Origin of the sequence: Ensifer sp. (assembly GCF_035999135.1) — a bacterium.
GTDB lineage: Bacteria > Pseudomonadota > Alphaproteobacteria > Rhizobiales > Rhizobiaceae > Ensifer.
Window position 1 is genome coordinate 1 of sequence record NZ_DASYGZ010000203.1, and the last position, 46,567, is coordinate 46,567.

Consider the following 46,567-nt stretch of genomic DNA (forward strand, 5'->3'; position numbering starts at 1 on the left):
CATGATGTCGGCTTCCTTCATGATGAGAAGGTCTTCGCCGTTGATCTTGACTTCGGTGCCCGACCACTTGCCGAACAGAACGCGGTCGCCAGCCTTGACGTCGAGAGCAACGACCTTGCCGCTTTCGTCACGGGCGCCCGAACCGACGGCGACGATTTCGCCTTCCTGCGGCTTTTCCTTGGCGGTGTCCGGAATGATGATCCCGCCCTTGGTCTTCTCTTCAGACTCGACGCGGCGAACGACGACGCGGTCGTGCAGCGGGCGGAAGTTGGTGCTTGCCATTAGTCTAATCCCTCGATCAAATGACACTACGGATCGCAGATCGACCCGATGGATGGGTGTTAGCACTCTCTTTTGTCGAGTGCTAGCGATGCCGAGATAAGCCTGGGTATGGAGTGAGTCAAGGATCGCGCCTAGATTTTTTAGCCGTGGGCCCTGGGTGCGTTCTGCCTGGACATCGGGAGCCTAGTGGCATTCTTGGCGAAATATGGGCGATCGTGCCTGCAAACGGCAGGGGCAGAAGATTTTTGGTTGATAACCGCCATCGGGACTGTCGACGACGGACAGCGCGAAGTCCGCATTCTCCGCTGGGCCCGCTCGACCACTGCATGTTTCCTTTATCGTAGCCGGGTAAAGGACAAAAACATGCAGCAATTCCAAGCTCTACAGCGACCTTTGCGCGTCTAATAAGACGCGCGGCGCTGTAGGTGAAGTCACCGGATTCCTTGGGAGGGCATGCCTTTTTCGGGCGGCGAGGCTTGTAATCTCCTGCCGTCCTTGCCATGCAAGCCGGAAACCGTGTTTGCAGGAAGCCAGGATGGCCGCAAGGATCAACAGTTTTCGGGAAATCGCCGCGCGCTACGATATCGTGCTGTGCGATGTCTGGGGCGTTCTTCACAACGGCGTGCAGGCCTTTGCCTCCGCCTGCGAGGCGTTGGCCGAGGCGCGTGCCGCGGGCCTGACCGTCGTGCTGATCACCAATTCGCCGCGGCCGAACCCCATGGTCAAGGTTCAGATCCGGGGACTGGGCGTTCCCGACGAAGCCTATGACCGGATCGTCACCTCGGGCGATGTCACCCGCGCCCTGATCGCAGCCGCCGACAAGAAGATCTATTTCATCGGCGCCGAGCGCGACCTGCCGCTTCTCGAAGGGCTCGGAACCCAGATCGTTTCGTCCGAGGACGCGCAGACGGTCGTCTGTGCCGGTTTCTACGACGACGAGACCGAAACGCCGGAACACTACCGGGCGACCCTGACCGGCCTTGCCAAGCGCAAGATCCCGTTCATCTGCGCCAATCCCGATCTGGTCGTCGAGCGTGGCCACCGGCTCATCCCCTGCGCCGGCGCCATCGCCAAGCTCTACGAGGAGCTGGGCGGCGAGGCGCGTATTGCCGGCAAGCCCTATATCGCCATCTATCGCGCAGCGCTCGGTGAGGCCAAGGCCGTACGCGGTGCCGTCGACCTTTCGCGTATCATCGCCGTCGGCGACGGCATGCCGACGGACGTGAAGGGCGCCCAGGACGCCGGCCTTGACCTGCTCTATATCAGCGCCGGCATCCATGCCCAGGAATACATGAACGAAAGCCGCACCGACGAGGCGAAGCTTGCTGCGTTCCTGAAGAAGGAGAGCGCCTCGCCGAAGTACTGGATGCCGCGGCTCGCCTGACGGGACAACGACGGACATGACGGTTTTTCATCGCAACGAGACCCGCGATCCGCTGCCGCAGCATTTGCGCGGCGGTGTCGTCGCCATCGGCAATTTCGATGGCGTGCATCGCGGTCACCAGTCGGTGCTGAACCGGGCGCTCGAAGAGGCGGGAGCCCGCGGCGTGCCCGCGCTTGTGCTCACCTTCGAACCGCATCCGCGAACGGTGTTTCGTCCGGACACGCCGGTCTTCCGCCTGACGCCGGCGCCGCTGAAGGCGCGGATCCTTGAAGGCATGGGCTTCGGCGCGGTCATCGAGTATCCGTTCGACCGTACCTTCTCGCAGCTTTCCGCGAGCGATTTCATCCACCGCATCCTGCTCGAATGGTTGCATGCCTCGCATGTGGTCACCGGTTTCGACTTTCATTTCGGCAAGGGCCGCGAGGGCGGTCCCGCCTTCCTGATGGCGGCTGGCGGCGACAACGGCTTCGGCGTGACGCTTGTCGATGCCTATCGCGACGAGAATGCGTCGGTGATTTCGTCAAGCTATGTTCGCGCGCTGCTCGGCGAGGGCGACGTCTCGCAGGCGGCCGGCATGCTTGGCTACCGCTATGTCGTCGAGGCCGAAGTCATCGGCGGCAAGAAGCTCGGGCGTGAACTCGGCTTTCCGACCGCCAACATGCGGCTTGCACCGGAGGTCGAGCTCAGGCCGGGCATTTATGCGGTCCGCTTCCGCCGCGCCGACGGCTCTCTTCATGACGGCGTTGCAAGCTTCGGGCGCCGGCCGACGGTCGACAGCGACGGCGAGCCGTTGCTTGAAACCTACGTTTTCGACTTTTCCGGTGACCTCTATGGCGAGGTCTGCGCGGTTTCCTTCTTCGGGCATCTGCGCGACGAGTTGAAATTCGACGGCCTCGATCCGCTGGTGGCGCAGATCCGGCAGGACGAAGCCGAGGCGAGGGCACTGCTCTCCGGCGTCACCCCGCTTGGCGACATCGACCGCAAACTCAACTTCGCCTGACAAAAGAATTCCGCCTTCGCCGAGCCGCGGACCTTTTCAAAAGGCCGAAAACGCCTTAAACAACCGGCCACCATGACCCGGCACCGTCGATTGATCATCGATCAGCGAATTATTGGCCCGGCCTTCCGCGCGCATTAGTCTGCCGGAAGGTCCGGGATTTCGGCGTTTCCGACGCCCCAGTCATCTCTCGATACCGAGCCTATCTCGTATGCGCGACCCTTCGCGCGAAGAAGCGATTGCAAAGACCATGACCGACACCGCTGAAAAGATCGACTATTCCTCCACCCTCTACCTGCCGCAGACGGAGTTCCCGATGCGCGCCGGCCTGCCGCAGAAGGAGCCGGAAACGGTGGCCCGCTGGCAGAAGATGGGTCTCTACAAGCAGCTGCGCGTGTCTGCCGCCGGCCGCGACAAGTTCGTGCTGCACGACGGCCCTCCCTATGCCAACGGCAACATCCACATCGGCCACGCGCTGAACAAGATCCTCAAGGACGTCATCAATCGTTCGTTCCAGATGCGCGGCTTCGACGCCAACTACGTTCCGGGCTGGGACTGCCACGGCCTGCCGATCGAATGGAAGATCGAGGAAAAATACCGCGAGAAGGGCCAGAACAAGGACGAGGTCCCGGTCAACGAATTCCGCAGGGAATGCCGTGACTTTGCCGCCGGCTGGATCCAGGTCCAGGCCGAGGAGTTCAAGCGCTTGGGCATCGAGGGCGACTTCGACAATCCCTACACGACGATGAACTTCCACGCCGAAGCTCGCATCGCCGGCGAATTGATGAAGATCGCCAAGCTCGGCCAGCTCTATCGCGGTTCGAAGCCGGTCATGTGGTCGGTCGTCGAGCGCACGGCGCTTGCCGAAGCCGAAGTCGAATATGCCGATATCGAAAGCGATATGATCTGGGTGAAGTTCCCGGTCGCCGAAGGTCCGGAAAACCTTGCCGGCGCATTCGTCGTGATCTGGACGACCACGCCCTGGACCATCCCGGGCAACCGCGCCATCGCTTTCTCCTCGCGCTACGCCTACGGGCTCTACGAAGTCGCGACCGCCGAAAACGACTTCGGTCCGCAGCCTGGCGAGAAGCTGATCTTCGCCAAGCGCCTGGCAGACGAGTCCGCCGCCAAGGCCAAGCTCACCTTCAATTTCGTTCGCGATCTCGAGGCCGATGAACTGTCGTCCGTCACCTGCGCCCATCCGCTGCATGGTCTCGGCGGCGGCTACGCCTTCAAGGTGCCGCTGCTCGACGGCGACCATGTGACCGACGATGCCGGCACCGGCTTCGTGCACACGGCGCCCAGCCACGGTCGCGAAGACTTTGACGCCTGGATGGACAATGCCCGCGCGCTCGAAGCCCGCGGCATCTCCTCTGCGATCCCGTTCACGGTCGACGACGCCGGCTACTTCACCGCCGATGCGCATGGCTTCGGCCCCGATGCCGAAGGTGGCGCCGGTCGCGTCATCGACGACAAGGGCAAGAAGGGCGACGCCAACGAGCGTGTCATCAAGGCGCTGATCGGCCGTCATGCGCTCTTTGCCCGTGGCCGCCTGAAGCACTCCTATCCGCATTCCTGGCGCTCGAAGAAGCCGGTGATCTTCCGCAACACGCCGCAATGGTTCGTCTACATGGACAAGGCCTTCGGCGACGGTACCACGCTGCGTTCGCGCGCGCTGTCTGCCATCGACGACACCCGCTTCGTGCCCGGTGCCGGCCAGAACCGCCTGCGCGCCATGATCGAGGGACGCCCGGACTGGGTTCTCTCGCGTCAGCGCGCCTGGGGTGTCCCGATCGCGATCTTTGCCGACGACCAGGGCGAGATCCTGATCGACGAGGCCGTCAATGCCCGCATCCTCGACGCATTCGAACTGGAAGGCGCCGATGCCTGGTTCGCCGAAGGCGCCAAGGACCGCTTCCTCGGCAACGACCACGACCATGCCAAGTGGCATCAGGTCATGGACATTCTCGACGTCTGGTTCGACTCGGGTTCGACCCACACCTTCACGCTCGAAGACCGCCCGGACCTGAAGTGGCCGGCCGACGTCTATCTCGAAGGTTCGGACCAGCATCGCGGCTGGTTCCATTCCTCGCTGCTCGAGGCTTGTGCCACGCGCGGCCGCGCGCCTTACAACGCCGTTGTCACCCATGGCTTCACCATGGATGAGAAGGGCGAGAAGATGTCGAAGTCGAAGGGCAACACCGTCACCCCGCAGGAGGTGATGAAGGACGCCGGCGCCGACATCCTGCGCCTCTGGGTGATGACGACCGACTACTGGGAAGACCAGCGCCTCGGCAAGACGATCATCCAGACCAACATCGACGCCTATCGCAAGCTGCGCAACACCATCCGCTGGATGCTCGGCACGCTCGCCCACGACAAGGGCGAGGAGATCGCCTATGCCGAGATGCCGGAACTCGAAAAGCTGATGCTGCATCGCCTGGCCGAACTCGACCAGGTCGTGCGCGAAGGCTACGATGCGTTCGACTTCAAGAAGATCGCCCGCGCGCTGATCGATTTTTCGAACGTCGAGCTGTCGGCATTCTACTTCGACATCCGCAAGGACGCGCTCTACTGCGACGCACCGTCGAGCCTGCGCCGCCGTTCGGCCCTTGCGGTCATCCGCAAGCTCTTCGACTGCCTCGTCCTGTGGCTGGCGCCGATGGTGCCCTTCACCACGGAAGAAGCCTGGCTGTCGCGCAAGCCCGACGCGGTTTCGGTGCATCTCGAACAGTTCCCGGCGATCCCGGCGGAGTGGAAGAACGATGCGCTCGAAGCCAAGTGGGACAAGATCCGAACCGTTCGCACCGTCGTTACCGGCGCGCTCGAGATCGAGCGCAAGGACAAGCGCATCGGTTCGTCGCTGGAAGCAGCACCGGTCGTCCATGTGGCCGATCCGGAGCTCCTGAAGGCGCTGGAAGGCCAGGATTTCGCCGAGATCTGCATCACGTCGGCCATCAAGGTCGAGGCGACCGAAGGCCCAGCGGATGCATTCCGCCTGGCCGAAGTCGCCAAGGTGAGCGTCGTGCCGCAGCTCGCCGAAGGCCAGAAGTGCGCGCGCTCCTGGCGGATCACGACCGATGTCGGTTCTGACGCGCTCTATCCCGAGGTGTCGGCGCGCGACGCGGCCGCGCTGCGCGAGCTTGGTTTCAAGGCTTAACGCATTGTTACCGGATGAATTGCACTCGTTGCGTTCATCCGGTAAAACCTGCCCGAAATTTGGCGGATTTCTCCGCCATGGGCGCTTGAGTGGCCGCGCTGACCGGTGGCCGGCTGGAAGGAATCTCATGGAAATGACGCGAGAGTTGCGAGTGTTTGCCAGCGTTGCCGCTATCTTGACGAGCGGACTGGTGCTGTCGGGCTGCATCGGTGGACCGACCTATGGCACGGACAAGACGGCCGGCGAGCAGCTCATGGACGACCTCGGCAGCGTCGCCAGCTTCGGTCCGCCGAAGCGGGATCCGGTCAAGTACCAGCCGCGTCCTGGTCTCGTGCTGCCGCCGTCCGCCCAGCAGGCGTCGCTCGTCGAGCCGCAGAAGTCGCTCGCCAGCCGCGAGGGCAACCCGGAATGGGTCGAGTCTCCGGAAGAGGTCCGCAACCGTCTGCGTGAAGAGGCCGACGCCAACAAGAACAATCCGAACTACGTCTCCCCCCTTGCCAAGGCCAGCGCCAACGGTCGCCGCCTTTCGGCAAAGGAGCAGCAGGAGGCTTACCGCGAGGCCCGCAAGGTCGAGCAGGGCGCCTATTCCGACAAGCGCCGCTTCCTCAGCGATCCGCCGCTCGACTACCGCCGCCTGCCCGAGGGCGCGGAGACCGAGCTCGGCGAGCCGGAGAAGGACAAGGAGCGCCGCCGCAAGAAGGAAGCGCAGATCAAGAACTCCGGCACCAAGTGGTACTGGCCCTTCTAGGATCGCTTCGCAGTTTCACTGAAACGAACGGATCCATTTCCTCTATCGCCGCAAATCCTGGCAGGAGCCCGATCTTCGCTTCTCCAGGATTTGCCTTAAGCAGCGCCTGAGCCATGACCATCAGCATCCGCGACGCCCGCCAGGAAGATGCAGAGACCATTCTGCGCTTCATCACCGAACTTGCAGTTTACGAAAAGGAGCCCGACGCCGTCGAGGCGACGGTCGAGATGCTCCAGGATTCGCTCTTCGGCCCGGGCGCCATTACCCGTGCGGTGATCTGCGAGAAGGATGGCAAGCCGGCGGGCTTTGCCATGTGGTTCTACAACTACTCGACCTGGCAGGCGCGCAAGGGGCTCTATCTCGAGGATCTTTACGTCACGCCGGATTGCCGGGGCTCGGGTGCCGGCAAGATGCTTCTGAAACACCTGGCACGGATTGCCGTCGAAGAAGGCTGCGGCCGCTTCGAGTGGAGCGTTCTCGACTGGAACGAGCCGGCGATCCGGGTCTATGAGGCGGTTGGTGCGGAACCGATGTCGGAATGGACCCGCTACCGTCTGTCGGGCGCCGCACTCGCAAACTTCGCGGCCGACTGAAGCGGCGGCCGGACGCAGGATCTGCCCTTTCAGCGCTTGCTGGCGAAGAAATCCCTCAGGATCTCGGCAGATTCCCGCTCCGCCAGACCGGAATAGACGTCGGGAGCGTGATGGCAGGTGGGCGAGCCGAAGAAGCGCACGCCGCTGTCGACCGCACCGCCTTTCGGATCATCCGCGCCGTAGTAAAGGCGGCGGATGCGCGCAAAGGAGATCGCCGCGGCGCACATCGTGCACGGCTCGAGCGTCACGTAGAGGTCGGCACCGGTCAACCGCTCGTCGTTGAGGGCTGCCGAGGCTTCACGGATCGCGACGATTTCGGCATGGGCCGTCACGTCGTTGAGCTCGCGGGTCCGATTGCCGGCGCTGGCGATGATCCGGCCGTCGAAGACCACAACGGCCCCAATCGGCACTTCGCCGCGCTCGGCCGCCTTTTTGGCCTCTTCAAGGGCCGCATCCATGAAGCGTGTCGTCTCAGCCATCGCTCAAACAATAATTTCTCTTAACCCACAGGCCGCGACCTGATAGGACAGCCGCAAAAGGCAGGCAACACAAATGACATCCAAAGACAAGCCCACGCGGCCTGGCGGCAAGTCCGCTGGCCGGGACAAGAAACCGCATTTCGCCGACAAGAAGGGTGCCGCGCCGAAAAAGGCTGCGGGAGCCAAGGCTTTTGGCCCGAAGGATTCGGGCGGCAAGAGCTTCGGCTCAAAGCCATCGGAGCCCAGGACCGGCGCGTCGCGCCCGGCCCGGGAGCGCCCGGTCGCGGCCGCGGCCGCGGCTGACGAGCCACAGCGCATTTCCAAGATCCTGGCGCGCGCCGGCGTCGCATCGCGCCGCGATGTCGAGCGGATGATCATGGAAGGACGCATCAAGCTCAACGGCGTGATCCTCGATACGCCCGTCGTCAACGCCACGCTTGCCGATGCGATCGAGGTGGACGGCCAGCCGATCCGCGGCATCGAGCGCACGCGCCTCTGGCTCTACCACAAGCCGGCCGGCCTGGTGACCACCAATGCCGATCCCGAGGGACGGCCGACGGTGTTCGAGAACCTGCCGGACGAACTGCCGCGCGTTCTGTCGATCGGTCGCCTCGACATCAACACCGAGGGCCTGCTGCTTCTGACCAATGACGGCGGCCTTGCCCGCGTGCTGGAACTGCCGTCGACCGGCTGGCTGCGCCGCTACCGCGTGCGCGCCCACGGCGACATCGACCAGGCAGCGCTCGACAGGCTGAAGGACGGCATCGCCGTCGACGGCGTGCTCTACGGCGCGATCGAAGCAACGCTCGACCGGGTCCAGGGGTCCAACGTCTGGATCACCATGGGGCTTCGCGAAGGCAAGAACCGCGAAATCAAGAACGTGCTCGGCGCGCTCGGCCTCGACGTCAACCGTCTCATTCGCATTTCCTACGGCCCGTTCCAGCTCGGCGAGCTGCCGGAAGGCCATGTCCAGGAAATTCGCGGACGCACGCTGCGTGACCAGTTGGGCCCGCGCCTGATCGAGGACGCCAAGGCGAATTTCGACGCGCCGCTTTACAACGACCAGGCGGCCACGACCTCCCGGGATGTTCCCGAGGACGACGAACCCGAGCAGCGCAGGAACACCCGCTGGGAAAAGCCGGAGGACAAGCGCGAGCGTGCCCTTTCTCGTCTCGACACCCGTCGTGACGATCGCCGCGACGGTGGTGGCCGTGGCAAGGACGGCGCCCGCGGCAAGGGCGGTCCGCGCGACGACCGCGATGGTAGCTTCGAGGACCGGCCGAAGCGTGCGCCGGCGCAGCGCGCCCGCACCGCCAACGTCTGGATGGCGCCGGGCGCCCGCCCGCTCGCCGAAAAGAAGCCCAAATCCGCCGACGGTGACACCGCAGAGAAGCCCGCCCGTCGCGAGCGCCCGGATGGCGCGCCGAAGTCCAAGCGCTACGGCCGCACCAAGGACGGTTTTGCGACGAAGACTTCCGGCAAGTTCGATCCCGACCGCAAGGGCGGCTCGAACAGAGACTTCGATCGTCCGGCGTCATCCGCGCCGGTCAAGCGTCGCGACGAAGAGGGCGAATGGATCAGCGCCAGCGAACCTGCACGTCGCGGCAAGGACGAAGGCCGCGATGGCGGTTTCGGCCGGCGCAAGTCGGGCGACGCGGGTGACCGCAGGTCGCGCGACCATGGTGACCGTCCGGCGCGCCGTGATGGCGGCGATCGTCCGGCCCGGTCCGAAGGCGGACCACGCGCCTATTCCGACAAGCCGCGCTATCCGCGCGCCGACGGAGATCGTCCTCAGCGCCGCGAGGATGGCGACCGCCCACGCGGCGATCGGCCAGCCCGTTCCGAAGGCGGCGACCGCCGGTTCGACAAGCCGCGCACTCCGCGCGCCGACGGTGATCGTCCGCCGCGCCGCGAGGGCGGTGAGCGTTCGTTCGGCGACCGTCCGGCCCGCAGCGACGGTGGGGATCGCCGGTTCGACAAGCCGCGGGCTCCGCGCGCCGACGGTGACCGTCCGCCGCGTCGCGAAGGCGGCGACCGTCCATTTGGCGACAAGCCTCGCGGAAAGTCGTTCGGTGGCAAGCCCTCGGGTGGAAAATCCTTCGGCGAGCGCTCAGGCGGCCCCCGTGGCGGCAAGCCTGGCGGCGGCAAGCCCGGTGGTGGACGTCCCGGCGGCGCTGGTCGCCCCAGTGGTGGCGGCCGTCCGGCTGGCGGCGGCAAGCCGCGCGGCAGAGGAAACTAACGGGCCGTGCGGATCGTCGGTGGAGAGTTTCGGGGTCGCAGCCTGGCGACCCCCAAGTCCAACGATATCCGGCCGACCACGGACCGGACGCGCGAAAGCCTGTTCAACATTCTGAGCCACTCCTATCCGGACGCGCTCGACGGTACCCGGGTGCTCGACCTTTTCGCGGGCACCGGCGCCGTCGGCTTCGAGGCGCTGTCGCGCGGATGCCGGCAGGCGCTGTTTGTCGAGCAGGGCGTCGAAGGCAGGGGGCTGATCCAGACCAACATCGAGACGCTCGGCCTGCAGGGCCGGGCCAAGGTCTTCCGGCGCGACGCCACCAGTCTTGGCGGCGTCGGCACGATGGAGCCGTTTCATCTTGTCTTCGCCGACCCGCCCTATGCCAAGGGGCTGGGCGAGAAGGCGCTGGATTCGGCGGCCATCGGCAACTGGCTCGTGTCGGACGCCCTGGTGGTCCTCGAGGAGCGCGCGGACGTCCAGCCGGCACCGACGGCGGTGTTTGAGCGCCTCGACGTCAGGGTCTTCGGCGACACCCGCATGCATTTCTATCGCTTCCGCGGCGCCTGACGCCATATTTCTGGTGTGCTTGCGCGGGTAGGCTGCGTGAGGATCGTCGTTTTCCGTAACCGCCGCGCGGAGGCATGCCGATGAAGCAGGATCTTTCGATGACGGATCGACCGGAGGGGGCGTCGAGCCAGCCGACCGTCGCCTTGGCACTCGGTGGCGGCGGCGCGCGAGGGCTCGCCCATATTCACGTGATCGAGACGTTGGACGAACTCGGCATTCGCCCGGTGGTGATTGCCGGCTCCTCGATCGGCGCGATCATGGGCGCCGGCATGGCGGCAGGCCTCACGGGCCAGGAGATCCGCGAGCACACCCTTTCGACCGTCGGCCATCGACGTCAGGTTCTGAACCGCCTGTGGCAACTGCGGCCGGCGAGCCTCTCCGAAGCGATGGCAAGCGGGTTTCGCTTCGGGCAATTCAATGTCGAGCGCGTGCTCAAGGCCTTCCTGCCGGCGGCCATCCCGCCGAAATTCTCAGATCTCGACATCCCGTTGAAGGTGATCGCCACCGACTACTACGCCCAGACCGAGCATGTCTGCGAAAAAGGCGACCTGTGGAAGGCGCTGGCCGCGTCCGCAGCGCTGCCGGCGATCTTCACGCCGGTCCGGATCGACGGCCGGGTGATGATCGACGGCGGTCTCTACAATCCCATTCCTTTCGACCATCTGCGCGGTCTCGCCGATATCGTCATCGGTGTCGATGTTGTTGGCGGCCCGGACGGCGACGGCAAAACGATCCCGAGCCGCATCGACGCCCTGTTTGGCGCAAGCCAGTTGATGATGCAGTCGATCATAGCGATGAAGCTCAAGGAGGGGGCTCCAGACATCCTGCTGCGCCCGGATGTCGGGCGTTATCGGGTGATGGATTTCCTGCGTGCCCAGGAGGTGCTGAAAGGTACCGCCGCCATCAAGGACGAATTGAAGCGCGCGCTTGTCGAGCGTATGACGGCGCTGCAGCGCACCAACTGACCGCTCGCGGTAATCCGGCCGGGGAGGGCGCCATAAGGCCGAGGGGCCTCAGGCGCTTTCCCTTTCTTCGGCGGGCAGGCCCGGCAGGATCTTCTCGCCGGTTTCGGCGGAGTGATCGACCTCGCGCTTGGGCTTGACCAGCGGCTCGGGTCTGACCGGCCGCGAATGCAGCATGTCGCGGCCGGCGGTGATGCCTTCGGCCTCCTGCAGCACCAGCCGCGCCTCGTCGCGCTTGCGGATATCGTCCATGATTGCGATCGCCTCGTCGTCGCCGACGCCGAGCGCTTCGAGCGTCTTGCGGCCGAAGAGCAGGCCCGACTCGAAGGTCTCGCGCAGTTCGTAGTCCACGCCCTTGGCGCGCAGCTCCAGCGTATGCAGCCGGTCGTAGGAGCGGGCGTAGATGCGCGCGTTCGGATACTCGGACTGCACGAGATCGATGATGTGGTCGGTCGTTTCCTTCTTCTGGGTGCAGACGGCGACGATCTTCGCCCGTTCGATGCCGGCGGCGCGCAACACGTCGAGCCGGTTGCCGTCACCGAAATAGATGCGGAAGCCGAAGGTCGCGGCCTGGCGCACGCGGGCGGCCGAATGGTCGATGATCGTCACGTCACGGCCGCCGGCGAGCAGGATCTGCGCGGCGATCTGGCCGAAGCGGGAAAAGCCGATCATCAGCACGTCGGCGTTGGCGCCTTCGAAGTCTTCCTCGATCTCCTCGTCCATCTCGTCCTGTTCGTGCATCAGTTTCGGCGCGAGCATGGAGGCGAGCGGCGTCAAGGCCATCGACAGCGTGACGACGGCGACCAGCAGCGAGGCGTCGCCGTCCGAAAAGACGCCGGCGGTTGCCGCAGCCGTGAACAGCACGAAGCCGAACTCGCCGCCCTGCGGCAGGAGCAGGCTGATGCGCACGGCGTCGTTGTGGTGCGATCCGGTCAGCCGGCATAGCCAGTAGAGCACAAGGCTCTTCAGGGCCATCAGGAGCGGAACGGCGATGATGATCAGCTGGTAGCGCTCGACGATGACATCGAGCTCCAGCGACAGGCCGACCGCCATGAAAAACAGCGCCTGCAGGATGCCTCGGAATGGCTCGATATCCGCCTCCAGCTCGTGGCGGTAGGAAGATTCCGCCAGCAGCACGCCGGCGAGGAATGCACCCATGGCCATCGAGAGGCCGGCGAGTTGCATCATGGTCGCCGCCCCCATGACGATGAGCAGTGCCGCCGCGATCATGACGTCCCGCGCGCCGGTGCGGGCAATCACCTGGAACAGCGGATTGACGAGGTAGCGGCCGGCGGCAAAGAGCACGACGATCGCGGTGGTGGCGATCGCGAAGTCTTCGAGCGGCGGGGTCGTGTCCTCGGGCGCCTGCAACGCCATCAGCGGGATCAGCGCCAGCAGCGGCACGATGGCGAGATCCTGAAGCAGCAGGATCGAAAAGGCCCTCTGCCCGTAGCGCGTGTTGCGATCGTTGTTCTCGTCGAGGATCTGCATGGCAAAGGCTGTCGACGACAGCGACAGGCCGAAGCCTGCGATGATGCTGCCGCCATGCCCGAGCAGCCCCAGCGCATAGATGGCGTAGGAAAGCAGGATGCCTGAGATCAGCACCTGCGCCGTGCCGAGGCCAAAGATGTCGCGGCGCATCTGCCACAGGCGCGACGGCTTGAGTTCGAGCCCGATGATGAACAGCAGGAACACGACGCCGAGCTCCGAGACGTGCAGGATCTGCTCGCCCTCGGTGATGCTTTGCGCGACCGGGCCGATCAATATGCCGGCAGAGAGGTAGCCGAGGATCGTCCCGAGGCCGAGCCGCTTGAAGATCGGGGCGGCAATGACAGCACCGCCGAGCAGCATCAGGGCCTGGGAATAGATGATCGGTGTCGTTGCCATGCCTTAAGGCTTTCACTATCGCGGACCCGGCCCCCTGCAAGGGCTTTCAAGAGCGCTTCATTTGCGGTGTTTGAGCGGGAATCGGACCGACGCCCTTGATGCCTGCTTCGCCGCACAATAAATGGGGCAGGAACGAAAGGCCACACCATGTCAGACACGATCGATTCTGCCGCCCTCGAAAAACGCGCCTCCGAACTCGTGGATCTCGCCCGCAAGGCCGGCGCCGATGCGGCCGATGCCGTGGTGGTGCGCGGGCGTTCGCGCTCCGTCTCCGTCCGCCTCGGCAAGGTGGAAGCGACGGAAGCCTCCGAGAGCGACGATTTCTCACTCCGGGTCTTCGTCGGCCGGCGCGTCGCCAGCGTCTCCGCCAATCCGGGTTTTGACCTGAAGCTGCTGGCCGAGCGTGCGGTGGCCATGGCGAAGGCGTCGCCGGAGGATCCATTTGCCTCGCTTGCGGATGCCGGCCAGTTGGCGAAATCTTATCCGGATCTCGACCTCTTCGATCCGACCGAAGTGTCGACCGAGGCACTGACCAAGGCAGCGCTTGCAGCGGAAGAGGCGGCCCTTGCCGTCTCCGGCGTCACCAATTCCAGCGGAGGCGGCGCCTCGGCCGGCATGGGCGGCCTGGTGCTCGTCACCTCGCACGGCTTCTACGGCGCTTACATGGCCACGCGCTTCGGGCGCTCGGTCAGCGCCATCGCTGGCGAAGGCACGAAGATGGAGCGCGACTACGATTACGACAGCCGCCTCTACGCCGCCGACCTGCGTTCCGCCGACGAGATCGGCCGCCTTGCCGGCGAACGGGCCGTGGCGCGCCTCAACCCGCGCCAGGTGCCGACCGCCAGGAACGTCACCGTCGTCTTCGATCCGCGCATGGCGCGCGGCTTCGTCGGGCATCTGGCGGGCGCCATCAATGGCGCCTCGGTTGCCCGCAAAACCAGCTTCCTTCGCGACATGATGGGCAAGCAGATCCTGAAGTCGGGCCTTTCGGTGACGGACGATCCGCTGATCGTGCGCGGCTCGTCCTCGCGTCCCTTCGACGGTGAAGGTGTCAGCGGCGAAAAGCTCGTCATGGTCGAGGACGGCGTGCTCAAGCATTGGTTCCTGTCGACGTCTGCCGCGGCCGAGCTCGGGCTCCAGACCAACGGCCGCGGCGTGCGCGGCGGTCCGACGGTCAATCCGGCCTCGACCAATCTGGCGCTGGAACCCGGCACGATCTCGCGCGAAGATCTGATCCGCAGCGTCGGCACCGGTTTCTACGTGACCGAACTGATCGGCCAGGGCGTCAACATGGTGACCGGTGAATATAGCCGCGGCGCCTCCGGTTTCTGGATCGAGAACGGCGAGATGACCTTCGCCGTGTCCGAGGTGACGATTGCGTCCAATCTCAAGGACATGTTCATGGCACTGACGCCGGCCGACGACATCGACCGCAAGTTCGGCGTCGCCGCGCCGACCCTTGCCATCGAAGGCATGACGCTGGCTGGCATCTAAGCAACGAAACGAAGCGTGCGGTTTTGCGCAGGCGCCTGCTCCCGTTATCTGTACCGGGAGCGGGCTGACGAGGTTTTCAATGTCTGACGAAGCACGATTGGCCGCGGATTGGCAGGCAGATCTTCAACTGATCCGCACCGCCGCGGTCGCGGCCGGGCAAACGGCGCTCGGCTACTTTCGCAAGAGCCCGGATGTGCGTTGGAAGAACGAGGGCCGATCGCCGGTAAGCGAGGCGGATCTCGCGGCCAACGATGTGCTGAAAACGCGGCTGCTTTCAGCCAGACCGGACTACGGCTGGCTGTCGGAGGAGACCGACGACGACCTCAGCCGTCTGTCGCGCGAGACGGCCTTCGTGATCGATCCGATCGATGGCACCCGCGCCTTCATCGGCGGCAAGGAGCTCTGGTGCGTCAGCGTCGCCGTCGTTCATCGTGGAGAACCCGTTGCCGGCGTGCTCTATGCGCCGGCGCTCGACGAACTCTTCGAGGCTGTGGCTGGCGGCCCGGCGCTGAAGAACGGTGCGCCGATATCTGTGCGGGAGGCAAAGGCCGGCGATACGCTGCATCTTGCCGCTGCCGAGGACACGATCGCCAAATTCGCGTCTGTCTATGCCACGCCTGTCGTGCGTGTGCCGCACGTGCCGTCGCTGGCCTATCGCCTGGCGATGGTGGCCGACGCGCGGATCGACGGCACGCTGGTCAAAAGGAATGCCCATGACTGGGATCTGGCCGCGGCCGATCTCATTCTGGCGCAGGCTGGCGGCAGGCTCGCGGACCTCTCGGGAGCCCCCCTGTCCTACAATCGCCCCGAAGTTGTGCATGGGGTTCTGTGCGCTGCTGCAAGGCCCGTATTGCCGGGGTTGATTGCCGCTTCGCGGACCTTGGAGCCCCATTGACCTTTGGGGCCGAATGCCTCAAACCAACGCCCATACCCAAAAAGAAAAAATGGAATTCCGATGGCTCACGACACCGAGAAAAAACAACGTCTGCATCTCGTCTTCGGCGGCGAACTCACCACGCTGACGGATGTTCACTTCCGCGACCTGGACAAGCTCGATATCGTTGGCATTTACCCGGACTACGACAGCGCGCTCACCGCCTGGAAATCCAAGGCGCAGATGACCGTCGACAACGCGCACATGCGTTATTTCATCGTCCACATGCATCGTCTGCTTGACCCGGAAAACGGCTGATGCCGATGCGGTCGGGATGCGCGGGGCATAGCCGCGCGCCGGTTCCGAGTGAATTTCCGCTGACCCAGGTCGTAGGGGACGGTGCCTCGTCATGAGCAGCTTTCGCGCCCGCCTTGCGCTTTCCAGCTATCGCTGGATCGGCTCGGCAATCTACCCATTGGTCTGGTCCTACCTTGCCATTCGCGCCGCGAAGGGCAAGGAGGATCCCGCCCGCCGGCGCGAGCGCTATGGCCATGCCAGCGCACCGCGACCCCAGGGACCGCTCGTCTGGTTCCACGCCGCAAGCGTCGGCGAGACCAATGCGGTCATCCCGCTGATCAAGGAAATCCGCCGCCGTGGCATCCACGTGGTCCTGACCACGGGCACGATGACATCGGCGCGGGTGGTCGGCGAGCGTCTCGGCACGTCGGTGATCCATCAGTATGTCCCGCTTGACTTCAAGCCGGCCGTCAGCCGGTTCTTAAGCTATTGGGAGCCAGATCTCGCGATCATCGCCGAGTCCGAAATCTGGCCGATGACCATTCTCGAACTCGGCCGCCGCCACATTCCGCAGGTTCTCGTCAACGGCCGGCTGTCCGACAGGACCTTCGCCCGCTGGAAGCGCCGGCCTGCGCTTGCCGATGCGCTGTTTGAAAACCTGGCACTGGTGATTGCCCAGTCGGATGTCGATGCGGAGCGCTTCCGCACGCTCGGTGCATTGCCGGTGATGGTCTCGGGCAACCTCAAGGTTGATACCGACGCTCCGCCCTACGATCCGCAGGTGCTCAAGGAGTACCGGCAGCAGATCGGCGCGCGCAAGACCTGGGCCGCGATCTCGACCTTCGACGGCGAGGAGAATGCGGCCGGCGTCGTGCATCGGGCGCTGAAGGAGCGGACGGGTCTTCTGACGATCATCGTGCCGCGCCATCCGGATCGCAGCGACGCGATCGAAGCGGCGCTGACTGCCAAGGGGCTGAAGGTCGCACGCCGCACGCGGCGCGACCCGCTGACGCCCGACGTCGATATCTTCCTCGGCGATACGATCGGCGAGATGGGGCTGTATCTCCGGCTGACCGAAGTCGCCTTTGTCGGCCGCTCGCTGTTTGCCGAAGGCGGCCAGAACCCGCTCGAGCCGGCCATGCTCGGCTGCGCGGTGCTGTCGGGCGGCAATGTCCAGAATTTCCGCGAGACCTACCAGACGCTCGCCAAGAACGGCAGCGCCAAAATCGTGCGCGATGTCGAGATGCTGGCCAAGGGCGTCAATTATCTGCTCGCCAACGACGACATGCGTCGCTCGATGATCGATGCCGGCCTTGAAACCGTGCAAGAGATGCGCGGCGCCCTCTCGGCGACGATGAAGGGGCTTGAGCCCTACATCAATCCGCTGATTGTCAAGGCGCGCCTCAACCCGCCTTCCGAAAACTGACTTCGACGAGACGAGCCCTGCCATGACCGCATCGAACGCCATTGCCGGTATCCTTTTCGACAAGGACGGAACCTTGCTCGATTACGCCAAGAGCTGGGTGCCGGTGAACTACGAGCTGGCGCGGATCGCGGCCAAGGGCGACGAGGCCTTGGCGCGCACGCTGCTGAAGGCTGGTGGCATGGATGCCGACACCGGTCACGTGCTGCCCGACAGCCTGCTTGCCGCCGGCAATACCGTCGAGATCGCAACCGGTTTCGTCGCCGCCGGCGCACCGTTCACCGTCGCAGAGCTGACGACGCTGCTTGATGGGCTGTTTGCGCGCTCGGCCGAATATGCGGTGCCGGTCACCGATCTCGGCGCTTTCTTCGCCGGCCTGCACGCCAAGGGCTATCGCCTCGGCGTTGCCTCCAGCGACAATGAAAGATCGATCCGCGAGACGGCCAGGCGTTTCGGCTTCGACGGCTACCTGCACTACGTTGCGGGCTATGACAGCGGCTACGGCGTCAAGCCGGAGCCGGGCATGGTGCTCGGGTTCTGTGCCGCGACCGGCCTTGATCCGCGCCAGGTCGTCGTCGTCGGCGACAACAATCACGACATGCACATGGGCCGCAGCGCCGGCGTCGGCATGACGGTCGCTGTGCTGACGGGAACCGGTTCGCGCCAGTCGCTGGCCGCCGCCTCCGACCATTGCCTCGCCGACATCACCGAGCTTGAGGCCGTCCTTTAGGGCACAACCGGGCAGGAATGGGCGCGCTGCGCACCACCGCCTTCCGTCTCGTGTCGGCATTTGTCGGGTTCTGTGCTCACAGCGCAGCCTATCGGCTTCGATAGCTTGCGTTTTTTCGTGTTCTGCCGTTTTTTGTGGCAGCTGCCGGATCCGGTCCGGCGGCCCTCAGCAACCGTCCGTCCCTTGAGGAAGGACATCAGCGGCCGGGAGGCCAGGGAACGAAGATGGTTTCGGAAGCGCCGCCATTCTGGTGGACCAAGGCGGATTGGCGCGCCCGCGCCCTGTGGCCGTTTTCATTGCTTTATGGACGTATCGCCGGCATGCGCATGGACCGCAGCCGGCGCGCATCGGTTCCCGTTCCGGTCATCTGCATCGGCAATTTCACGGTCGGCGGCGCCGGCAAGACGCCGACGGCCATCGCCCTTGCCCGCGCCATCACCAAGAAGGGGCTGAAACCCGGCTTCCTCAGCCGCGGATATGGCGGTTCGCTCGACGTGACGACGGTCGTGGACATCGAGCACCATCGCGCCCGCGATGTCGGTGACGAGCCGCTGCTTCTTGCGCGCGAGGCGCTGACCGTGGTGTGCCGCCGCCGCGTCGACGGCGCCCGCCGCCTGGTCAAGGAAGGCGTCGACATCATCATCATGGACGACGGTTTCCAGAGCGCGCGGCTCGCCTTCGATTTCGCTCTTCTGGTGATCGATTCCCGCCGTGGCATCGGCAACGGATATCTGGTGCCGGCAGGCCCGGTGCGCGCGCCGCTTCAAACCCAGCTCCGCCATGCAACAGCCCTGTTGAAAATCGGCGGCGGTACCGAGGCCGACCCGCTGATCCGCCGGGCGGCGCGCGCCGGCAAGCAGATCTACGAGGCGGATGTCGTAAAGCTCGACGACGGATCGCTCGCTGGCGTCAAGGTGCTCGCCTGGGCCGGCATCGCCGACCCGGAAAAGTTCTATCGCACCGTGCGCGAGACCGGCGCTGAGATCGCGGAAACCCGCAGCTTTGCCGATCACCACCATTTTTCCGACGACGAGATCGGTGATCTGCTCGACAGCGCGAAAGCCCTCGGCGCGACACTTGTCACCACCGCCAAGGACATGGTGCGGCTGGAACCGGGTCACGGGCGGTCAGCCGAGCTCGCATCGGCGAGCAAGGTCATCGAGATCGACGTGCGCTTCGATGACCCCTCGGCACCCCTGAAGATCATCGAGACGGCACTGGCGGCTGCACGCGTGCGGAAGCTGCGCGAAGGCGCAGACACTAGGGCGCGTATCGGCCGTGAAGAAAAGAAGCCGGGCTGAGCGCCTATTGCGCAATCCCGGACGGAACACCGTTGGACACTTTTGCTGGAGGTGTTCTAGCGGCGCTGGTTCGGAAGCGCGCCTGCGCGTTTTTCCGCTTCGAGCGAGGCTTCGGCATCGACATAGGCCTCCTGCCGGGCGACGCTCCAGTAGCGCAATTCATCGACGGGGATGACCTTGCCGGTCATCGCGCAGATCACATGCGAGCCGGCAAGCACGATCTGGAAGTCGCCGTCGAGGTAACGGATCTTCGCTTCGCGCGAGGTGCTTCCTTCAAACCGGTTCATCATGCTTGGCGCCTTTTTCCGTCTTTCTTTTGCGTGTCTCTCTGGTCTAGCTCGCGACTGGGCAAAATGCCAGTCGCATTTCGCGGCGTCGGCCCGATCAGCTCCTGCCGAACAGCCGCTCGATGTCGGAAAGCTTGAGCTCGATATAGGTCGGCCGTCCATGGTTGCACTGGCCTGAGCCGGGGGTCGCCTCCATCTGCCGGAGCAGCGCATTCATTTCCTCCGTGCGCATGCGCCGCCCGGAACGGACTGATCCGTGGCAGGCCATGGTCGCTGCCAGATACTCGAGACGGCTCGTCAGCCCGCTTGCCGTATCCCATTCGGCAAGCTCGTCGGCAAGCTGGCGCACCAGCCCGACGGCATCCATTTCACCGAGCATCGCCGGCGTCTCGCGCACGGCAATCGCACCGGGGCCGAAGCGCTCGATGGCGAGGCCAAGGCGGGAAAATTCGTCGGCATGCGCCATCAGCCGGTCGCAATCGTCTTCGGGAAGGTCGACGATTTCCGGGATCAGCAGCGCCTGGGCGGCGACCGGCCGCGAATGCAGCGCCGTGCGCATCGCCTCGAACACCAGCCGCTCGTGGGCGGCGTGCTGGTCGACGATGACGAGGCCGTCATTGGTCTGGGCGACGATGTAGTTTTCATGCAGCTGGGCGCGGACGGCGCCGAGCGGGAAGGTCTGAGGCTGCGGTGCTTCCGGTGCCTCGGCTGCCGGCGCCGCCCGCTCGAACGGGGTGGCGATGCGCGCCGAAGGGGCCGAGAAGGCGGCAAAGCTTGCCTGCGGCGGTTCCGCAAGCGTGCGAAGCATGCTGTCGAACTGTGCCGGCCGGGACGGGGACGTCTCGGCGCTCCAGGGCTGCGGGCGGTAATCGCCCGAGCGGAAGGCCTGCATCATGCCGCGCGCGCCTGTGGTCGCGGCCCGGTCGCCCTCCCGCGTCAGGGCTTGACGGATCGCGCCGATGATCAGCCCGCGGATAAGGCCGGGATCGCGAAAGCGAACGTCGGACTTTGCCGGATGCACGTTGACGTCGACGAGCGTCGGATCGAGCGTGATCGACAGCACCGCCACCGGGTATCGGCCGCTCGGGATCGTCTCGGAATAGGCGGCGCGGATCGCCGACAGCAGCATCTTGTCCTGCACCGGACGGCCGTTGACGAAGATGTACTGCTGCAGCGAGTTGCCGCGATTGTAGGTCGGCACCCCGGCAAAGCCGGTCAGTTCGACATCCTCCCGCGCCGCGTCGATCTCGATCGCATTGTCGCGGAAATCCTTGCCGAGCACCTGCGCCATGCGCGCCAGCCGGTCGTCGCCGGTGGCCGGGAATTCGAGCGTCGAGCGGTCGCTGCCTGACAGCACGAAACGCACCGCCGGGAAGGCGATCGCCATGCGGCGCACGACCTCGGAGATCGCTGCCGCTTCGGCCTTCTCGGTCTTCATGAATTTCAGCCGCGCCGGGGTGGCGAAGAAGAGGTCGCGGACCTCGACGACGGTACCGGTGTTGGCGGGCGAAGGGCGGACAGCGTCGGTCTTGCCGCCGGCGATGGCAATGATCGCGCCCTCGCTCGCGCCGGCCGTCCGGGTGGTGATCGAAAGGCGGGCGACCGAGCCGATCGAGGGCAGCGCCTCGCCGCGAAAGCCGAGGGTGCGGATGTCGAACAGACTGTTGTCGAGCTTCGAGGTGCAGTGGCGGCGGACTGCCAGCTCAAGATCGGTCGGCGTCATGCCCGAGCCGTTGTCGGTGACGCGCAGCAGCGTCTTGCCGCCGCCAGCCGTCGCGATCTCGATGCGGGTCGCGCCGGCATCGAGCGCATTCTCGATCAGTTCCTTGGCGGCACTGGCCGGGCGTTCGATCACTTCGCCGGCGGCGATCTGGTTGATGAGGGTCTCTGAAAGCTGCTTGATGGCCATGGCCGCATTTTCCGGGATTCGGCTGAGAAACGGAAGGGGGCATGACGGCTCGTCCCCTGTCTCCCGCGTCGCGCTTCAGGGAGACCAGAAAAATGCGCCGAGGGTTTAATGGCCCCTTAACACTCTGCTGCGATTTTCCACAACAACCTGAATGATCACGGGTTTTGTCTTTTGAGCTTTGCGGCGTAGCTGGACGCCGTACTCCCAGCGCTCGAAGAGACGGCCGCCAAGGCCATCCCAGCATGTCCCGAAATGAAACCGCCGCTACGCCCGCGTGTCCTAGCCGATGCGAAACCTGGGCTTGTAGCACTCTGATTGGCTGCATGTTTCATCCTCAAATCGGAGACGATTGAAGCGAACCTGCGGTAGGCGAGTGAGGACAGCGCAATGAACGATGGGGCGCCAAACGGCGCGGACATCAACAGGGTCATTCTTGAGTCGAGCTGCGATGCGCTCGGCATCGCTGTGCTTGTCTGCAGTCGGGACGATGTCATTCTTTTCGCCAGCCGCACGATGCTGCAGTATTTTCCGGTTCCGCCGGAAGCGCTGATGCCCGGCGCCCGGCTCAGGGATTTTCTCGGCGCCGTCTACGATACCGGCGTGCGTCCAGGCACGGTTCCCGAAAGCAGCCGCCGGCGCACCAACCGCGAGGACTGGATCGCCGAGCATATGGCGCTGCACTGGCGCGAGCGCTACGAGAGCGTCGAGCGCGCCGGCCGCACGCGCTGGGTCTCCATGCGCAAGCGCCGCCTGTCGAGCGGCATGGGCATCCTGTCGATCAGCGACGTCTCCGACCAGAAAAAGCGCGACGAACAGCTGCAGACGGACCTCGAGCGAGTGGAGCTCACCGAGGAAATCCTCGACGCCCAGCCCAATCCCATCTGCGTCAAGGACCGCAACCTAAACTACATCGCCGTCAACAAGGCCTTCTGCCTGATCCACGACCTGCCGCAGGACGGCATTCTCGGTCGCTCGGCCTGGGACCTGGTCGAAAGCGACCTGGCGGAGCGCTTCGAACAGTCGGACCGGATGGTGCTGGAGACCGGCAAGCCGCATTCGCAGGCCGAGCACATCGTGCGGGCCGACGGCAGCGATCTCTGGGTGTTGACGCGCAAGTACCGCGTCGGCATGCCCGGCCGCCATTTCGTCGTCACCTGCATGAATGACGTGACAGACATCGCCGTCTGGTATCAGGGCAGCGATGGGGCGCCGGTCGAAGCCGGACTGCAGATCAGCGACTACAGCATCTTCGCAGCGGCACAGAATTTCTACGATCCGTTCCGGGCCCTGAACGTCCAGCAGCTCGTCGAGGCCGGATCGATGATCGAGACGCTGCCTGCGCGCGGGCTGCGGGTGCTGCTCGCGACGGATGACCGGGCGATGGAAGAACGCCTTGTCGCACGCCTTCGCGGCTCCGGCCACGACGCCTGCGCCGTGCGCGACGCCGATGAGCTCGGCGCCTTCGGCTTGGCCATCGAGCAGGCCGGGCTGAAGCTCGATATTCTCCTGCTCGATACGGCCTTCCCGGAGCGGCAGGCGATCACCACCGCCTGGCGGGACTGCCCGGTTCTTGCGGTGTCTTCCGGACAGGACGGTGCCGCCGTGCTTGCCGAGGTGTTTCGCGTCTGCTCCGAGCGCGCGTCGATGCCGTCGGGGCAGCCGCAGCCGGAATGGTCGCTGTCCTTCGAGGCCGAGGAAATCGCCGCGCCACCGCCGGCGTCCCAGGTCGACGTGCTCGTCGCCGAGGACAACCAGATCAACCAGTTCGTGTTCACCCAGATCCTCGAGGGGCTCGGGGTTTCGCACCGGATCGCCGCCAACGGACGCGAGGCGGTCGAACTCTGGCACGAGCTGCAACCCGCGCTCGTTCTGATGGACGTGTCGATGCCCGTCATGAACGGGTTCGACGCCACCGTCGCCATTCGCGCCGCCGAGAAGGCGCGCGGCCAGAAAACGCCGATTGTCGGGGTGACCGCCCAGGCGCTCGATATCGATCTGCACCAATGCAAGACGTCGGGCATGGACGACCACATCATGAAGCCGGTGAGCCCTGATATGATCGAGGCGGTTCTGAGAAAATACATGCCGGTGAAGGCGATACGAACGGCAGGTTGAGTGAAAGACGTGTCAACTCGCTAGAATTGGGGAGGCTAATGGCAAATATTGGTGCGGGGCGATATCGGATTGTTAACCGCCGATTGCGATCGTCTGCTCCGAATTGCCGCTAAAGTGTAGAGCCTCATCCGTATGCATCGCGCCCACCTCGTCGCCCAAGCCCCGGCCGTGTCGGAACGACACCACCGGTTTGCGTCTTGGCGCGGGCTTGCGCGGATGACGGAGCCGTTCTTTCAGACGCTGCCGCAAACGGGTGGAGGGTGGCGATGATGATCGCGGAGATGCCGCATCGCCGTATCGGCCTTGAGATGCCGGCCGTGAGGGCCGACATCGACCCGCTGACGGGGCTCGGCAATGCCATCTGCCTGCGCCAGAGCGTCATTGACCTTGCCCAGGAACGCGCCAGCGATCCGGCTCCCTTTACCATCGGCCTTGCCAATATCGACGGATTCAAGCCGATCAACGATCTGTTCGGGCCGGCGGCCGGCGACGAGATCCTTTGCCAGGTGGCCTATCGGCTGCAGGCCTGCGCGCCCGAGGGCGCGACGATCACCCGGACCGAAAACGACCAGTTCGCCTTTGTCCTGCCGCTTATCTTCGAGCGCAAGGGTGCGGAAAAGATCGGACAGATGCTGAAGGAGGTGCTGTCGGCCCCCTTCGACCTCGGCGACCGCCACGTTCGCCTTTCCGCCTCCTTCGGCTTTGCCGTCTATCCGTTTGCGGGCGAGGTTTTCGACGATCTCTTGAAAAGCGCCGACACCGCGCTTTATCGCTCCAAGCGCCGCGGTCGCGGGCAGGTTACCGTCTATTCGCAGGAAATCGCCCAGGAGATGAAGCGCGCCACGCAGCTGGAACAGGCGCTGCGCAACGCCATCATCGCCAACGAAGTCGACGTGCATTTCCAGCCGATCGTCGACCTGCGCAACGACGCGGTTGTCGGCTTCGAGGCGCTGGCGCGCTGGTGCGACGCGGACCTTGGCTACGTTTCTCCGGCGGTCTTCGTGCCGCTGGCCGAGGAGCGCGGCTTCATCGAACAGCTCGCCGATGTCCTGCTGCGCAAGGCAGCCCATGCGGCGTTGTCCTGGCCGAAGGAGCTCTTCCTTTCCTTCAACCTGTCTTCGGCGCAACTGATGGATCCGGCCACCAGCCGGCGCCTTCTGTCGATTATCGGCCAGATCGGTCTTGACCCGCGACGGCTCGAACTCGAGATCACGGAAACGGCCGTGATGGCCGATGCCGACATTGCCCAGAAGATCGTTTCGGAGCTGCGCGCAGCCGGCGTCCGCGTCTCGCTCGACGATTTCGGCACCGGCCAGTCGAGCCTTGGCCGGCTCAGGGATTTCTCCTTCGACAAGGTCAAGATCGACAGGGCCTTCGTCTCGCGCATCTCCGCCGACCGCGCCTCAGAGCACATCATCAAGGCGATCGTCTCGATGTGCGAGGGGCTGGAGCTGGAAGTCGTTGCCGAAGGCATCGAGGATTTCTCCGAAGCGTTGAAACTGAAGGCGCTCGGATGCGGCATGGGGCAGGGCTATTTCTATGGCAAGCCCGCCGACGCCGTGGCGACGATGCGCTACCTTGCCGATCGTTATCGCGACCTGCCGGGGCAGGCGTGATTCACGCCAAGGCTGCCCCGCCTGACAGGACCGCACGGTCGCACTTGCCTTCCTCCACCAGCCAGTCCCGAACCCGCTTCGCCTGCGCGTTGAGTTCGCGCGAGCGCGGCCAGACGACGTAGAAGGCAAGGCCGGTCTTCAGCACGTGTCCACCGACCGGCACCAGTGTGCCGGAGCCGATCTGCCTCTGGATCAGATGCTCCCATCCAAGCGCCACCCCTTCGCCTGACAGCACCGCCTGGATCACCAGCACGTAGTCGTTGATCGAGAGCCGCCGCGCCTGTTTCGGATAGGCAAGGCCGGCGCTCGCAAACCATTCCGTCCAGTCGCAGGCGCGCCGGACCGGTTCCTCGAGGTGAATGAGATTGTGCCCAAGCAGATCCGCCGCCGTTTTCGGCAGTCCGTGTTCGTCGATATAGGCGGGGGTGGCGACCGCATTGACGACCTCGTCGGCGAGGAGGGCGGCGTGGTAGCGCGGCCAATGGCCGGGGTCGCCGCCACGGATGCCGAGCGGGATCGGCTCATCCTCCAGATCGAGATCGCGCACGCTGGTCTGGATTCTGAGATCGATCTCCGGCAGGTCCTCGCGCATGCGGTTGAGGCGCGGCAGCATCCACATCGAGGCAAAGGCGGTGGACGCGGCAAGCGTCACGTTGGTCTCTCGGCCCTTGGCACGAATGTCCTCGGCCGACTTCTGAATGCGCGAGAGACCGACCGACACGTCGGCATGGAATTTCTCGCCGGCCTCCGTCAGTTCCACCGCCCGATGCACCCGGTGGAACAGCGGGACGCCCAGCTGCTCCTCAAGGCCGCGGATCGCATAGGAGACCGCAGCCTGGGTCATGCCGAGCTCGTTGGCCGCACGGGTGAAGTTCTGGTGGCGGCCGGCCGCCTCGAAAACGATGAGGCTTGCGGCGGAAGGAAGCAGTCGGCGCAGGTTTTCCATAAATCAAGCTTATTGCATGGATCGAATTTTTCCAGCGTTACAGCGATAGTTTTCGCTCATAGCATCATCTCAGATGATGGGAGGACGCGACGATGGATACGGCTTTGGCAGCAGGCGAGGCGGCACCGAGACGGACGCGTGGCGCACGGCCGCACCGGCGCGACGGAGCGGGCCGCAGCCTCGGCGTTCCCTATATCATAAGAAACATCCCGACCTATGACATCCTCGGCGAAGAAAGCCTGCTGCGGATCGAGGCGATCGCCGACCGCATTCTCTCGGAAGTCGGCATCGAGTTTCGCGACGACACGGTCGCGCTTGATCATTGGCGACGCGCTGGCGCCAAAGTGGAAGGCCTGCGCGTGACCTTCGAGCCCGGGATGCTGAAGGAAATCGTGGCCTCCGCGCCACGGCAGTTCACCCAGCACGCCCGCAATCCGGCGCGAAACGTCGAGATCGGCGGCAAGAACGTCGTCTTCTCGCCGGCCTATGGATCGCCCTTCGTCATGGATCTCGACAAGGGCAGGCGCTACGGTACGATCGAGGACTTTCGCAACCTGATCAAGCTCGCGCAGTCGAGCCCGTGGCTGCACCATTCCGGCGGCACGATCTGCGAGCCGTGCGATGTGCCCGTCAACAAGCGCCACCTCGACATGGTCTACAGCCATATCAGATACTCCGACCGTGCCTTCATGGGCTCGATCACCGCCGAAGAGCGGGCAGAAGATTCGATCGAGATGGCGCGCATCCTCTTCGGCCGCGATTTCGTGGACCAGAACTGCGTCATCCTCGGCAACGTCAACGTCAACTCGCCGCTGGTCTGGGACGGGACGATGACGAAATCGCTGCGCGCCTATGCGCGGGCGAACCAGGCAGCGGTCATCGTGCCCTTCATTCTCGGCGGCGCCATGGGGCCGGTCACCAATGCCGGGGCGATCGCCCAATCCTACGCTGAGACGCTGGCCGGCTGCGCACTCACGCAGCTCGAGCGCAAGGGTGCTCCCGTCATCTTCGGCAATTTCCTGTCGTCGATGTCGCTCAGGTCGGGCTCGCCGACCTTCGGCACCCCGGAGCCGGCGATCGGCAGCATGGTGGTCGGCCAGCTGGCGCGTCGGCTCGGCCTGCCGCTGCGCTGCGCCGGCAATTTTTCCAACTCCAAGCTGCCGGACGCCCAGGCGATGCAGGAGGGCGCGATGTCGATGCTGTCGGCGGTGCATTGCGGCGCCAACTTCATCCTGCACTCGGCCGGTTTCGTCGACGGGCTGCTGGCCATGTCCTACGAGAAATTCGTCATGGACACCGATTTCTGCGGTGCGCTGCATTCCTACCTCGCCGGCGTCGTCGTCGACGACAACACGCTGGCCATGGATGCGTTCCTGCAGGTCGGTCCCGGCAGCCATTTCCTTGGCTGCGACCACACCATGCGCAACTACCAGACGGCGTTCTGGGATTCAGGCCTTTCCGACAACGAGCCCTTCGAGAAATGGGTCGAGCAAGGCGAGACCGATATGGCGACCCGCGCCAACCGCGCCTGGAAGAAGACGCTTGCCGAATACGAAGCGCCGCCTTTGGATGTGGCGATCGACGAGGCTCTGGTCGACTATGTCACGCAGCGCAAGCAGAGCATGGCGGATGCCTGGTACTGACGATAGGGCCACGGTCCGCCGCGCTCCAGAAAACAGGAAATGACCTTGTCGGAAGACCCGCTGCTCCAGCAGTAGCGTCTGACGCTCAAGAACCGGATCATGTCGACGGCCGCATTTGCGATGCCGTCTCCAGCCGCAACATCCATGCGGGGATCTACGACGCATTGCGCTCCTGCGTATTGTTTTGACATTGGGACTACGCACTCCGCCAAGCGCGCAAATGTCGTCGCGCAATGCGAAACTTGGGATGCCCGGCGACGCGCACAAATAACGAAAGCGGCGGTGCCGGGCACCGCCGCTCGCTGGAAGGCGTACTGAAAAGCCTGATCACAGATTACTGCTGCGGCTGTTCGGTACCCTGCTGCATCGGCTGTGCCGGTGCAGTGGTCGTGGTCGACGACGTGGTCGACGTATCGACCGGCTGGGCGGCGTTCTGCTCGGCCACCTGCTGCGACTTCGTCTTGAATTCGGGAGCCGTCTTCAGCGTGTCGGCGGTCTCCGTTGTCGTCAGCTTCAGATCGTCGGTATTGGGCTGCTCGGCGATCGCGATGCGGTCAAACGGCACGGCGACGTTCTTTTCACCGAGGCCGAGGAAACCACCGACGCCGATCACCGCGGCTTCCACACCGCCATCCTTCTTCATGATCAGGTCGTTGATCTCGCCGATACGCTCGTCGCCGGCGTTATAAACGCTCTGGCCGATATAGGTGCTGGCGGCGATCTGGTCGCTGGCCTGTTCGGTCAGGTATGTGCCGCTCGCAGCGGCGGTATCGGTCGGCGCCTCTTCGCTGATCGGCGGCTTGGTCTGAGCCTGATCGGCCGGCGCTTCGCTACCGGGAGCCGGCTGCATCGTCTGCGTCTGCGGGTCCATCGGTTTGGTCGCATCCTGCGAGAAAGCCACCGGGGCGACAGCAAGGCCTGCGAGAAGTGCGCCGGCCGCGACGGTCGTTGCGAATTTCTTGGTCATGTCAAACTGCCTTTCCTTGACGTGGTCGATCAAGGCGCGGTTCTGGCTGTTGCTGCCAGCGTCACCGCACCGGTGATACTGTCCAAACGCCCGGATGCAGGAACGGTTCCGAAAAAAATAGTCGAAAATTCAGCGGCGAAGGCGCAATGGCGCCCAATACGACATCAATCCGCGACAATGCTAAAGAATGTCTGCGTTGCTTCGTTCAGTATATTATATGCTTCTCAATATCGTGTTTTAGTAGTTTATAATCAACTTCCGTTCGTTCATCGATTTTTGATTGTTCTTGCCGATACTTATTGAAGGGAGGAAATAGCGCAGTGCTTCTTCATCCTGTTGTCCCTGGATGGTTCACGATGTTTCTGCCGCGGCGCTTTCTCTCCATTTCCCTTCTGTCCGTTTTCGCCATGGCCGGCTTGGTCCTGATCGAGCGCAACCTCTTTGGCGTGCGCTATTTTTCGGAGCGGGCGCCTGAGGTCGAATTCTATAATCTCTGGCATGCCTTGGTGGCGCTCAGCCTCTCGCTCGCCGTCGTCCAGGGTTTTACCCGTGATGTCGCAGGCTTAGGGGCGCCAGTGCTTCGCCTGGCGTCGCGCCGGGAGCTTTCGATCTGTAGCGTCGCCTGGGCGCTCGCCATCGCCATGGCGTTGCTTTTCGTCGCCGATCCTCTCGATTTCAGCCTGATGGCGCGCGAGGACAGCCTCGTCGAATGGACGTCGGCAGTGCTGATCTTTGTCGCTTGCGGGTTCCTTGCCGCCGCCGCCGTCCATCAGCTGAGCGCTGCCCGTTCCGGCGAGGGGCGTTCGGCATGGGTCGCCGCGGGTGCCGCTGCACTCTTTGCCGCTGGCTTCTTCGTGATCGGAATGGAGGAGATCTCCTGGATGCAGCGCGTCTTCGGCTTTGCGACGCCCGAAGGGCTAATGGCCATCAACAAGCAGCAGGAGCTGAACCTGCACAACATTTCGACCGGCTTGTCCGAGCTGCTCTATTACACCGGCAGCTTCGTGCTGCTGACGCTGGCGCCGTTTCTCTGGCTCTATCTGCGCAAGCGCTTCAATCGTGGGCGGCTTGCCGCCTTTGCCCCGAGTATACTCGTGCTTGTGGCCAGCGCCCCGATGGCCGCCTTCAACAGCGACAACTGGAGCATGCTGCCGACGCAGATGATGGTGATGATGACCGTGATCATGCTGCTGGTGATTGCAGATTCCGCGCTCAGGAGAGGACACTGGCGCGAGTTCATGCTGTTGACGGTCGGCGCCATCCTGATTGTCGGCATCCAGGAACTCTTCGTCCTCAAGGCATCGGAGCTTGTGCGCCTGTGGGATCCGACCGAATACAAGGAGCTCTTTATCGCTCTCGGACTTGCGATCGACGGCTTCGAGACTTGGTCGCGGCTGCGTTCGCCCGCTCGCAAGGTCCTCGTTGAACCTGCCGTGGCCCAAGACGAAAATACCCCGCCACTTGGCGGGGTATTGGAGACTGTCGAACAGCGGCGCCCGGAAGCAGCATAAGGGTCGTCAATGGCTTTCGCGCAGCACTTCGCTGCCGCTGCCGCCGACGAGGAAGTCGAGGTCCGCACCCTTGTCCGCCTGCAGCACCGTGTCCTGGTAGAGCTTGTAGTAGCCGCGCGTCCATTTTTGCGGCGGCGCTTGCCAGGCGGCCATGCGCGCCGCAAACTCGTCGTCGCTGATCATCAGGTTGAGCTCGCCCTTCATCGCATCGAGGCGGATCCGGTCGCCTGTCTTGACGATCGCGAGGGGGCCTCCGGCGTTTGATTCCGGGCTGACATGCAGGACGACGGTTCCAAAGGCGGTGCCGGACATGCGGGCGTCGGAAACGCGCACCATGTCGCGCACGCCCTTTTCCACGAGCCGGCGGGGGATCGGCATGTTGCCGACCTCGGCCATGCCCGGATAGCCCTTGGGGCCGCAACCCTTGAGGACCAGGATAGTATCCTCCGTCACCGGCAGGTCCGGATCGTCGATCTTTTCCTTCAGCTCCTCGATCGTCTCGAACACGTAGGCGGGACCTTCGTGGACCAGGAGGTGCTCGCTCGCCGCCGACGGCTTGATGACGGCGCCGTTCGGCGCAAGGTTGCCCTTGAGCACGCGGATGCCGGCGGCGGCTCTCAGCGGATTGTCGAGCGGACGGATGACGTCGTCGTTGAACACTTCGGCGTCTTCCCAGTATTTGCTGATCGGCATGCCGAAGACCGTCGGTGCATCGGCATGCAAGAGGTGCTGGATGCGGTTCATCACCGCCGGCAGGCCGCCGGCATAGGCAAGATCCTCGATCAGGTACTTGCCCGAAGGCATGCAGTTGACGATGCACGGCACCTGGCTGCCAACCCTGTCGAAGTCCTCGAGACAGAGGTCGACGCCGGCGCGTCCGGCGATCGCCAGCATGTGCACCACCGCGTTGGTCGAGCCGCCGACGGCAGCATTGGCGATGATGCCGTTTTCGAAATTTTTCTTCGTCAGCACCTTCGACAGGCGCAGATCCTCATGCACCATCTCGACGATGCGTTTTCCCGTCATGTGCGACAACGCCATGCGGCGGGCGTCGACGGCGGGAAGGGCGGCATTGGTCGGCAGCGAAAGGCCCATTGCCTCGACGATCGAGGCCATCGTGGTGGCCGTGCCCATGGTCATGCACACGCCCGGCGAGCGCGACATGCCGCTTTCGGCTGCCATGAATTCCTGCATGCTCATTTCGCCGGCGCGCACGGCTTCGGAAAACTTCCAGACGTCCGTGCCCGAACCGATGTCCTTGCCCTTCCACTTGCCGTTCAGCATCGGGCCGGAGGAGACGACGATCGTCGGCAGGTCGACGGAAGCGGCACCCATCAGCTGTCCGGGGGTTGTCTTGTCGCAGCCGCCGAGCAGCACCACACCGTCGATGCCGTAGGCGCGTATCGCTTCCTCGACGTCCATCGCAAGCAGGTTGCGAAACAGCATCGCGGTCGGGCGCATCTGTGTCTCGCCGAGCGAGGATACCGGGAACTCGACCGGAAAACCGCCGGCTTCCCACACGCCGCGCTTCACCCCTTCGGCGAGGATGCGAAGGTGGCTGTTGCAGGGCGTCAGCTCCGACCAGGTGTTGCAGATGCCGATGATCGGCCGGCCGTCGAAGACGTGATCCGGAAAGCCCTGGTTCTTCATCCAGGACCGGTGAATGAACCCGTCCTTGCCGGTGCCGCCGTACCAATGGCGGCTGCGCAGTTCTTTTTTCTTGTCGCTCATGCGAGCTCTCCCTCTCCCAAGCGAAGTATCGCCTGGACGAATTGTATGACTTTTTATTGGCGTTGCGCCAGTGCCTGATTTTTACTCAAAGCCTGAAGGCGGGTTCGAAGCGTCCCTTGACGGTGATGCCAAGGTCGAATGTCTTTCCGGCATGGGGATCAGCGGCGCGCTGCGCCTCATCCATGCCCTGCCAGGCGGAGGTGACCAGCAGCCGGTCGGCCTTGTCGCCGATGAAGGCCGGGCAACTCGTCTGCGTCGCCGGAAGCGCATGGCGGGCGACCAGGCTGCCGTCAGGCGTGTAGATGTCGACGGACCCGGTGCCCCACCGCGCATTCCAGATCAGCCCCTCGGCATCGCACACGGAACCGTCGATGTCGCCCGGATGGGGTTTGCCGTCGATCAGCACGGTCGGCTCGGCTTTCGGCATGCCCGTCGCCGCGTCGAGTTCGACGCGCATCATCTTGTTGACGCGGCTGTCGACGAAATAGCCGGCCGCCCCGTCCGGGGAAAAGCAGATGCTGTTCGGGATGCTGATCCTGTCATAGAGCCTGGTCACTTTCGTGCCGGCCACGTGATAGATCGCGCCGGCCTCATTCTCGGCGCCGCGGCCCATGGTGCCGATCCAGAGGGAGCCCGAGGGGTGGACCCGGCCGTCATTCGAGCGGTTGGCGGGCTTGTCTTCAAGCGTTGCCAACGGGGTCAGCTGGCCGGTTTGCGTGTCGCGCACGAACAATCCCTTGTCCGAAGCGATGAGCTGCCGCGCCGGGTCGATCACCGCAAGCACGCTGCCGAGGAACGGCAGGGCATGGACCGATTTGCGCCCGCTTTCGAGGTGCAGCTCGTGCAGTTCCTGGCCGACGATGTTGAACCACCATGCGGTGCCGGTGGCCGGGTCGAAGGTCGGTCCTTCTCCGAGAGCCGAGACCGCCTCGTCGAGGATGCGGCCGGAAAAAACCTTGGGTTCCATCACGTCACGCTCCAAAAACGCTGTCATAGGCAGAAAGGGTGGCGCGCGCCCGCTCGCCGACTTCGGCAGCACCCATCCCGGGCTTGTAGAGGCTCGAGCCGAGACCGAAGCTGCGGATGCCGGCCTTGGCGTATTCGCCAAAATTCGCGTCGGAAACGCCACCGACCGCGGCAATCTCGAGATCGGGCGGCAGGATGGCGCGAATGGCGGTAATGCCGGCTGGGCCGAGCACGCTTGCCGGGAAGAACTTCAGGCCCGTGGCGCCGGCGGCCGCGGCCGATAGCGCCTCGGTCGGCGTCAGCACGCCCGGCATGGTGACCATGCCCTTTTTCGCCGCAAGCGAGATGACCGCCGGTTCGACATTGGGGCTGACCATCAGCCGGCCGCCGACGTCTGCCAGCTTTTCCACCTGCTCCGTCGTCAGAACCGTGCCGGCGCCGATCAGGCAGTCGGCTGGCGCCATCTTTACCGCCGTCTCGATCGAGCGGAACGGATCGGGAGAGTTCAGCGGAATTTCGATCGCGGTAAAGCCGGCGTCGATGAGGGTGCCGACGACGCCTTCGGTTTCTTCTGGCTTCAGACCGCGCAGGATGGCGATCAGCGGATACTTCATCGGCGGGAAGGGAATGCGGGACATGGTCACTGTCTTTCGTTCAAAGGGGCCAGATGGCCTGAGCGGCGGTCGAAAGGCCGGCGCGGACGGCCGCATCGGCATCGACGACCTTGAGAGAGCAGTCGAGGCTCTTGAGTGCGGCGTGATAGAGCGTGCCGAGCGAGCCGGAGGCGACGAGGCAGATGCTGTCGACCGACCGCGCGGTCGCGAGTGCACCGGCGATTTCGAGGCCGATCAGCGTGCCTGAGATAAGGGCCTTGGCGTCGGTCGCAGTCGCTCCGTGGAGCAACTGTCCGGCGCGCGCGCCGAACAGAAGATTGGTGGCAAGCGCCGGCGTGGTGCGCGCTTCCGCCACGGCTGCGGCAAAGGCTGGGTGGTCACCGGAAAAGGCGTGGGCGTCCGCGATCGAGTGGCTGAGGATCGAGTGCTTCGAGATCACGTCGAACAACTCGCCGGTCATGAAGGTCGAAAAGCCGCTGACCGCACCGTCCTCCAGCCGAACCCATTTGCTGTGGGTCCCCGGCATGCAGACAAGGTGTCTTCCGCGGCCGAGTTCGCCGGCGGCGCCGAGCAATTGCGTTTCTTCGCCGCGCATCACGTCCGGGTGGCGTTTGTCGCGCTGGGCGAGGCCCGGAAGGATCCGGATGTCGCGGTCATGGTCGGTCACGGCTACGGCACGACCGGCGATGTCGCCGAGCGCGGCTGGCGTGTCGAGATAGCCGGCCTCGACCCAGCCCTGTTTCGCGCCCGCCATGCCGCAGATGATCGCAGGCAGATGGCCCGGGGCGTCGACTGCAGCCAGATGCCGCTCGAGGATCGTGCGGAAGCCGGTCTTGTTGGCCGTCGTCATGCCCTCGCCGCTGCGCCGTTCGGCGAGCACCGAGCCATCCTCGCCGATGATCCACAGTCGGAAACTCGTCGTTCCCCAGTCGACCGCGGCATAATAGGCTGCCGTCATCACAATGCGCCTCCATCGATGATCATTGATTGTGCCGTCATGCCCAAGGAGCAGTCGGACGCAAGGAAAAGACAGGGCCCGACGAGATCTTCCGCGGTCAGGCTGCGTTTCAGGCACTGGCGTTCCTGCATTCCGGCGATCGCCGCGTCGCTCAGCCACAGCCGTTTCTGCCGTTCGGTCACGATCATGCCCGGCAGAACCGCGTTGACGCGGATATTGTCGGGGCCGAGCGCGCCGGCAAGCGATTTGGTGAGGCCGACGATGCCCGCCTTTGCCGTGGCGTAGGCCGGGATCTCGCCCATGTTGAGCAGGTACGCGATCGATGAGAAATTGATGATCGAGCCGCCGCCGGCTCGCCGCATGTGTGGTGCTGCGGCCTGGCACATGAAGAAGACATGGCGCAGATTGACGGACTGGCTTTCGTCCCAGCTTGTGTCCGACACCGAGTCCAACGGCTCGCGGTCGTCGCGCGCGGCATTGTTGATCAGCACGTGGATCGCGCCAAGCGACGCTGCGGCGTCTTCCGCGGCCTTGCGCACCGCGTCGACGTCGCGCAGATCGGCGGCAATGTAGTGGGGGGCTACCTTCGTTTGTCCGGCAAGTCTCCCGGACAGTTCGCGGCTTGCCCGCTCGTCGATGTCGACAAAGGCGACCCGCGCGCCCTGGCGTGCGAAAGCCTCGACCAGCGCCGCGCCGATGCCGGAGCCGCCGCCGGTGATCAGGACGCAGCGGTCGGCGAGATCGTGAAACTGTGCACTTGGCACGGACATTGTTCGGTACCCCAGAAACTGCATAACGCAAATTTTTGTGTTCCATTATCTGGAACTTGATTTTATTATATGGAATTATCGCGTCCAGGCGTCTGGCTTGTCAAGATCAAGCGACGGATGCCGCGACGCAGTCTGGCACAAGAGAGCAACGATGAGCGATGATGTGAGCGCGGCAAAGGACCATGCCGCCGGCGAGGCCGGCACAGGGACGCTCGGCAAGGCGATTGCGGTGCTGGAGGCGGTGGTCAACTCGGACGGCCCGCAGCGCTTCACCGATATCCTCGCCCGATCCGGACAGCCCCGCGGCACGCTGCACCGGTTGCTGAGTCACCTCGTCGAAGAGGATCTGCTCGTTCAGCGGCGCGACCTTTCCTATGAGCCCGGCCTGAGGCTGCTGACACTGGCCTATCGCTCCTGGTCGGGCAACCGGTTCCGCGACGTGGCTGAGCCCCATCTTCGGCATCTGCACGAACTGACCGGCGAGACTGTTCACCTCGGCGTGCTCAGACAGGCCGAGATCGTCTACGTCGACAAGGTGGAAAGCCGCCAGACCGTGCGCATGAGTTCGCAGATCGGCAAGGCGTCGCCGGCCTATTGCACCGGCATCGGCAAGGCTGCGCTGTCGCTCCTCGGGCACACGGAACTGGATGAGGTTCTGGCCCGCACCGAGTTTCACGCCTTCACTGCCCATACGCATCGCTCGGCTGCCACCTTGCTTGCGGAGATCGAAGAGATTCGCCGTGAGGGCCATGCCTTCGACCGGGAGGAACATGAAGCGGAGATCCGCTGTGTCGCGGCGCCGATCGCCGTTGCCGGCAGCGAACTGGTGGCCGGGATCTCGGTCACCGGGCCGGCCTACCGGGTCACGATGGAGCAGTTGTCGGCTTGGGCGGCATCGGTTCGGGCGGTCGCCAAGGCGATCGGCGATGAGGCCGCAATCCGCCTTGGACCGGGTCGCGGTGGACCTTGAGTTTACTTTACGGTAAATTAGAAACATCGACTGGACGTAGCGCTCCAAGCCCGATAGCTTTTAATATATCAGACTCAGGTTCGTGGATGGTCTCAGTCTGGTTTGGTTTTGGTATTGATAGAAATTTGGCGTGATCTTCATGCGGCGTCAGCGGCGCGTTTTTGCGCGCGGCCCGATGGGGAGAAGGGCGGAAAATGATCGATTTCAGCGCGAATTTGTCGGCGTTGACGCTTCCTGACGGACGGAACATCCGGGGGCCGATCTGTTGCGAAGAGGATATCAGGCGGGTGATCACCCAGGTTGCGGACGCCTACGGCTTCCGTGGTTTCCTGGTGCTGGCCGTGCCGGAGACGGATTGCACCAACCTGTCGGTCAATGCGCTGATGACCAACTACCCGACAGCCTTTCTTCAAGGTTATGACAGCGCCGGGCTGATCAATGGCAGTCCGGTGATCCAGCGCCTGCGTCGCAGCACCATTCCCTTCACCTACGACGCCCACCAGCTCGCGCGCCGCCGGTCCGACGGCAAAGGCGATGCCGCGATCTGCGTCTTCGAGCAGGCCAACATGCCGCGCGGCCTTTACCTGCCGGTTCATGATGCAGGCGGACATCGCGCGGCGATCGCCTTTGGCGGCGACCGTCCGGTGGTTTCGGGCGACGAGCTGCAGGAACTCAACCTGTGGGCAGGGGTGCTCTACAGCAAGTACATGGAGGTCCGCGACCGCGACCGGCGGGGTGCGGGAAGCCTGTCGCGCCGCGAGGTGGAATGCCTGCGCTGGGCGGCTGCGGGCAAGACCACCAGCGAAATGGCGAAGATCCTGGCCCTGTCCGAATACACGGTCAATCACTACCTTAACCGGGCGACACGCAAGCTGGATTCGGTTAATCGGGTTCAAACCGTTGCCAAGGCGATGCGGGCCGGGTTGATCAACTGACCACCGCTGCGCGCCGTGCGCGAAGTTGACGACGACATCGACCCTTCGCCGGGGAAATACACAGACTTTTGGGTCGAGGCGGCGGGAAACGCCAACATCTGGTGGTATTGGCGGGCGGCTCGGTCTATTTGATACGTAATGAATGCCATGGAACGCGCGAATGCAGGATACGATGACGACCGGGATGACTGACGCAGATCTGCCCCGGGGCGGCGATTTCGCGTCCGAGATCGCAAAGCTTGAGACCCAGTTCGACATCATCCGCTACATGCGGCGGGTCACGCAGGTCTTTGGCTTCAAGACATTTCTGATCTGCTCGATCCCGTCGATCGATGTGGAGCGCCTTGCTGCGAGCACCGTCATCTCCAACATGCCGGCAGAACTGTTGAACAAGTACGACAGCCTGTCGATGCTGCGCTTCAGCACCGGTGTGCGCCGCCTGCGTGAGACCACGACGCCGTTCCAGGTGACGCTGGCGGACTGGGAAGGCGAGGGCGGCAAGCCGGAATCGGCTGCCGAATACATCGCGATGCTGCGTGAGAACGGCATTTTCCAGGCCAGCTATTTTCCGGTGCATGATGCCGAAGGCGGCCGCGGTGCTGTCATCCTGATGGGGCCGCTGGTCGAACTGCCGATGACGGTCACCATGGAATTGCAGATGATTGCGATCCATGTCTACAACCGTTTGGCCGAGATCGGCTCGGTCTGGAAGAGCAGCGGTGCAGCGCTTTCCGAGCGCGAGATCCAGTGCCTGAGCTGGACCGCCGCAGGCAAGACCAGCGCCGAGATCGCCGGCATCCTTGGCCTCTCCGAGCACACGGTCAATCACTACCTTAACCACGTGACCAAGAAGCTCGACGCCGTCAACCGCACCCAGGCGGTCGTCAAGGCGATGAAGAAGGGCTACATCAGCTAGCCCCCTCAGGTTCGCGCCTACGCGCAATCGACGCCTTGGCCCCCAGATCCTCTTTTTTGCCCGCAAGGGATTTTAGCGGGAGTTGTCGGATGCCTGGCCGGGTCCCGGCGTTGCCCGCTGCGGTCGTCTGCCGGCGGTCCCGACCTGCACCATCCTTGGACGTTTTAGAGACGATTGCCCAGAATCTGGGCAGATGCCGCCGCCCGTCGATCCTTCCTTCTGGTCGATTAAGTCATTGATATAAATGAATATTTGTCTCCCGTGGGAAACTGGCACGCATCCTGCATTTCCAAGAGCATGTCCAGAGGGGACTAAAAAGAAGACAGCGCCCAAGAAGGTCGCGATCGATAGGGCCACTGCCCGCCTCAGGTGATCCCGGATGTACGGACACCAGAGGCGCGCGGTGGCTCTTGCTTTTTGCGATATGCCGCATTGGCGAAGCGCTCCGCCTCGACTATCTAAGGACTTAACAAAAGAATGAGAGGGCGCCATGCCGGAAGTCACGAAAGAAGTGGTCCTTGAGAAGCTGCGCACGGTGCGCGGACCGGGCATGGAAGGCAACATCGTCGACCTCGGCCTCGTCTCGGACGTCTTCATCTCCGACGGCAAGGCCTATTTCTCGATCACCGTTCCGGCCGATCGCGCCAAGGAACTGGAGCCGATGCGGGCGGCCGCCGAACGCGTCGTGCGCGATATCCCGGGGATTACCGCAGCCATGGTGGCGTTGACGGCGGACCGCAAGGCCGTGTCTGGAGGCGCTCCGGTGCAGCGGCCGCAGCCCCAGGCCCCATCGCATGCCGGGCATTCCCATGCCGGTCATTCGCATGCACCACGCCCAGCGGGCGGGCCGCCGGCCAAGGCCGGAATCCCGGGCGTCGGCGCCATCATCGCGGTCGCGTCGGGCAAGGGCGGGGTTGGCAAATCGACGACGTCGGTCAACCTGGCGCTGGCGCTCCAGGCAAACGGCCTGAAGGTCGGCCTGCTCGACGCCGATATCTACGGGCCGTCGATGCCGCGCCTGTTGAAGATTTCCGGCCGGCCGCAGCAGATCGAAGGCCGGATGATCCGCCCGATGGAAAACTACGGGCTCAAGGTCATGTCTATGGGCTTCCTCGTCGACGAGGACGTGGCGATGATCTGGCGCGGGCCGATGATCCAGTCGGCGCTTCTGCAGATGCTGCGGGAAGTCGCCTGGGGCGACCTCGACGTGCTCGTCGTCGACATGCCGCCGGGCACCGGCGACGCACAGTTGACCATGGCCCAGCAGGTGCCGCTCGCCGGCGCCGTCATCGTCTCGACACCGCAGGATCTGGCGCTGATCGACGCCCGCAAGGGCCTGACCATGTTCCGCAAGGTGGAGGTTCCCGTTCTCGGCATCGTCGAAAACATGAGCTATTTCATCGCCCCGGACACCGGCAACCGCTACGACATCTTCGGCCACGGCGGCGCCCGCAAGGAGGCCGAGCGCATCGGCGTGCCGTTCCTTGGCGAGGTGCCGCTTACCATGGGCATTCGGGAAACGTCGGATGCTGGCACGCCCCTGGTCGCGTCTGACCCTTCCGGCGAGGTCGCGCGCATCTATCGGGAGATCGCGTCGAAGGTCTGGGGCCAGGTGTCAGCGCAAAAGCAGGACAAGAGCCGGGCAGCGCCGAACATCGTCTTCGAATGAGCGTCCGCAGGGCTCCCTCGACCCCCTGATCGTTTTGTCCTTGATTCGGTTTTGATTTAGGCGAACATGGGATAGGGTGTCGGCGTGACGGCGGCGCGCCGAGCAGCAAGGGGGCATTGATTTTGCGGTTGCGTTGCGCCATATGCCTTGCCGCACTTGCGACGGTGCCCAACTTCACGCCCTCTCGCCGGAGATCTTGGCCTCTCGCGATGACTGAGTTGACGACTTTGTCCTGACTGGCGGAACGCACCATCCGATGGATCTCTTTTGTGGGTATTTTGTGGCGCACGACCTCTCGCCATTGCTGTCCGGCGATAAGCTTCGCATGACGAGGGCGGGTGCATGATCACCGGCTATTGCGCCGACGGGACCGCCGTCGTGCTGTCGGCGGCCGAACCGCCCGAGAGCCTGCGCTCCGATATCATCTGGCTGGATCTCGTTGAGCCGACGAAGGCGGAAGACCTGATGATGGAGAAGCTGTTGGGCATCTCGATCCCGACGCGCGACGATCTGAAGGATATCGAGCCCTCGAGCCGTCTCTATGTCGAAGAGAGCGCCGTATTCATGACCGCATCGCTGGTTTTCCGCTCGGCGACGGAGATACCCGGGCTCACGGATGTCGGCTTCATCTTGTCGGGCGGTCGCCTTGTGACGATCCGGTACGCGGAACCCCGCTCTTTCGCCCTGTTCAAGGCCTCGATGCACCGTTTCCCGGGCAATTGCCGCAACGGCGCCGTGGTGTTGACCCGGCTTCTGGAAGCGATCGCCGATCGCACGGCCGAAATTCTCGAAGAGGCGGTGATCAAGATCGATGATCTGTCGATGGCCGTTTTCGGCGACAAGGCGGCGGGCAAGCGCCGCCCGCCGCATTTTCTCGAGGCGCGCCTGCGGGACGTCGCCGGTCATCATCGCCTTGTCGCCAAGACGCGCGACAGCCTTGCTTCGCTTTCACGCCTGCTGACCTTTGTCTACACGGTTCCCGACGTGCAGGGCGACAAGGATACGCGCGAACTCTGCCGCTCGATCTCGCGCGACATCCAGTCGCTTTCCGAGCATGCCGGCTTCATCTCCGGCAACATCACCTTCCTGCTCGATGCGTCGCTTGGCCTGATCAATGTCGAGCAGAACGCCATCATCAAGATATTCTCGATCGCGTCGGTCGTGCTGTTGCCGCCGACCCTGGTCGCTTCGGTCTACGGCATGAACTTCCGGGTGATGCCCGAGCTGGAGTGGCAACTCGGCTATCCCTGGGCCCTGGCAGCGATGGTTATCTCGGCTGTGATCCCCTTCTTCTTTTTCCGCTGGAAAGGCTGGCTTTGAAGGCCAGTAGGTTTGCATGATCCAACCGCATGCCCCCTCCCACGAGCCGAAGGATCTGCGCCGGCTGCTGGTCCTCGGGCTTGGCTCGATCGGTGTCGTCTATGGCGATATCGGCACCAGCCCGCTCTACGCCTTCCGCGAAGCGTTGCGCCCGGTATCCCACGACGGCGTCACCGACGTCGAGATCATCGGTCTCATCTCGTTGATGATCTGGACGCTGACGATCATCGTCACGATCAAGTATGTCTTGTTCCTGCTGCGTGCGGACAACCAGGGGGAGGGCGGCACGCTGTCGCTGCTCGCCCTGCTGATGAAGTCGGCCAACGGCCACGCGTCGATCCTCTTCTTCATGGGGATTGCCGGTGCTGCCCTCTTTATCGGCGATGCGATGATCACGCCGGCACTGTCGGTTCTCTCGGCTGTCGAAGGTCTGAAGCTGGTGACGCCGGCGCTGTCGGAATATGTCGTGCCGATCGCCGTCGTCATTCTGCTCATGCTCTTTGCCGTGCAGTCCAAGGGGACGGCGGCCGTTTCGAACTTCTTCGGACCGATCACGCTCGTCTGGTTTCTGGTCATGGGCGGCATCGGCCTCGTGCACATCGCCGACGACCTGTCGATCTTCAAGGCCTTCAATCCCTATTACGCCGTCAGCTTCATGCTGAATGAAGGCTATGTCGGCATCATCGTGCTCGGCGCCGTCTTCCTGACGGTGACAGGCGCGGAAGCGCTCTACGCTGACCTTGGCCATTTCGGCCGCCGCCCGATCCAGTGGGCCTGGTTCCTGATCGTCTTTCCGGCGCTGACGCTCAACTATCTCGGACAGGGCGCGTTCGTCCTGAAGAACCCGGAGGCGATGTCCGACCCGTTCTTCCTGATGTTTCCGAAATGGGCGCTGCTGCCGGTGGTCATCCTGGCGACCTTTGCCACCATCATCGCCAGCCAGGCGGTGATAACAGGCGCCTTCTCGCTGACGCGACAGGCGATCCACCTCGGCTTCCTGCCGCGCATGGCGATCTTCCACACGTCCGAAACCCACACGGGCCAGATCTACCTGCCCAACGTCAACACGCTTCTGATGTTCGGCGTCATGGCGCTCGTCTTCGTCTTCGGCTCGTCGGAATCGCTCGCGACCGCCTACGGCATCTCGGTGACCGGCGCGATGGTGGTGACGACGGTGCTCTCGTTTGAATTCCTGCGCATGCGCTGGAACTGGTCGGCCCTTGCGGCTGCGGCAGTGCTGGTACCGCTGTTTGCGCTGGAGTTCATCTTCCTCGGCGCCAACATGCTGAAGATCCATGACGGCGGCTATGTGCCGGTGCTGATCGCCGCCACTTTCATCATCATCATGTGGACCTGGCGGCGCGGCACCGCCATCCTGCACGCCAAGACCCGCCATATCGACATTCCGCTTGCGAGCTTCATCAAGTCGATCGAACGCAAGAGTGAGCACGCCCCGGTCGCAGTACCCGGTACCGCCGTGTTCCTGACGAGCGATCCGGAATCGACACCTGCAGCACTCCTGCACAACATCAAGCACAACCACGTGCTGCACAATCAGAACTTCATCCTGACCATCCGCACCGCCAACACGCCGAAGGTTCCGAAATCGGAGCGGGTGAGCATGCAGCCGCTGTCGGATCGCTTCACGTTGCTTGAGATGCGCTTCGGCTTCATGGAGACCCAGAACGTGTCGCAGGCGCTTGGCCTCTTCCGCAAGTCGGGCCTGAAGTTCGACATCATGTCGACCTCGTTCTATCTCGGCCGCCGCAAGCTCGTTCCGGACGCCGAATCGGGCATGCCGCACTGGCAGGACCGGTTGTTCATCGCCCTTGCCAATGCGGCGATCGACCCTTCCGACTATTTCCGCCTGCCCACCAACCGCGTCGTCGAACTCGGCTCGCACGTGATCATCTGACGCGCACTTGGGCGCGGGCCTTCTTCAGGGGCGGCTTCACGGCGAGGCCGCCCCTTTGTTTTGATCGGGACCGTTTCCATCAGCGAGGTCGCATTAACCAAACATCAAGGTTAATGCTTCATTTTCAAGGCTCGAACGAAGCAGTGCCGGCCGTCTGTCCGGCTGCTTGATTGTCTTAGCTTCCCGCGCGGGTTCTCCGACGCTGGCCCCATCGCCGGCGCGGGCGAAGCCGTGCCGCCTTTAAGCGTTGCGTGGAGTCGGTTGGTGCGTAAGAGTCAGAACCTGCGTCAAAAGTCTCGTCTGAACGTTTCCGCCTGGATGGCGCCTGCGATCATCGGCATGGCGCTCTATCTCGGGTTCCCGTCAGTCGCCGCCTATGCGGACCTGGCGACCTTCCTTTCGGGCATCAACCGCGGCGGCGAACGCTGGCGCATGTATATGACGCCATCGCCGGCGGGCTCGATTCATGAAGTCGAGATGGTCTTTACCGATCCGGTCACCACTGGAGCACTCGATGGCGGCGCCGGCATCAACATGCCCGATGGCAGCCGTGTGGCCCTGACGTCCGAAACCAAACATTCTGGCACGCCGGACGAGGACCGCGTCAACCGCCAGGCCAAGAAGGGCCGCATTGTCGCCGTGACCCCGGTGACCCCGCCCAAGGACTTCACCGCCGGCTCGATCCTGCAGCGCACGAGCTCCCTGACGGAGCCGCGCTTCGAAGCGGGCGAGAAGATGGTTTTCGCCAGGCCGAACATCAAGGGCAAGGAGATCGAGATCGCCACGGCCTTCTATCGGAAGCGGCCGCCGAAGGCGGATGCCGGCGTTTCGCCCATGCTCGCCAAACTCGTGACCAACGAGAAGGCCGACATTCTTGCGACTGCCTATGTCCGGCCCGAGCCGGACTATGCGCGTGAATCGCCCTTCGATTCGATTCTGCGCGAAGACAAGAATGCCGGCCGGTTCATTCCCGATATCGCGCCGGATGATCATGCCTGGGCCGCAACGGCATTGCCAGGCTCGGTGTTCAGCAAGGAAGAGCAGGCGTGCCTCGCCGAAGGCATCTACTTCGAGGCGCGCAGCGAGCCGCTCAAGGGCCAGGCTGCGGTTGCCCAGGTGATTCTCAACCGTGTCCGCAACCCCACCTATCCGAAGACGATCTGCGGCGTCGTCTACCAGAACAAGACCTGGCGCAACCGCTGCCAGTTCTCCTTCGCCTGCGACATGATCCGCGACCTCGTCTACTCCCGCTCGCACTGGAAGGCGGCCAAGGAGGTCGCCATGGCGGTGACCGCCGGCAAGATCTGGCTGCCGGAAGTCGGGTCGGCGACCCACTACCACGCAACCTACGTCAACCCGCCATGGGCCAAGACGATGAAGCGGGTCGGCAAGATCGGCATGCACATCTTCTATCGCACCTATGGCGGCGGCTGGAGCTGATCGCGCCTGACGCGATTCCGCCGTCTTTCCGTTGGCGCGCGCAAGAGGCAGATTCCTGCCAACGAGTGCGACGATTCCGCCGGCAAGCGTGCCGAAGATCGATCGACATGGTCGTAACCAGATGAATTTGTTGCAAAATATTGTCCACGCCCAAGCGGTCCGCATGCCTTGACTATGCGGATGCCTAAAACTATGTTGCGCGCGACTTCAAATGGGGCCGAAACGTGGCTTGAACCAAGGCCCTTTGTATGACCGAAATCACGGTCTGAGACCGGACAAGGGCAACAAGGGAGCAGCCACGTGGCGGAGAAACCTGAAGAAAGTCTGGAAGCGCGGCTGAAGCAGCTCGGCGACAAGATCGAGGCCAAGAGGCCTCAGGCGCCTGATGCAGCGGAGGCACGAGCCGCCGAAAGCCGTAAAGGCTATGCGGCGGCGATGAAGCTCTCGAGCGAGTTCATCGCCGGCATCGTTGTCGGGGCGTTTCTGGGCTATCTTTTGGACCACTTTGCGGGTACAGGGCCGTGGGGAATGATTGTCTTCCTTCTTCTCGGGTTCTGCGCTGGCGTGCTGAATGTGCTGCGCTCGGCCGGGATGGTGGCGACACCGGAAGCCGGACGAGGCGGTTCTGGGAATGACAAGAAGGACGGAGACGCCCGCTGAGGCGTTGCCCCGAAGAAAACGGTTTCCGCTCCCGGGCGGGTAGAACGAAAGAGAAGCGCGGTGTCAAACGATCCGACCCACCAGTTCCTGGTCAACAAGATTGTCCCGATCGAAATTGGTGGCATTGACTTTTCCTTCACCAATGCGTCGCTGTTCATGGTTGCGACCGTGGGTGTTGCCGCAGGCTTCCTTTATCTGACGACGTCGCAGCGCGGTCTGATCCCGACCCGCCTGCAGTCGGTTTCGGAAATGTCTTACGAATTCATCGCCTCGATGCTGCGCGAAGGCGCCGGCAGCGGCGGCATGAAGTTCTTCCCGATGGTGTTTTCGCTGTTCATGTTCATCCTGACGGCGAACCTGCTCGGCATGATGCCCTACTTCTTCACCATCACCAGCCAGATCATCGTCACCTTTGCCCTGGCGCTGTTCGTTATCGGCACGGTCATTCTCTACGGCTTCTACAAGCACGGCTTCGGCTTCCTGAAGCTCTTCGTGCCGCATGGCGTTCCCGGCGTGCTTCTGCCGCTCGTTGTCGCGATCGAAGTCATCTCGTTCCTTTCCCGCCCCATCAGCCTCTCGGTCCGTCTCTTCGCCAACATGCTGGCCGGCCACATCACGCTGAAGGTTTTCGCAGGTTTCGTCACGTCGCTGAGCGCTCTTGGCGCAGTCGGTATCGGTGGCGCCATCCTGCCGCTCATCATGACCGTCGCCATCACCGGTCTTGAATTCCTCGTCTGCTTCCTCCAGGCCTATGTCTTCGCGGTACTGACCTGCATGTACCTCAACGACGCTGTGCATCCCGGAAGCCACTAAGGAATAACAGTCGCTTGCTTTCGGCCGGCCCTCCGCCGGAAGCACAATCCTAAGCCGCAACACCATTCGAAGGAGTTCAATCATGGAAGCGGAAGCAGCAAAGTACATCGGCGCAGGTCTCGCTTGCCTCGGTATGGCCGGCACGGCTCTCGGCCTCGGCAACATCTTCGGCAGCTACCTCTCTGGCGCGCTGCGCAACCCGTCGGCTGCTGACGGCCAGTTCGGCCGCCTCGTATTCGGCTTCGCCGTTACGGAAGCTCTGGGCATCTTCTCGCTGCTCGTAGCTCTGCTCCTCCTGTTCGCCGTCTAATAACGGCTGGAGTTTCGGCCGCGGCCCCTCAAAAGGCCGCGGCCGCGCATATTCTTGAGTGCACCTGGAGGTGAGCATGTTTGTGACCGCGGCCTATGCCCAGCAGTCAACCACCACTGAAGGCGCCGAAGCACACGATGCCGCTGCGGCCGGTGAGGTGCACACCGAA

Annotated in this window: 41 protein-coding genes and 1 pseudogene; 29 read left to right on the top strand and 13 right to left on the bottom strand. The window is 63.9% G+C overall.

Annotated features, from left to right (window positions below; all coding sequences use genetic code 11):
• Positions 1-282, bottom strand: a 282-nt coding sequence (gene groES, locus VGO12_RS26640; RefSeq protein WP_327499114.1) for a co-chaperone GroES, incomplete at its 3' end; no start/stop codon positions are given.
• Positions 283-817: 535 nt separating this feature from the next.
• Here groES and VGO12_RS26645 point away from each other — a divergent pair.
• The 5 genes from VGO12_RS26645 to VGO12_RS26665 all read left to right on the top strand — a co-directional run bounded on the left by VGO12_RS26645 (position 818) and on the right by VGO12_RS26665 (position 7,164).
• Complete coding sequence (locus VGO12_RS26645; RefSeq protein WP_327515731.1) at positions 818-1,666, top strand: TIGR01459 family HAD-type hydrolase; 849 nt, start codon at positions 818-820, stop codon at positions 1,664-1,666.
• Positions 1,667-1,682: 16 nt separating this feature from the next.
• Positions 1,683-2,666, top strand: a complete 984-nt coding sequence (locus tag VGO12_RS26650; protein WP_327515732.1) for a bifunctional riboflavin kinase/FAD synthetase — start codon at positions 1,683-1,685, stop codon at positions 2,664-2,666.
• A 247-nt stretch (positions 2,667-2,913) separates the two neighbouring features.
• Positions 2,914-5,823 (top strand): isoleucine--tRNA ligase, encoded by a 2,910-nt coding sequence (gene ileS / locus VGO12_RS26655; RefSeq protein WP_327515733.1) that lies wholly within the window; start codon positions 2,914-2,916, stop codon positions 5,821-5,823.
• A 127-nt stretch (positions 5,824-5,950) separates the two neighbouring features.
• Entirely contained in the window at positions 5,951-6,571 is a 621-nt protein-coding gene (locus tag VGO12_RS26660) for a hypothetical protein (RefSeq protein WP_327515734.1), read from the top strand.
• Positions 6,572-6,684: 113 nt separating this feature from the next.
• The gene (locus tag VGO12_RS26665) at positions 6,685-7,164 is read left to right on the top strand and encodes a GNAT family N-acetyltransferase (RefSeq protein ID WP_327515735.1); all 480 of its coding nucleotides are present in this window, start codon (positions 6,685-6,687) and stop codon (positions 7,162-7,164) included.
• Positions 7,165-7,193: 29 nt separating this feature from the next.
• On the opposite strand, the gene VGO12_RS26670 is transcribed toward VGO12_RS26665, so the two are convergent.
• Positions 7,194-7,643, bottom strand: coding sequence for a nucleoside deaminase (locus VGO12_RS26670; protein WP_327515736.1), 450 nt, complete (start codon positions 7,641-7,643; stop codon positions 7,194-7,196).
• A gap of 73 nt (positions 7,644-7,716) precedes the next feature.
• Between VGO12_RS26670 and VGO12_RS26675 the strand changes: the two genes are divergently transcribed.
• The 3 genes from VGO12_RS26675 to VGO12_RS26685 all read left to right on the top strand — a co-directional run bounded on the left by VGO12_RS26675 (position 7,717) and on the right by VGO12_RS26685 (position 11,414).
• Positions 7,717-9,882: a pseudouridine synthase gene (locus tag VGO12_RS26675; protein WP_327515737.1), complete on the top strand. Its 2,166-nt coding sequence runs from the start codon at positions 7,717-7,719 to the stop codon at positions 9,880-9,882.
• A 6-nt stretch (positions 9,883-9,888) separates the two neighbouring features.
• Entirely contained in the window at positions 9,889-10,449 is a 561-nt protein-coding gene (gene rsmD / locus VGO12_RS26680; protein ID WP_327515738.1) for a 16S rRNA (guanine(966)-N(2))-methyltransferase RsmD, read from the top strand.
• 80 nt (positions 10,450-10,529) lie between these two features.
• Positions 10,530-11,414, top strand: coding sequence for a patatin-like phospholipase family protein (locus VGO12_RS26685; RefSeq protein ID WP_327515739.1), 885 nt, complete (start codon positions 10,530-10,532; stop codon positions 11,412-11,414).
• 48 nt (positions 11,415-11,462) lie between these two features.
• Here the strand turns inward: VGO12_RS26685 and VGO12_RS26690 are convergent, their stop codons facing one another.
• Positions 11,463-13,298 carry a monovalent cation:proton antiporter-2 (CPA2) family protein gene (locus VGO12_RS26690; protein WP_327515740.1) on the bottom strand — a complete coding sequence of 612 codons (1,836 nt, stop codon included), beginning with the start codon at positions 13,296-13,298 and terminating at the stop codon, positions 11,463-11,465.
• 147 nt (positions 13,299-13,445) lie between these two features.
• On the opposite strand from VGO12_RS26690, the gene VGO12_RS26695 reads away from it, so the two are divergent.
• The 6 genes from VGO12_RS26695 to lpxK all read left to right on the top strand — a co-directional run bounded on the left by VGO12_RS26695 (position 13,446) and on the right by lpxK (position 19,417).
• A complete protein-coding gene (locus VGO12_RS26695) occupies positions 13,446-14,792 on the top strand; it encodes a TldD/PmbA family protein (protein ID WP_327515741.1) in 1,347 nt (448 codons plus the stop codon).
• 79 nt (positions 14,793-14,871) lie between these two features.
• Complete coding sequence (locus tag VGO12_RS26700) at positions 14,872-15,687, top strand: 3'(2'),5'-bisphosphate nucleotidase CysQ (protein ID WP_327515742.1); 816 nt, start codon at positions 14,872-14,874, stop codon at positions 15,685-15,687.
• Positions 15,688-15,747: 60 nt separating this feature from the next.
• The gene (locus VGO12_RS26705) at positions 15,748-15,984 is read left to right on the top strand and encodes a DUF4170 domain-containing protein (RefSeq protein ID WP_043620984.1); all 237 of its coding nucleotides are present in this window, start codon (positions 15,748-15,750) and stop codon (positions 15,982-15,984) included.
• Between the two features lie 91 nt (positions 15,985-16,075).
• Positions 16,076-17,389, top strand: coding sequence for a lipid IV(A) 3-deoxy-D-manno-octulosonic acid transferase (gene waaA, locus VGO12_RS26710; RefSeq protein ID WP_327515743.1), 1,314 nt, complete (start codon positions 16,076-16,078; stop codon positions 17,387-17,389).
• A gap of 22 nt (positions 17,390-17,411) precedes the next feature.
• The gene (locus VGO12_RS26715; protein WP_327515744.1) at positions 17,412-18,116 is read left to right on the top strand and encodes an HAD family hydrolase; all 705 of its coding nucleotides are present in this window, start codon (positions 17,412-17,414) and stop codon (positions 18,114-18,116) included.
• Between the two features lie 224 nt (positions 18,117-18,340).
• Positions 18,341-19,417: a tetraacyldisaccharide 4'-kinase gene (lpxK, locus tag VGO12_RS26720; protein WP_327515745.1), complete on the top strand. Its 1,077-nt coding sequence runs from the start codon at positions 18,341-18,343 to the stop codon at positions 19,415-19,417.
• Positions 19,418-19,473: 56 nt separating this feature from the next.
• Here lpxK and VGO12_RS26725 read toward each other — a convergent pair whose 3' ends face one another.
• Entirely contained in the window at positions 19,474-19,707 is a 234-nt protein-coding gene (locus VGO12_RS26725) for a DUF2093 domain-containing protein (protein WP_327515746.1), read from the bottom strand.
• A gap of 94 nt (positions 19,708-19,801) precedes the next feature.
• On the bottom strand, positions 19,802-21,613 hold the full coding sequence (mutL, locus tag VGO12_RS26730) for a DNA mismatch repair endonuclease MutL (protein WP_327515747.1): 1,812 nt from the start codon (positions 21,611-21,613) through the stop codon (positions 19,802-19,804).
• A gap of 387 nt (positions 21,614-22,000) precedes the next feature.
• Here mutL and VGO12_RS26735 point away from each other — a divergent pair, with 387 nt between their 5' ends.
• Positions 22,001-23,728: a response regulator gene (locus tag VGO12_RS26735; protein WP_327515748.1), complete on the top strand. Its 1,728-nt coding sequence runs from the start codon at positions 22,001-22,003 to the stop codon at positions 23,726-23,728.
• 269 nt (positions 23,729-23,997) lie between these two features.
• Positions 23,998-25,344, top strand: coding sequence for a putative bifunctional diguanylate cyclase/phosphodiesterase (locus VGO12_RS26740; protein ID WP_414650786.1), 1,347 nt, complete (start codon positions 23,998-24,000; stop codon positions 25,342-25,344).
• A gap of 1 nt (position 25,345) precedes the next feature.
• On the opposite strand, the gene VGO12_RS26745 is transcribed toward VGO12_RS26740, so the two are convergent.
• Positions 25,346-26,290: a LysR substrate-binding domain-containing protein gene (locus VGO12_RS26745; protein ID WP_327515749.1), complete on the bottom strand. Its 945-nt coding sequence runs from the start codon at positions 26,288-26,290 to the stop codon at positions 25,346-25,348.
• Between the two features lie 92 nt (positions 26,291-26,382).
• Between VGO12_RS26745 and VGO12_RS26750 the strand changes: the two genes are divergently transcribed.
• Positions 26,383-27,933: a trimethylamine methyltransferase family protein gene (locus VGO12_RS26750; protein ID WP_327515750.1), complete on the top strand. Its 1,551-nt coding sequence runs from the start codon at positions 26,383-26,385 to the stop codon at positions 27,931-27,933.
• 334 nt (positions 27,934-28,267) lie between these two features.
• Here VGO12_RS26750 and VGO12_RS26755 read toward each other — a convergent pair whose 3' ends face one another.
• Positions 28,268-28,900 (bottom strand): PRC-barrel domain-containing protein, encoded by a 633-nt coding sequence (locus VGO12_RS26755; RefSeq protein ID WP_327515751.1) that lies wholly within the window; start codon positions 28,898-28,900, stop codon positions 28,268-28,270.
• A 356-nt stretch (positions 28,901-29,256) separates the two neighbouring features.
• On the opposite strand from VGO12_RS26755, the gene VGO12_RS26760 reads away from it, so the two are divergent.
• Entirely contained in the window at positions 29,257-30,411 is a 1,155-nt protein-coding gene (locus VGO12_RS26760) for a hypothetical protein (RefSeq protein WP_327515752.1), read from the top strand.
• A gap of 6 nt (positions 30,412-30,417) precedes the next feature.
• Here VGO12_RS26760 and VGO12_RS26765 read toward each other — a convergent pair whose 3' ends face one another.
• The 5 genes from VGO12_RS26765 to VGO12_RS26785 form a co-directional block, all read right to left on the bottom strand.
• Entirely contained in the window at positions 30,418-32,142 is a 1,725-nt protein-coding gene (locus tag VGO12_RS26765; protein WP_327515753.1) for an IlvD/Edd family dehydratase, read from the bottom strand.
• An 85-nt stretch (positions 32,143-32,227) separates the two neighbouring features.
• Positions 32,228-33,109, bottom strand: coding sequence for an SMP-30/gluconolactonase/LRE family protein (locus VGO12_RS26770; protein WP_327515754.1), 882 nt, complete (start codon positions 33,107-33,109; stop codon positions 32,228-32,230).
• Between the two features lie 4 nt (positions 33,110-33,113).
• Entirely contained in the window at positions 33,114-33,746 is a 633-nt protein-coding gene (locus VGO12_RS26775; protein ID WP_327515755.1) for a 2-dehydro-3-deoxy-6-phosphogalactonate aldolase, read from the bottom strand.
• 16 nt (positions 33,747-33,762) lie between these two features.
• Positions 33,763-34,683, bottom strand: coding sequence for a 2-dehydro-3-deoxygalactonokinase (locus VGO12_RS26780; protein WP_327515756.1), 921 nt, complete (start codon positions 34,681-34,683; stop codon positions 33,763-33,765).
• Positions 34,680-35,450 carry an SDR family oxidoreductase gene (locus VGO12_RS26785; protein ID WP_327515757.1) on the bottom strand — a complete coding sequence of 257 codons (771 nt, stop codon included), beginning with the start codon at positions 35,448-35,450 and terminating at the stop codon, positions 34,680-34,682. Before VGO12_RS26785 ends, VGO12_RS26780 begins: the two co-directional genes overlap by 4 nt.
• Positions 35,451-35,601: 151 nt before the next feature.
• Here VGO12_RS26785 and VGO12_RS26790 point away from each other — a divergent pair, with 151 nt between their 5' ends.
• The gene (locus VGO12_RS26790; protein WP_327515758.1) at positions 35,602-36,420 is read left to right on the top strand and encodes an IclR family transcriptional regulator; all 819 of its coding nucleotides are present in this window, start codon (positions 35,602-35,604) and stop codon (positions 36,418-36,420) included.
• 7 nt (positions 36,421-36,427) lie between these two features.
• Here VGO12_RS26790 and VGO12_RS26795 read toward each other — a convergent pair whose 3' ends face one another.
• On the bottom strand, positions 36,428-36,715 hold the full coding sequence (locus VGO12_RS26795) for a hypothetical protein (protein ID WP_327515767.1): 288 nt from the start codon (positions 36,713-36,715) through the stop codon (positions 36,428-36,430).
• Between VGO12_RS26795 and VGO12_RS26800 the strand changes: the two genes are divergently transcribed.
• The 10 genes and pseudogenes from VGO12_RS26800 to VGO12_RS26845 form a co-directional block, all read left to right on the top strand.
• Positions 36,615-37,355 (top strand): LuxR family transcriptional regulator, encoded by a 741-nt coding sequence (locus VGO12_RS26800; RefSeq protein WP_327515759.1) that lies wholly within the window; start codon positions 36,615-36,617, stop codon positions 37,353-37,355. The two genes, VGO12_RS26795 and VGO12_RS26800, sit on opposite strands and share 101 nt — an antisense overlap.
• 142 nt (positions 37,356-37,497) lie before the next feature.
• Positions 37,498-38,271 carry a LuxR family transcriptional regulator gene (locus VGO12_RS26805; protein WP_065776018.1) on the top strand — a complete coding sequence of 258 codons (774 nt, stop codon included), beginning with the start codon at positions 37,498-37,500 and terminating at the stop codon, positions 38,269-38,271.
• A gap of 490 nt (positions 38,272-38,761) precedes the next feature.
• Positions 38,762-39,940: an iron-sulfur cluster carrier protein ApbC gene (gene apbC, locus VGO12_RS26810; protein WP_327515760.1), complete on the top strand. Its 1,179-nt coding sequence runs from the start codon at positions 38,762-38,764 to the stop codon at positions 39,938-39,940.
• Between the two features lie 342 nt (positions 39,941-40,282).
• Entirely contained in the window at positions 40,283-41,260 is a 978-nt protein-coding gene (locus VGO12_RS26815; protein ID WP_327515761.1) for a magnesium transporter CorA family protein, read from the top strand.
• Between the two features lie 16 nt (positions 41,261-41,276).
• Entirely contained in the window at positions 41,277-43,175 is a 1,899-nt protein-coding gene (locus VGO12_RS26820; RefSeq protein WP_327515762.1) for a potassium transporter Kup, read from the top strand.
• Positions 43,176-43,493: 318 nt separating this feature from the next.
• Positions 43,494-44,615, top strand: a complete 1,122-nt coding sequence (locus tag VGO12_RS26825) for a cell wall hydrolase (RefSeq protein WP_327515766.1) — start codon at positions 43,494-43,496, stop codon at positions 44,613-44,615.
• Between the two features lie 300 nt (positions 44,616-44,915).
• Positions 44,916-45,275: an AtpZ/AtpI family protein gene (locus VGO12_RS26830; RefSeq protein WP_327515763.1), complete on the top strand. Its 360-nt coding sequence runs from the start codon at positions 44,916-44,918 to the stop codon at positions 45,273-45,275.
• A 60-nt stretch (positions 45,276-45,335) separates the two neighbouring features.
• Entirely contained in the window at positions 45,336-46,088 is a 753-nt protein-coding gene (locus VGO12_RS26835; protein WP_327515764.1) for a F0F1 ATP synthase subunit A, read from the top strand.
• A gap of 82 nt (positions 46,089-46,170) precedes the next feature.
• Positions 46,171-46,398 (top strand): F0F1 ATP synthase subunit C, encoded by a 228-nt coding sequence (locus tag VGO12_RS26840; RefSeq protein WP_025426100.1) that lies wholly within the window; start codon positions 46,171-46,173, stop codon positions 46,396-46,398.
• A gap of 76 nt (positions 46,399-46,474) precedes the next feature.
• A pseudogene (locus VGO12_RS26845) lies at positions 46,475-46,567 on the top strand (F0F1 ATP synthase subunit B'); the annotation flags it as partial.

What these genes read in the sequence shown, in the direction of transcription:
- VGO12_RS26645 (WP_327515731.1), top strand. Translation starts at nt 818, where the DNA reads ATGGCCGCAAGGATCAACAGTTTTCGGGAAATCGCCGCGCGCTACGAT.
- VGO12_RS26650 (WP_327515732.1), top strand. Translation starts at nt 1,683, where the DNA reads ATGACGGTTTTTCATCGCAACGAGACCCGCGATCCGCTGCCGCAGCAT.
- ileS (WP_327515733.1), top strand. Translation starts at nt 2,914, where the DNA reads ATGACCGACACCGCTGAAAAGATCGACTATTCCTCCACCCTCTACCTG.
- VGO12_RS26660 (WP_327515734.1), top strand. Translation starts at nt 5,951, where the DNA reads ATGGAAATGACGCGAGAGTTGCGAGTGTTTGCCAGCGTTGCCGCTATC.
- VGO12_RS26665 (WP_327515735.1), top strand. Translation starts at nt 6,685, where the DNA reads ATGACCATCAGCATCCGCGACGCCCGCCAGGAAGATGCAGAGACCATT.
- VGO12_RS26670 (WP_327515736.1), bottom strand. Translation starts at nt 7,643, where the DNA reads ATGGCTGAGACGACACGCTTCATGGATGCGGCCCTTGAAGAGGCCAAA.
- VGO12_RS26675 (WP_327515737.1), top strand. Translation starts at nt 7,717, where the DNA reads ATGACATCCAAAGACAAGCCCACGCGGCCTGGCGGCAAGTCCGCTGGC.
- VGO12_RS26685 (WP_327515739.1), top strand. Translation starts at nt 10,530, where the DNA reads ATGAAGCAGGATCTTTCGATGACGGATCGACCGGAGGGGGCGTCGAGC.
- VGO12_RS26690 (WP_327515740.1), bottom strand. Translation starts at nt 13,298, where the DNA reads ATGGCAACGACACCGATCATCTATTCCCAGGCCCTGATGCTGCTCGGC.
- VGO12_RS26695 (WP_327515741.1), top strand. Translation starts at nt 13,446, where the DNA reads ATGTCAGACACGATCGATTCTGCCGCCCTCGAAAAACGCGCCTCCGAA.
- VGO12_RS26700 (WP_327515742.1), top strand. Translation starts at nt 14,872, where the DNA reads ATGTCTGACGAAGCACGATTGGCCGCGGATTGGCAGGCAGATCTTCAA.
- VGO12_RS26705 (WP_043620984.1), top strand. Translation starts at nt 15,748, where the DNA reads ATGGCTCACGACACCGAGAAAAAACAACGTCTGCATCTCGTCTTCGGC.
- waaA (WP_327515743.1), top strand. Translation starts at nt 16,076, where the DNA reads ATGAGCAGCTTTCGCGCCCGCCTTGCGCTTTCCAGCTATCGCTGGATC.
- VGO12_RS26715 (WP_327515744.1), top strand. Translation starts at nt 17,412, where the DNA reads ATGACCGCATCGAACGCCATTGCCGGTATCCTTTTCGACAAGGACGGA.
- lpxK (WP_327515745.1), top strand. Translation starts at nt 18,341, where the DNA reads ATGGTTTCGGAAGCGCCGCCATTCTGGTGGACCAAGGCGGATTGGCGC.
- VGO12_RS26725 (WP_327515746.1), bottom strand. Translation starts at nt 19,707, where the DNA reads ATGATGAACCGGTTTGAAGGAAGCACCTCGCGCGAAGCGAAGATCCGT.
- mutL (WP_327515747.1), bottom strand. Translation starts at nt 21,613, where the DNA reads ATGGCCATCAAGCAGCTTTCAGAGACCCTCATCAACCAGATCGCCGCC.
- VGO12_RS26735 (WP_327515748.1), top strand. Translation starts at nt 22,001, where the DNA reads ATGAACGATGGGGCGCCAAACGGCGCGGACATCAACAGGGTCATTCTT.
- VGO12_RS26740 (WP_414650786.1), top strand. Translation starts at nt 23,998, where the DNA reads ATGATCGCGGAGATGCCGCATCGCCGTATCGGCCTTGAGATGCCGGCC.
- VGO12_RS26745 (WP_327515749.1), bottom strand. Translation starts at nt 26,290, where the DNA reads ATGGAAAACCTGCGCCGACTGCTTCCTTCCGCCGCAAGCCTCATCGTT.
- VGO12_RS26750 (WP_327515750.1), top strand. Translation starts at nt 26,383, where the DNA reads ATGGATACGGCTTTGGCAGCAGGCGAGGCGGCACCGAGACGGACGCGT.
- VGO12_RS26755 (WP_327515751.1), bottom strand. Translation starts at nt 28,900, where the DNA reads ATGACCAAGAAATTCGCAACGACCGTCGCGGCCGGCGCACTTCTCGCA.
- VGO12_RS26760 (WP_327515752.1), top strand. Translation starts at nt 29,257, where the DNA reads ATGTTTCTGCCGCGGCGCTTTCTCTCCATTTCCCTTCTGTCCGTTTTC.
- VGO12_RS26765 (WP_327515753.1), bottom strand. Translation starts at nt 32,142, where the DNA reads ATGAGCGACAAGAAAAAAGAACTGCGCAGCCGCCATTGGTACGGCGGC.
- VGO12_RS26770 (WP_327515754.1), bottom strand. Translation starts at nt 33,109, where the DNA reads ATGGAACCCAAGGTTTTTTCCGGCCGCATCCTCGACGAGGCGGTCTCG.
- VGO12_RS26775 (WP_327515755.1), bottom strand. Translation starts at nt 33,746, where the DNA reads ATGTCCCGCATTCCCTTCCCGCCGATGAAGTATCCGCTGATCGCCATC.
- VGO12_RS26785 (WP_327515757.1), bottom strand. Translation starts at nt 35,450, where the DNA reads ATGTCCGTGCCAAGTGCACAGTTTCACGATCTCGCCGACCGCTGCGTC.
- VGO12_RS26790 (WP_327515758.1), top strand. Translation starts at nt 35,602, where the DNA reads ATGAGCGATGATGTGAGCGCGGCAAAGGACCATGCCGCCGGCGAGGCC.
- VGO12_RS26800 (WP_327515759.1), top strand. Translation starts at nt 36,615, where the DNA reads ATGATCGATTTCAGCGCGAATTTGTCGGCGTTGACGCTTCCTGACGGA.
- VGO12_RS26805 (WP_065776018.1), top strand. Translation starts at nt 37,498, where the DNA reads ATGCCATGGAACGCGCGAATGCAGGATACGATGACGACCGGGATGACT.
- apbC (WP_327515760.1), top strand. Translation starts at nt 38,762, where the DNA reads ATGCCGGAAGTCACGAAAGAAGTGGTCCTTGAGAAGCTGCGCACGGTG.
- VGO12_RS26815 (WP_327515761.1), top strand. Translation starts at nt 40,283, where the DNA reads ATGATCACCGGCTATTGCGCCGACGGGACCGCCGTCGTGCTGTCGGCG.
- VGO12_RS26820 (WP_327515762.1), top strand. Translation starts at nt 41,277, where the DNA reads ATGATCCAACCGCATGCCCCCTCCCACGAGCCGAAGGATCTGCGCCGG.
- VGO12_RS26825 (WP_327515766.1), top strand. Translation starts at nt 43,494, where the DNA reads ATGGCGCCTGCGATCATCGGCATGGCGCTCTATCTCGGGTTCCCGTCA.
- VGO12_RS26840 (WP_025426100.1), top strand. Translation starts at nt 46,171, where the DNA reads ATGGAAGCGGAAGCAGCAAAGTACATCGGCGCAGGTCTCGCTTGCCTC.